General features: G+C 63.4%; 60 protein-coding genes (2 of these 60 running past the window's edge). 21 read left to right on the top strand and 39 right to left on the bottom strand.

The features are described from left to right. Nucleotides 1-377, top strand: the 3' portion of a protein-coding gene (locus FJ973_RS12950; RefSeq protein ID WP_140517004.1) for an alpha-hydroxy acid oxidase. The gene continues 769 nt to the left of window position 1, outside the view; only the last 377 of its 1,146 coding nucleotides appear in the window; the start codon falls outside the window, past its left edge; it ends in the stop codon at nt 375-377. Nucleotides 378-569: 192 nt separating this feature from the next. After that, nucleotides 570-1,115 (top strand): adenine phosphoribosyltransferase, encoded by a 546-nt coding sequence (locus FJ973_RS12945; protein ID WP_140496033.1) that lies wholly within the window; start codon nt 570-572, stop codon nt 1,113-1,115. 44 nt (nt 1,116-1,159) lie between these two features. Here the strand turns inward: FJ973_RS12945 and FJ973_RS12940 are convergent, their stop codons facing one another. The 4 genes from FJ973_RS12940 to FJ973_RS12925 form a co-directional block, all read right to left on the bottom strand. Further along, nucleotides 1,160-1,621, bottom strand: coding sequence for a MaoC family dehydratase (locus tag FJ973_RS12940; protein WP_140556099.1), 462 nt, complete (start codon nt 1,619-1,621; stop codon nt 1,160-1,162). Next, a complete protein-coding gene (locus tag FJ973_RS12935) occupies nt 1,618-2,088 on the bottom strand; it encodes a MaoC family dehydratase (protein WP_140556097.1) in 471 nt (156 codons plus the stop codon). Before FJ973_RS12935 ends, FJ973_RS12940 begins: the two co-directional genes overlap by 4 nt. A 122-nt stretch (nt 2,089-2,210) precedes the next feature. Then, nucleotides 2,211-3,185 carry a magnesium/cobalt transporter CorA gene (gene corA, locus FJ973_RS12930; RefSeq protein WP_140556096.1) on the bottom strand — a complete coding sequence of 325 codons (975 nt, stop codon included), beginning with the start codon at nt 3,183-3,185 and terminating at the stop codon, nt 2,211-2,213. Nucleotides 3,186-3,452: 267 nt separating this feature from the next. After that, nucleotides 3,453-4,787 (bottom strand): solute carrier family 23 protein, encoded by a 1,335-nt coding sequence (locus FJ973_RS12925; RefSeq protein WP_140556094.1) that lies wholly within the window; start codon nt 4,785-4,787, stop codon nt 3,453-3,455. A 135-nt stretch (nt 4,788-4,922) separates the two neighbouring features. Between FJ973_RS12925 and guaD the strand changes: the two genes are divergently transcribed. Continuing rightward, nucleotides 4,923-6,287 (top strand): guanine deaminase, encoded by a 1,365-nt coding sequence (gene guaD / locus FJ973_RS12920; protein WP_140556092.1) that lies wholly within the window; start codon nt 4,923-4,925, stop codon nt 6,285-6,287. 25 nt (nt 6,288-6,312) lie between these two features. Here guaD and FJ973_RS12915 read toward each other — a convergent pair whose 3' ends face one another. From FJ973_RS12915 to FJ973_RS12895, 5 genes are all read right to left on the bottom strand, one after another. Then, entirely contained in the window at nt 6,313-7,218 is a 906-nt protein-coding gene (locus FJ973_RS12915) for an EamA family transporter (protein WP_140524960.1), read from the bottom strand. Nucleotides 7,219-7,361: 143 nt separating this feature from the next. Then, complete coding sequence (gene ychF, locus FJ973_RS12910) at nt 7,362-8,465, bottom strand: redox-regulated ATPase YchF (RefSeq protein WP_140524909.1); 1,104 nt, start codon at nt 8,463-8,465, stop codon at nt 7,362-7,364. A gap of 95 nt (nt 8,466-8,560) precedes the next feature. After that, entirely contained in the window at nt 8,561-9,274 is a 714-nt protein-coding gene (gene pth, locus FJ973_RS12905) for an aminoacyl-tRNA hydrolase (protein WP_140556090.1), read from the bottom strand. Nucleotides 9,275-9,297: 23 nt separating this feature from the next. Next, complete coding sequence (locus FJ973_RS12900) at nt 9,298-9,936, bottom strand: 50S ribosomal protein L25/general stress protein Ctc (protein WP_140556088.1); 639 nt, start codon at nt 9,934-9,936, stop codon at nt 9,298-9,300. A gap of 378 nt (nt 9,937-10,314) precedes the next feature. After that, nucleotides 10,315-11,346 carry a class I SAM-dependent methyltransferase gene (locus tag FJ973_RS12895; RefSeq protein ID WP_140556087.1) on the bottom strand — a complete coding sequence of 344 codons (1,032 nt, stop codon included), beginning with the start codon at nt 11,344-11,346 and terminating at the stop codon, nt 10,315-10,317. 321 nt (nt 11,347-11,667) lie between these two features. Between FJ973_RS12895 and FJ973_RS12890 the strand changes: the two genes are divergently transcribed. Continuing rightward, entirely contained in the window at nt 11,668-13,638 is a 1,971-nt protein-coding gene (locus FJ973_RS12890) for an EAL domain-containing protein (RefSeq protein ID WP_140556205.1), read from the top strand. 184 nt (nt 13,639-13,822) lie between these two features. Here the strand turns inward: FJ973_RS12890 and FJ973_RS30895 are convergent, their stop codons facing one another. Next, entirely contained in the window at nt 13,823-13,969 is a 147-nt protein-coding gene (locus FJ973_RS30895) for a hypothetical protein (RefSeq protein ID WP_181168390.1), read from the bottom strand. Nucleotides 13,970-14,066: 97 nt separating this feature from the next. Here FJ973_RS30895 and msuE point away from each other — a divergent pair, with 97 nt between their 5' ends. The 5 genes from msuE to FJ973_RS12865 are packed head-to-tail and all read left to right on the top strand — an operon-like array spanning nt 14,067 to nt 18,712. Continuing rightward, nucleotides 14,067-14,624 carry an FMN reductase gene (gene msuE / locus FJ973_RS12885; protein ID WP_140556085.1) on the top strand — a complete coding sequence of 186 codons (558 nt, stop codon included), beginning with the start codon at nt 14,067-14,069 and terminating at the stop codon, nt 14,622-14,624. Between the two features lie 34 nt (nt 14,625-14,658). After that, the gene (locus FJ973_RS12880) at nt 14,659-16,017 is read left to right on the top strand and encodes an LLM class flavin-dependent oxidoreductase (protein WP_140524905.1); all 1,359 of its coding nucleotides are present in this window, start codon (nt 14,659-14,661) and stop codon (nt 16,015-16,017) included. 24 nt (nt 16,018-16,041) lie between these two features. Beyond that, nucleotides 16,042-16,890: an ABC transporter permease gene (locus FJ973_RS12875; RefSeq protein ID WP_140496422.1), complete on the top strand. Its 849-nt coding sequence runs from the start codon at nt 16,042-16,044 to the stop codon at nt 16,888-16,890. A gap of 47 nt (nt 16,891-16,937) precedes the next feature. Beyond that, entirely contained in the window at nt 16,938-17,936 is a 999-nt protein-coding gene (locus FJ973_RS12870) for an ABC transporter substrate-binding protein (protein ID WP_140496021.1), read from the top strand. Between the two features lie 17 nt (nt 17,937-17,953). Beyond that, nucleotides 17,954-18,712 (top strand): ABC transporter ATP-binding protein, encoded by a 759-nt coding sequence (locus tag FJ973_RS12865; protein ID WP_140556083.1) that lies wholly within the window; start codon nt 17,954-17,956, stop codon nt 18,710-18,712. Between the two features lie 40 nt (nt 18,713-18,752). Here FJ973_RS12865 and FJ973_RS12860 read toward each other — a convergent pair whose 3' ends face one another. Next, complete coding sequence (locus tag FJ973_RS12860; RefSeq protein ID WP_140666080.1) at nt 18,753-19,976, bottom strand: MFS transporter; 1,224 nt, start codon at nt 19,974-19,976, stop codon at nt 18,753-18,755. 151 nt (nt 19,977-20,127) lie between these two features. On the opposite strand from FJ973_RS12860, the gene FJ973_RS12855 reads away from it, so the two are divergent. Further along, entirely contained in the window at nt 20,128-20,997 is an 870-nt protein-coding gene (locus FJ973_RS12855) for a helix-turn-helix transcriptional regulator (protein WP_140556082.1), read from the top strand. 116 nt (nt 20,998-21,113) lie between these two features. Here FJ973_RS12855 and FJ973_RS12850 read toward each other — a convergent pair whose 3' ends face one another. The 7 genes from FJ973_RS12850 to FJ973_RS12820 form a co-directional block, all read right to left on the bottom strand. Further along, the gene (locus tag FJ973_RS12850) at nt 21,114-22,049 is read right to left on the bottom strand and encodes a ribose-phosphate pyrophosphokinase (RefSeq protein WP_019860650.1); all 936 of its coding nucleotides are present in this window, start codon (nt 22,047-22,049) and stop codon (nt 21,114-21,116) included. 239 nt (nt 22,050-22,288) lie between these two features. After that, nucleotides 22,289-22,918: a hypothetical protein gene (locus tag FJ973_RS12845; RefSeq protein ID WP_140556080.1), complete on the bottom strand. Its 630-nt coding sequence runs from the start codon at nt 22,916-22,918 to the stop codon at nt 22,289-22,291. 43 nt (nt 22,919-22,961) lie between these two features. Next, the gene (locus tag FJ973_RS12840; RefSeq protein WP_140516886.1) at nt 22,962-24,113 is read right to left on the bottom strand and encodes a Xaa-Pro peptidase family protein; all 1,152 of its coding nucleotides are present in this window, start codon (nt 24,111-24,113) and stop codon (nt 22,962-22,964) included. Next, a complete protein-coding gene (pgeF, locus tag FJ973_RS12835) occupies nt 24,113-24,907 on the bottom strand; it encodes a peptidoglycan editing factor PgeF (protein ID WP_140556078.1) in 795 nt (264 codons plus the stop codon). Before pgeF ends, FJ973_RS12840 begins: the two co-directional genes overlap by 1 nt. Before the next feature lie 357 nt (nt 24,908-25,264). Continuing rightward, nucleotides 25,265-26,362, bottom strand: coding sequence for a class I SAM-dependent methyltransferase (locus tag FJ973_RS12830; protein ID WP_140556076.1), 1,098 nt, complete (start codon nt 26,360-26,362; stop codon nt 25,265-25,267). Then, the gene (gene lgt / locus FJ973_RS12825; RefSeq protein WP_140496012.1) at nt 26,359-27,219 is read right to left on the bottom strand and encodes a prolipoprotein diacylglyceryl transferase; all 861 of its coding nucleotides are present in this window, start codon (nt 27,217-27,219) and stop codon (nt 26,359-26,361) included. Before lgt ends, FJ973_RS12830 begins: the two co-directional genes overlap by 4 nt. 131 nt (nt 27,220-27,350) lie before the next feature. Beyond that, nucleotides 27,351-27,590, bottom strand: coding sequence for a BrnA antitoxin family protein (locus FJ973_RS12820; RefSeq protein ID WP_031250360.1), 240 nt, complete (start codon nt 27,588-27,590; stop codon nt 27,351-27,353). Between the two features lie 216 nt (nt 27,591-27,806). Between FJ973_RS12820 and FJ973_RS12815 the strand changes: the two genes are divergently transcribed. The 3 genes from FJ973_RS12815 to FJ973_RS12805 all read left to right on the top strand — a co-directional run bounded on the left by FJ973_RS12815 (nt 27,807) and on the right by FJ973_RS12805 (nt 29,302). Continuing rightward, nucleotides 27,807-28,109, top strand: coding sequence for an accessory factor UbiK family protein (locus FJ973_RS12815; RefSeq protein WP_140516880.1), 303 nt, complete (start codon nt 27,807-27,809; stop codon nt 28,107-28,109). Nucleotides 28,110-28,425: 316 nt separating this feature from the next. Beyond that, the gene (locus FJ973_RS12810; protein ID WP_127855850.1) at nt 28,426-28,926 is read left to right on the top strand and encodes a YbjN domain-containing protein; all 501 of its coding nucleotides are present in this window, start codon (nt 28,426-28,428) and stop codon (nt 28,924-28,926) included. Between the two features lie 16 nt (nt 28,927-28,942). Then, nucleotides 28,943-29,302, top strand: a complete 360-nt coding sequence (locus FJ973_RS12805; protein ID WP_140496010.1) for a tRNA-binding protein — start codon at nt 28,943-28,945, stop codon at nt 29,300-29,302. Nucleotides 29,303-29,315: 13 nt separating this feature from the next. Here FJ973_RS12805 and FJ973_RS12800 read toward each other — a convergent pair whose 3' ends face one another. The 4 genes from FJ973_RS12800 to FJ973_RS12785 all read right to left on the bottom strand — a co-directional run bounded on the left by FJ973_RS12800 (nt 29,316) and on the right by FJ973_RS12785 (nt 33,290). Further along, on the bottom strand, nt 29,316-30,338 hold the full coding sequence (locus tag FJ973_RS12800) for a glycosyltransferase family 1 protein (protein WP_140556075.1): 1,023 nt from the start codon (nt 30,336-30,338) through the stop codon (nt 29,316-29,318). A gap of 248 nt (nt 30,339-30,586) precedes the next feature. Further along, complete coding sequence (locus FJ973_RS12795; RefSeq protein ID WP_140496008.1) at nt 30,587-32,002, bottom strand: ATP-binding protein; 1,416 nt, start codon at nt 32,000-32,002, stop codon at nt 30,587-30,589. A 48-nt stretch (nt 32,003-32,050) separates the two neighbouring features. Further along, the gene (locus tag FJ973_RS12790) at nt 32,051-32,770 is read right to left on the bottom strand and encodes a response regulator transcription factor (protein ID WP_140496007.1); all 720 of its coding nucleotides are present in this window, start codon (nt 32,768-32,770) and stop codon (nt 32,051-32,053) included. Continuing rightward, on the bottom strand, nt 32,757-33,290 hold the full coding sequence (locus FJ973_RS12785) for a MarR family transcriptional regulator (protein WP_181165219.1): 534 nt from the start codon (nt 33,288-33,290) through the stop codon (nt 32,757-32,759). The genes FJ973_RS12790 and FJ973_RS12785 overlap by 14 nt, the downstream gene beginning before the upstream one ends. A gap of 258 nt (nt 33,291-33,548) precedes the next feature. Between FJ973_RS12785 and FJ973_RS12780 the strand changes: the two genes are divergently transcribed. The 3 genes from FJ973_RS12780 to FJ973_RS12770 all read left to right on the top strand — a co-directional run bounded on the left by FJ973_RS12780 (nt 33,549) and on the right by FJ973_RS12770 (nt 35,712). Continuing rightward, a complete protein-coding gene (locus FJ973_RS12780; RefSeq protein WP_140556073.1) occupies nt 33,549-34,442 on the top strand; it encodes a branched-chain amino acid aminotransferase in 894 nt (297 codons plus the stop codon). Between the two features lie 146 nt (nt 34,443-34,588). After that, nucleotides 34,589-34,903 carry a hypothetical protein gene (locus tag FJ973_RS12775; protein WP_140496005.1) on the top strand — a complete coding sequence of 105 codons (315 nt, stop codon included), beginning with the start codon at nt 34,589-34,591 and terminating at the stop codon, nt 34,901-34,903. 170 nt (nt 34,904-35,073) lie between these two features. After that, a complete protein-coding gene (locus FJ973_RS12770) occupies nt 35,074-35,712 on the top strand; it encodes an MBL fold metallo-hydrolase (RefSeq protein ID WP_140496004.1) in 639 nt (212 codons plus the stop codon). A gap of 87 nt (nt 35,713-35,799) precedes the next feature. On the opposite strand, the gene FJ973_RS12765 is transcribed toward FJ973_RS12770, so the two are convergent. The 3 genes from FJ973_RS12765 to FJ973_RS12755 form a co-directional block, all read right to left on the bottom strand. After that, complete coding sequence (locus FJ973_RS12765; protein WP_140516874.1) at nt 35,800-36,222, bottom strand: BA14K family protein; 423 nt, start codon at nt 36,220-36,222, stop codon at nt 35,800-35,802. A gap of 190 nt (nt 36,223-36,412) precedes the next feature. Beyond that, complete coding sequence (locus FJ973_RS12760) at nt 36,413-36,625, bottom strand: cold-shock protein (protein WP_006202521.1); 213 nt, start codon at nt 36,623-36,625, stop codon at nt 36,413-36,415. A gap of 322 nt (nt 36,626-36,947) precedes the next feature. Continuing rightward, on the bottom strand, nt 36,948-37,160 hold the full coding sequence (locus FJ973_RS12755; protein WP_006202520.1) for a cold-shock protein: 213 nt from the start codon (nt 37,158-37,160) through the stop codon (nt 36,948-36,950). Nucleotides 37,161-37,741: 581 nt separating this feature from the next. Here FJ973_RS12755 and FJ973_RS12750 point away from each other — a divergent pair. Beyond that, complete coding sequence (locus FJ973_RS12750) at nt 37,742-38,146, top strand: Kazal-type serine protease inhibitor domain-containing protein (RefSeq protein ID WP_140556072.1); 405 nt, start codon at nt 37,742-37,744, stop codon at nt 38,144-38,146. Nucleotides 38,147-38,224: 78 nt separating this feature from the next. Here FJ973_RS12750 and FJ973_RS12745 read toward each other — a convergent pair whose 3' ends face one another. From FJ973_RS12745 to FJ973_RS12730, 5 genes are all read right to left on the bottom strand, one after another. Continuing rightward, nucleotides 38,225-38,449 (bottom strand): hypothetical protein, encoded by a 225-nt coding sequence (locus FJ973_RS12745; RefSeq protein ID WP_140496001.1) that lies wholly within the window; start codon nt 38,447-38,449, stop codon nt 38,225-38,227. Between the two features lie 89 nt (nt 38,450-38,538). Continuing rightward, nucleotides 38,539-38,676: a hypothetical protein gene (locus FJ973_RS30890; RefSeq protein WP_181165218.1), complete on the bottom strand. Its 138-nt coding sequence runs from the start codon at nt 38,674-38,676 to the stop codon at nt 38,539-38,541. A 42-nt stretch (nt 38,677-38,718) separates the two neighbouring features. Beyond that, a complete protein-coding gene (locus FJ973_RS12740; RefSeq protein WP_140556070.1) occupies nt 38,719-39,000 on the bottom strand; it encodes a hypothetical protein in 282 nt (93 codons plus the stop codon). Beyond that, nucleotides 38,997-39,266 (bottom strand): hypothetical protein, encoded by a 270-nt coding sequence (locus FJ973_RS12735; protein WP_140516870.1) that lies wholly within the window; start codon nt 39,264-39,266, stop codon nt 38,997-38,999. The genes FJ973_RS12740 and FJ973_RS12735 overlap by 4 nt, the downstream gene beginning before the upstream one ends. Before the next feature lie 168 nt (nt 39,267-39,434). Then, on the bottom strand, nt 39,435-39,641 hold the full coding sequence (locus FJ973_RS12730) for a cold-shock protein (RefSeq protein WP_140495998.1): 207 nt from the start codon (nt 39,639-39,641) through the stop codon (nt 39,435-39,437). 323 nt (nt 39,642-39,964) lie between these two features. Between FJ973_RS12730 and FJ973_RS12725 the strand changes: the two genes are divergently transcribed. Then, nucleotides 39,965-40,189: a hypothetical protein gene (locus FJ973_RS12725; RefSeq protein ID WP_140516868.1), complete on the top strand. Its 225-nt coding sequence runs from the start codon at nt 39,965-39,967 to the stop codon at nt 40,187-40,189. A gap of 187 nt (nt 40,190-40,376) precedes the next feature. Continuing rightward, on the top strand, nt 40,377-42,011 hold the full coding sequence (locus FJ973_RS12720) for a tetratricopeptide repeat-containing sulfotransferase family protein (protein ID WP_140556068.1): 1,635 nt from the start codon (nt 40,377-40,379) through the stop codon (nt 42,009-42,011). 51 nt (nt 42,012-42,062) lie between these two features. Here FJ973_RS12720 and FJ973_RS12715 read toward each other — a convergent pair whose 3' ends face one another. The 9 genes from FJ973_RS12715 to FJ973_RS12675 form a co-directional block, all read right to left on the bottom strand. Then, nucleotides 42,063-42,416 (bottom strand): DUF1428 domain-containing protein, encoded by a 354-nt coding sequence (locus tag FJ973_RS12715; protein WP_140495995.1) that lies wholly within the window; start codon nt 42,414-42,416, stop codon nt 42,063-42,065. A 113-nt stretch (nt 42,417-42,529) separates the two neighbouring features. Further along, the gene (locus tag FJ973_RS12710; RefSeq protein ID WP_140524901.1) at nt 42,530-42,955 is read right to left on the bottom strand and encodes a glyoxalase/bleomycin resistance/extradiol dioxygenase family protein; all 426 of its coding nucleotides are present in this window, start codon (nt 42,953-42,955) and stop codon (nt 42,530-42,532) included. A 154-nt stretch (nt 42,956-43,109) separates the two neighbouring features. Further along, nucleotides 43,110-43,292, bottom strand: a complete 183-nt coding sequence (locus FJ973_RS12705; RefSeq protein WP_140556066.1) for a hypothetical protein — start codon at nt 43,290-43,292, stop codon at nt 43,110-43,112. 127 nt (nt 43,293-43,419) lie between these two features. Further along, nucleotides 43,420-43,728 carry a HigA family addiction module antitoxin gene (locus FJ973_RS12700; RefSeq protein WP_140556065.1) on the bottom strand — a complete coding sequence of 103 codons (309 nt, stop codon included), beginning with the start codon at nt 43,726-43,728 and terminating at the stop codon, nt 43,420-43,422. Nucleotides 43,729-43,755: 27 nt separating this feature from the next. Then, the gene (locus FJ973_RS12695) at nt 43,756-44,034 is read right to left on the bottom strand and encodes a type II toxin-antitoxin system RelE/ParE family toxin (protein ID WP_140524899.1); all 279 of its coding nucleotides are present in this window, start codon (nt 44,032-44,034) and stop codon (nt 43,756-43,758) included. 64 nt (nt 44,035-44,098) lie between these two features. Next, the gene (locus FJ973_RS12690; RefSeq protein ID WP_140556063.1) at nt 44,099-45,625 is read right to left on the bottom strand and encodes an ABC-F family ATP-binding cassette domain-containing protein; all 1,527 of its coding nucleotides are present in this window, start codon (nt 45,623-45,625) and stop codon (nt 44,099-44,101) included. Nucleotides 45,626-46,041: 416 nt separating this feature from the next. Continuing rightward, nucleotides 46,042-49,203, bottom strand: a complete 3,162-nt coding sequence (gene uvrB, locus FJ973_RS12685; protein WP_140556061.1) for an excinuclease ABC subunit UvrB — start codon at nt 49,201-49,203, stop codon at nt 46,042-46,044. A gap of 127 nt (nt 49,204-49,330) precedes the next feature. Then, nucleotides 49,331-50,989 (bottom strand): DUF2778 domain-containing protein, encoded by a 1,659-nt coding sequence (locus FJ973_RS12680; protein ID WP_140495989.1) that lies wholly within the window; start codon nt 50,987-50,989, stop codon nt 49,331-49,333. 618 nt (nt 50,990-51,607) lie between these two features. After that, nucleotides 51,608-52,861 carry a hypothetical protein gene (locus tag FJ973_RS12675; RefSeq protein ID WP_140556059.1) on the bottom strand — a complete coding sequence of 418 codons (1,254 nt, stop codon included), beginning with the start codon at nt 52,859-52,861 and terminating at the stop codon, nt 51,608-51,610. A 141-nt stretch (nt 52,862-53,002) separates the two neighbouring features. On the opposite strand from FJ973_RS12675, the gene FJ973_RS12670 reads away from it, so the two are divergent. Beyond that, a complete protein-coding gene (locus FJ973_RS12670; RefSeq protein ID WP_140556058.1) occupies nt 53,003-54,031 on the top strand; it encodes a CapA family protein in 1,029 nt (342 codons plus the stop codon). Nucleotides 54,032-54,213: 182 nt separating this feature from the next. Beyond that, nucleotides 54,214-54,760 carry the 5' portion of a DUF3137 domain-containing protein gene (locus FJ973_RS12665; protein WP_181170899.1) on the top strand. Its footprint extends 404 nt past the window's final position, so the window shows 547 of its 951 coding nt (coding positions 1-547); it begins with the start codon at nt 54,214-54,216; its stop codon lies beyond the right edge, outside the window.

The raw sequence follows: 54,760 nt of genomic DNA, 5'->3' as shown, positions 1-54,760 counted from the left end.
TGTCGGTGGAGGATGCCAGACGCGCCGTCGAGATCGGCTGCAAGGGCATCGTGCTGTCGAACCATGGCGGCCGGCAACTGGACGGTTCGCGCGCGGCTTTCGACCAGCTCGCCGAGATCGTCGATGCGGTCGGCGACCAGATCGACGTCCTCATGGATGGCGGCGTGCAGCGCGGCACGCATGTGCTAAAGGCGCTGTCGCTCGGCGCCAAGGCCGTCGGCGTCGGACGCTACTATCTGTTTCCGCTGGCGGCGGCGGGCCAGCCTGGCGTCGAACGCGCACTCGAACAGATGCGCATCGAGATCGAACGCGGCATGAAGCTGATGGGGTGCAGCTCGATCGAACAGTTGACCCGCCGGAATTTGCGTTTTCGGTAGATGGCCATTGCTTCGATGCGAAAGATCGCAGCGCAGGCAGAGGCAAGCCCTTGGACCTATATGCTCCTTTCGCCGGATGCGCTTGTCTCGGCCGCCACATCGCGCTAGCCGTTGTCGGTCGCGCCGGGTTAGGATTTGGCGCTGCGCCATTTCACGCCTTTCCGCCGAAACTGGACCACCCGGAGCCGCCTCATGAAACCTTCGCTCGAAGACACGCTGCTGGCGGCCATCCGCACCATTCCGGACTATCCCAAGCCCGGCATATTGTTCCGCGACATCACCACGCTGCTTGGCAATGCGCGCGCTTTCCGCCGCGCCATCGATGAGCTGGTGCATCCCTATGCCGGCGAGAAGATTGACAAGATCGCCGGCATCGAAGCGCGCGGCTTCATCCTCGGCGGCGCCGTCGCCCATCAGCTCTCCGCCGGTTTCGTGCCGATCCGCAAGAAAGGCAAGCTGCCTTATGAGACAGTGCGCGTCGCCTACAGCCTGGAATACGGGCTGGACGAGATGGAGATGCACAAGGACGGCGTGTCGCCGGGCGAGAAAGTGATCCTGGTCGACGATCTGATCGCCACCGGCGGCACGGCGGAGGCGGCGGTGAATCTCCTGCGCCAGATCGGCGCCGATATCCTTGCCGCCTGCTTCGTCATCGACTTGCCGGATCTCGGCGGCCGCGCCAAGCTGGAAGCGCTCGGCGTGCCGGTGCGGACGCTGATCGGGTTCGAGGGGCATTGAGAGAGCAGTTCTTCCTTCTCCCCCTGGGGAGAAGGAAGAGGCGCCTACTCCACCTTGACCAGCACGGCGCTCTCGAACTCCAGTACCTTGTCGCCGGTCGAATCGAAGGCTTCCGAGCGCAAGGTCAGCACCCGCCAGCCCCGACGTGAGGCGATCGCGCGGTGGGAAAGAGCGGTGCGGGTGAAGGTCACGGTCTGCCCGGCATAGACCGGCTTCAACCATTTCAGGTTCTTGAAGCCGGGCGAGGGGCCGAATTCGGGCGTCGGGCCAGGGCCGCTCCATTCGGCGCCCATGCGGGTTTCGAGGTTGAGCTTCATCCAGGTGGCGGCGGTATGCCAGCCGGACGCACAGAGCCCGCCCAGCACGCTCTTCTTCGCGGCGTCCTCATCGACGTGGAAGACCTGGGGGTCGTATTTGCGGGCGAAGGCCTTGATCGCCTCGGCTTCGAACGTATGCGAGCCCAGCGTGACGGTGGTGCCGACGCGGAAAAATTCGTCCAGCGTCATGCAAGGCTCCCCGCGGCATTGCGCGTGAGGAACATGACGGAATTCTCGAGCTCGAACACGCTTTCGCCGCGCTGGTTGACCAGTTCGCTGCGCATGGTCACGAAGCCGAGCTGCGGCTTCGATTTCGAAGGACGCTTGGCCAGGACGACGAGGCTGCCCTTGAGCGTGTCGCCGGCCAGCACCGGCTTCTTCCATTTGACCTGATCGACGCCGGGCGCGCCCTGGCAGGTCGAGTCCAGCAGGAAGGCATCGCATAGCATGCGCATGAACATGGCGCAGGTATGCCAGCCCGAGGCCGAGAGGCCGCCCAGGATGCTTGCCTTGCCGGCCTTCTCGTCGAGATGCATCGGCTGGGCATCGAATTCGCTGGCGAACTCGATGATCTCGGCCGCGCTCACCTGTTTGGTGCCGAGGTCGAACGAGGCTCCTTCGACGAAGTCCTCATAGGCCCATGTCTTTCCAGTCATGGCGTGGAATCCGGTTGCCGAACGCGCGATCCACATGGATCGGCAACCCGGATGCAGGCCGGACGGCGTTTGGTCAAGCCCTTTCTGGTGAGCCAGCCGCGGGCGCCCGGCCGGCCGTTGCGTCATAACCAGCCGCGGCGGCGGAAATACCAGAAGGGCAGGATCGCCGACAGAACCATCATGGCGATCGCGAACGGATAGCCGAGCTCCCATTTGAGCTCGGGAATGACGTCGAAATTCATGCCGTAGATCGAGGCGACCAGCGTCGGCGGCAGGAAGATGACGGCGGCGACCGAGAAGATCTTGATGATGGCGTTCTGCTCGATCGAGATCATGCCGAGCGTGGCGTCGAGCAGGAAGGAGATCTTCTGCGACAGGAAGGTGGCGTGGTCGGCAAGAGAAAGCACGTCGCGCGACAAGGTCTTGATACGGGCGCGGACGTCCTTGCTCATCTTGGCCTGGGTCGCGACATGGGCGAGGAAGCCGGCCAGCCGCTGCAAGGAGATCAGGCTGTCGCGCACGGAGGAAGCGATGTCCTCCTTGCGGCCGATGCCCTTCAAGAGTTCCTGGAAATCACGGTTGCGCTTCGACACCTTGGTCGATCGCGCCTCGAAAATATCGCGCGAGATCGCTTCGACGTCACGGCCGGCGCGCTCGAGGATGTCGGCGAGCCGGTCAACGATCGCTTCCAGCAGGCCGATCAGGATGGTGTCGCCCCTGGTGCAGCCGGTCGCCACCTTCTCGGCGCGCAAGGGGAAGGTCTTGAACGCTTTCGGTTCGTGATAGCGCACGGTGACCAGCCTATTGCCGGCGAGCGCGAAGGTGACCGGCGAGATCAGGGGATCGTCGACGTCGGTCTGGGCGGGCAAGGTGGCGGTCATGAAGTAGGCGCCGTCCTCGATATAGAGGCGGCTGGAAATCTCGATCTCCTCCATCTCCTCGCGGGTCGGAATGGCGATGCCGAGCCAATTCTCGATTGTTGCCTCTTCGTCCTTGGTCGGATTGAAGAGATCGGCCCAGACGACCTTGTCGCCATTGCCCAGGAGATCGTCCGTGAGACGCAGGCGATCATTGTCCACGACGAAAGCCTTGATCATCGCCAGATCTCCCTGCCGGAAAGCGTTCGGATTGCTGCGTCGTATCGGATCGCACTAGCCTTCGTGCGCCGAGCCTGTGCCCGCCGCTTAGACTTGCGGCATGACAAAATCAAGACAAGCCGGACTTGGGGCCGACACCAGGGGCGCTCAGAAAAATTCGTCGAGCAGCCGGCAGCATGAAAGCTTCGACGGGTCGGGTCATCGACCGCGCTTCGGGCTTATCGTGGAGAGCAGGCCGGACCCGCGGGGGCCGGCCTGCGAATGCCCCTATCGGGCGCTCGGCAGGATCTGGTGCAGCACGATGGCCCAGACGGCGCCAAAGGCGATGGACGAGCCCAGAATGTACTGCACGATATCGGGAAGCGTCTTGACGAAATCCGGCGGCGCAAGCGTAGCAAACAGGGCCATCAGGATCGGCAGGCCGACGACCAGCATGTTCCTTTCCGTCAGCGGCGTGCCGCGCACGACGCGGAACCCGTTCATGGCGATGACGACGCAGAGCACGCCGAACACGCCGCCGATGACCGGGCCCGGGATCGAGGCGATCACCGCCGACAGTTTGCCGATCAGTCCGAACAGGACCAGGAAGATGCCTGCCGCGGCGAAAGCGGCGCGGCTGGCGATGCCGGTGATGGCGATGATGCCGGCATTCGACGAATAGCCGGTGACCGGCGTGCTGCAAAGCAGTGCGCTGACCAGGCAGCCGAGGCCTTCGCCGGTGGCGCCCCTGTCGAGCTGTTCATTCGACAGCGGCTTGTCGATAACGGCGCCGACCGCGAACCAGGTGCCGGTGGTTTCGGCGAGGACCACGATATAGACGATGAGCATCGTGAGCGTCGCCGAGAGCGAGAACGTCACGTCGAGGTTGAGGAAGGCGACGCGCGGCATCGAAAACCAGGTCGCCTCGGAGACCGCTCCCATGTTGAGTTGGCTCATGGAGGCGGCGGCCACGCAGCCGGCCACAAGTGCGATGATTACGGAGAGCAGGCGCAGCCAGGCGCCCTTTGCGCCGAGCGCCATGCCGGTCAGCATGCAGCCGACGAGCACCGCCGCCGCAACAAAGGCAAGGATGATATTGCCGCCGACGGTGGCCGTGCCGTGGACCGCGAACACGCTTTCGCGGAGTGCGACCGGCATCAGCGCGATGCCGACGACGATGATGATGGCGCCGCCGACGATGGGCGGGACAAAGCGGTCTACCAAGCGATGGAAGATTCCCGTGGGCGAACCGAGCAGCATGACCAGTATGGCGCCGGGAATGAGCGCTCCGATCACCGCGGAAAGACCGGCAATGCCGCCGCCGGCACCGAAGGCGATAGCCAGCACCGCGCCGATCGGCACAAAGGACGGCCCCTGCACCACCGGCAGGCGCATCAGAAGCTGCGACTGGATCAGGGTGGCGATGCCCGCCGCGACGAAAGCCGACTGGATGAAGGCGCCGGCATCGCCCGCGCTGAAGGCCAGGACCGATGCGATGATGAACGGCACGATGTAAACATCCATCGCCAGCACGTGCTGGAGGCCGAGCAGGGCGGCCTTGCCCAGTGGCAGCGGATCGTCCGGCTGAGCAATCAAAGTGATTTCCGGTGCAGTGCGTTCCATGATGTCCCCTCTGGAATTTCCCGGCCGATCATGGGATCAGTCGGCGCCAAAGGACAGCGGCGCAAAGGTTTGCCAACTGTTTTCTTGCGCGCCATGCAATAACGGCCACACGCGCCAGCGCAACCGGAGCGATCCATGACAAGAGAGGCCTTCACGCTGCTTGGCACCGCCTTCCACACGCCGGAGCGCGGCCGGCTGGAGGTGCTGAAGGACCATCTGTTCAGCATCGATGCACAGGGACGGATCGCGGAGATTCTCGCACCCGGCCATCCCGAATACGCGGCGAGGAAGAGCGATGCCCGCCAGGCGGGCAGCCTAGTGGAGCTCGGCGAAGGCCAGTTCCTGCTGCCCGGCCTGATCGACCTGCACATCCACGCGCCGCAATGGCCCCAAATGGGCAAGGCACTGGACGTGCCGCTCGAGGTCTGGCTGCAAAAATATACGTTTCCGCTCGAGGCGCGCTATGCCGACACCGGCTACGCCCGCGAGGTCTATGCCGACCTGGTCGACAATCTTCTCGCCAACGGCACCACCACGGCGCTCTATTTTGCCACCGTCCATGTCGAGGCCAGCTTGGCGCTTGCCGAGATATGCCTCGAAAAGGGCCAGCGCGCTTTGGTCGGCAAGGTGGCGATGGACGATCCCGAGCAGTGCCCGTCTTTCTATCGCGATGCCGACGCGGCAAGCGCCATTTCCGACACCAGACGCTTCATCGAGGCGGTCAGATCGTTGGATACCGGCGAAAGACCGCTGGTCCGGCCGGTGATCACGCCGCGCTTCATCCCCAGCTGCACGGATGCGGCGCTGCAAGGCCTGGGCGAACTCGCAACGGAATTTAGCTGCCACGTGCAGACACATTGCTCGGAGAGCGATTGGGCAAGGCAATTCGTCGAGACGCGCTTTGGCTGCACCGACGCGGCGAGCCTCGACGGTTTCGGCCTGCTGACGCGCCACACCATCCTGGCGCATTCGAACTTCATCGACGGGCGGGATATGGACCTCATCAAGGGGAAGGGGGCTGGGGTTGCGCATTGCCCGCTGTCCAACTTCTATTTCGCCAATGCGGTGTTTCCGCTGCGCGACGCGCTTGACCGGCACATGCATGTCGGGCTCGGGACGGACATTTCCGGCGGCTACAGCCCGTCGCTCTTCGACGGCTGCCGGCATGCGCTGTCAGCCTCGAGGACGCTGCAGAGCGGCGTCCATGCCGGCATGGACGCAGCGCAGCGCGGCGCGCCCGGCGCGCCGATCACGCATCAGGAGGCGTTCTGGCTGGCCACCGCCGGCGGTGCCGAAGCGCTCGACCTGCCGACGGGCAGCTTTCGCGTCGGCCATGAATTCGACGCGCTGCTGATCGACACGACGGCGAAGGCCTCGAACATCCACATCATCCCGGCGGACGACACGCTCGACGATGTCTTCCAGAAGATCGTGCTCAACGCGGCACGCGCCAACATCGCCACGGTGTGGGTGAGCGGAAGGACGGTGGCCGGGCAGTAGCCACGTCGCAGTCGCAGATCTGGCCCTATGCGCGCGATGGTTCCTCGGTAAGAGATTGTTTTTGCACCTTCAGCAACATGTCCTTGGCAGCGATCACCGCGCCGACCGTGATCAGGACGCAAGCGAGCGCAACAGACCAGTGAAAGATACCGAATCCGGCCAGCAGCAGCACGATCACCGAGAACAGCGGCGCGGCATAGGAAAGCGCGCCCAGGATCATGATGTCTCCATGCTTGCAGCCATAGTCCCATGCGTAGAAGCCGGCGCCGAGCGGTATCACGCCTAGAATGACGATAGCGCTCCATTGCGTCATTGTCTGCGGCCAGACAGTGATCTCGAGCGCGAGATGGAGAGTGAAGGCCACGGCCGCGGTGATCAGGCAGTACACCGCCACCACATCGGTCGGCACCTGGCCGAAACGGCGCGACAGGACGGAATAACCGGACCAGACGAAGGCGCAGAACAGGGCAATGACGTGGCCCGGCTTCACGCCGTCAGCAAGGCCCACGCTGCCGCCTTTGGTGATGACGACGATGGCACCCGCCAGGCCGAGCATCACACCGGCTATGTGGTGAGACCTCAGCCGCTCTCCCGGCAGGAAAGCGGCGAAGACGACGATCAGCAATGGCCAGAGATAAGCAATCAGGCTCACCTCGACCGGCGGGGCGGACTGGATGGCGAAAAAGTACGCGCAGTGATAGATGCACAGCCCTGCCGTGCCGATTGCCCAGACCTGCCATGGCTGCCGCAGCGACTTGAGCGCCGACGGGCGGACAATCCAGCTGGCCGCCCCGACTGAGCCTCCCAGCAGAAACGTCATTGCCGCCAATTGAAAGGGCGGGATCGGCCCCGCGGCGGTCGAAAGCAGCGCGAGGAACGACCAGGTCAGAATGGCCGAGAAACCGATCAGGGTCGGGATGGTCCTTTTCATATGGTCCCCTTCCGCGTTCACTGAGCCAATAGCGGAAAGGCCTAGCGAGGGCAGCCCGTGCACGGCCTTACCCTGTCGGGAATGCGACCCGGCCTGGTCTGTTCACACTCTGGCCTGTGGTCCCTGCGGAGATGACCGAAGGATCACGTATTAAACTTGAACAGCATGATGTCGCCGTCCTGGACGACATACTCCTTGCCTTCGTCGCGCGCCTTGCCGGCTTCCTTGGCCGCTACTTCGCCGCCCAGCGTGACGAAATCATTGTAGGCGATGGTCTGGGCGCGGATGAAGCCGCGCTCGAAATCGGTGTGGATGACGCCGGCGGCCTGCGGCGCCTTGGCGCCCTTGTGCACAGTCCAGGCGCGCGTCTCCTTCGGCCCGACGGTGAAATAGGTGATGAGCTGCAACAATTCGTAGCCGGCGCGGATCACCTTGTTCAGGCCGGGCTCGTCGAGGCCGAGCGAGGACAGGAATTCCATCTCTTCCTCGTCGGAGAGCTGCGCAACCTCGGCTTCGATCGCGGCCGAAATAACGACGGTGCGTGCGCCCTGCGCGGCGGCCATCTGCTCCACGGCCCTGGTGTGCTCGTTGCCGGTGGCCGCGTCAGCCTCGGCGACGTTGCAGACGTAGAGCACGGGATGTGAGGTCAGAAGGTTCAAGCCTTGCAGAATGCGCAGGTCTTCCGCCGAGATGCCGTCGAGCAGGATGCGGGTCGGCTTGCCTGCCTGCAGAAGCTCAAGCGCTGCCTCCATCATCGGCAGCACGGTCAAGGCTTCCTTGTCCTTGCCGGACGCGCGCTTGCGGAATTGCGCGATGCGGCGTTCGAGGCTCTCGAGGTCGGCGAGCATCAGCTCGGTCTCGACCGTCTCGGCGTCGGCGACCGGGTCGATGCGGCCCTCGACATGGGTGATGTCGTCATCCTCGAAGCAGCGCAGCACATGCACGATGGCATCGACCTCGCGGATGTTGGCGAGGAACTGGTTGCCCAGGCCTTCGCCCTTCGAGGCGCCGCGCACCAGGCCGGCGATGTCGACAAAGGAGATGCGGGTCGGGATGATCTCCTTCGACTTGCCGATCGCGGCGATCTTCTGCAGACGCGGATCGGGCACCGCCACCTCGCCGGTGTTCGGTTCGATGGTGCAGAACGGGTAGTTGGCGGCCTGCGCGGCGGCCGTCCTCGTCAGCGCGTTGAAAAGCGTCGACTTGCCGACATTGGGCAAGCCAACGATGCCGCATTTGAAACCCATTTTGTCCGGTCCTATCGGGAATTTGAGATTTGGTGAGGGCTATGGGCGATAGGGGTGATGAACGTCAAGCCCTGTAACGCCGTATGGACCCGAGCTCAGTCCTTGTTGCCGAACAGCTTCTTCAGCATGGCGGCCATCGGGCCGCTCTCCGGCAGCTTGGCGGGCGCCTGTTGCGGCCGTGCCTGTCGGATGTGGCTTTGCTGCTTGGGCGCCGGCTTTTCCGGTTCCACGCCGGCGTTGCCCTGAACGGCGAGGGCGGCCTTGTTCATGAAGCCGGATTCGTCGCCCTTGACGATCATCGCCGCGTTGTCGGCGACCGCGTCGAGCAGCGGGTCCAGCCAGTCGCGGTCGGTCTTGCCGAAATCGCCGAGTACATGATGCTGCACCATCTCCTTGACGCCGGGATGGCCGATACCGATGCGCACACGCCGATACGCGTTGCCGACATGGCCGTCGATCGAGCGGATGCCGTTGTGGCCGCCGGCGCCGCCGCCGGTCTTGATGCGCAGCTTACCTTCGGCAAGGTCGATCTCGTCGTAGAAGACGGTCAGCGCCCCGGGGCCGAGCTTGTAGAAGCGCAGCGCTTCGCCGACCGACTGGCCGGACAGGTTCATGAAGGTCTGCGGCTTGATCAGGATGATCTTTTCACCGCCGAGCGTGCCCTCGGCGATCGATCCCTGGAATTTCTTAGACCAGGGCGAAAAGGAGTGGCGGCGGGCGATCGCGTCCACCGCCATGAAGCCGACATTGTGCCGGTTGGCGGCATATTTCGCGCCCGGATTGCCGAGGCCTGCAAAGACAAGCGGCATCGTCAGCTCCGGGCGTGAAAAAGTTACTTCTCTTCGGCGGCGGGAGCCGCCTCAGGTACAGCCTCGACCGTCTCTTCCGTCTCCGGCTTCATCGCCGACGAACCGGCGACGGTCGCGATGGTGAAGTCGCGGTCGGAGATGACGGGCTTGACGCCGGCCGGCAGCTTGACCGACGAGATATGGATCGAATCGCCGATGTCGGCGCCGGTGAGATCGACGGTAATGAATTCCGGGATCGCATTGGCCGGGCAGTGGAACTCGACCTCGTGACGCACGATGTTGAGCACGCCGCCGCGCTTGATGCCGGGCGACTTGTCCTCGTTGATGAAGTGGACAGGCACGTCGACATTGACCTCGGTGTCCTTGCCGATGCGCAGGAAGTCGACGTGGACAGGGAAATCCTTGACCGGGTCGAGCTGGAAGTCCTTCGGCAGGACCTGGATCTTCTTGCCGTCGACATCGATCGTGGCGATCGTGGTCAGGAACCCGCCGCCGTGGATCTTGTAGTAGATGTCCTTGTAGGTGAGAGCGATCGCCAGGGGAGGCTGCTTGTCACCGTAAATTACTGCAGGCACTTTACCGTTGCGGCGAACTGCACGGGCGGACCCCTTACCGACCTGTTCGCGCGCTTCGGCCTTGAGCTCGTAAGTATCGTGGCTCATGGCACTTCCTTTCGCGTTGTTCTGGAGCGTTTGCGGTTGGCAATCGGCCTGGACCGTAAACGTCGAAAGCCGCCGGGTGAGGCGGCCTTCCGCCGCGTTGCCTCCAAGGGTGTCTACGCGGGTGGCGGCTCTATAGCGGAAGGCGGCCGGAGGTGCAAGCCAAAGGCAGTCATCCAAAGGCAATGGTCCGGGACGGGACGCCTCGCCCGGCCGAAAGCGCTCGAGGCTTCACGCTGGCGCCGGTCCAAGGTTGTCACTGGAGCGTTCAGCGTCGATAGGATCGCCGACTCGCTCCAGTTCTTTATCTTAGGCAATTGCCCGGGAAGGCGCTACGCACTTTCTCCGGGAAAACCGCTGCACATTTTTCCTGGAATTGCCCTATCCGCGCTTTTCGATGACGCCATACAGCACGTTGCGGTTTTCGCCAAAGAACACCTGCGCCTCGACGGTGTTGCGGTCGACGCTGGCATTGATGATGTTCCACATGTCGGCCTCGGAGCGCAGCAGCAACACCCAGTCCATGAACGTTTCCCTATAGCCGGCGTCGGGATTGCCCTCGGCGTAGTTGGCAAAAAGGAACCTGCCGTTCGGCTTCAGCATCTGCAGGCAAGTCTTCGTGAGTTTCACGGCGACGTTGTGCTGGAGGTAGTCGTAAAGGCCGGAGGCGTAGATGAGGTCGAACTTGCCCAGCTTGTGGCCCCTGGTGAGCACGGTCCGCACCGAGCCGTCGACGGCCTCGACCGCGGTGCCCTGGAAGTCTCGCGCGATCAATCCAACGCTCTGGGGATCCTGATCGAGCGCAACCCAACGCTTGAGGCGGCCCTCAGCCAAGGCGGTCGAACGATTGGCCTCGCGCAAATGACCGGCGGCGATCGCCAGGACCTCGGCTTGCGGTCCGCTCTTGTCCGCCGTCTCGTCGACATACCGGGTCAAGAGATCGCGCCGTTCCCGCGCCGCCACGCAGGACGGTACGTCCTTGGTATGGCTGTAGAGTGCCTTCCCTGTGTCCGAGGCGCTCGCCACGCTTTCGGCCACGTGCGGATCACAATAGATGTAGTCAAGCAACTGCGCGTCGCCGGAATAGCCCCTGGGCTTGGTGAATGACCACCGGGTGAGCGGGTCCTGGAGAAAGTAGTCAAGGATCGGATGGTTCTGCGCCACCGGGATCAACGACTGCCAAACGTCGGGGTGAACCTTGGCCCGCAGGGCGTTGAGATAGGACAGCAGGCGACGAACGATCTCGGCAGGGTCTTTCTCTTCCTCGACCTGCTGGTGTGTCGCGTGGAGAATGAGCGCGAGTTCCGCGCGGGCGGTTTCGAACGCCTCGCCGTGATGCTCGGGCTTTCTTGGAAAACTGCCGGCAATCATCTCGGCAGTAATCAGGCTTTTGCCATCAAAGACACTTTGCACTCGAGCACTCCATAGTTAACAGTCAGTTAACTTATTGCGTACAATGCTCGATTTGCCAATGTCGTCCCGAACGCATTTTAACGGTATGCTTAATTTCCCGCCAACCATGTTCGCGCGTTAAAACCCACCGCATTGGATTCACGGCCTGAATTAACCGAAATTTGTTTCGCGCCGTTGCATTGTCGTGCGAGGTGCGCAGTCGCCGTCGCGTCCAAGGAGTTGGCCCGCGTGGGGGCAGAAGCCAAAAAAGAACTTGGAACGCAAAATCCCCTTCAACCAGGATTTGTCGAGAGCGAACGCGTGTCATCCAGACTGGCCGACATGGCGCATGTAGAGCCGTACGAAGCCCGCTACGAGCCGGGGCCCGACGAGCTCCGCGTCCTTTACCGAAGGGAAGCCCAGGCGAAGCGAAGACTGGAAGCCCGGCCTGGGCTTTGGATCGCCGTGGCCATCTATCTCCTGTTTTCGGCAACGGATCTGCTGCTGATCCCGGACGTGGCGGCCTATACGATCATGGCGCGCTTCGCCGTCGGCGTGACCGCGCTGTTGATCCTGGAGGCGCAACTTCGCCGGGGAGTGGCCACGGAATGGCTCGACGTGACTTGCGCCGGGGCCATCATTTTCGGCTATATCGGCTGGTTGTTCCCGGCCTTTATGAGCGCGGACAAGGAAAGCGTCGCCTACTATATGGTATTCGGCACCATCTTCATGATGAGTGCAAATCTATTCTTCACATTCAGTTTCAATCTATCGATCGTGACATCAACCATCATCATGTGTGTCTTGTATGCCGTGAATTACTTTGTGCCCGCCACGGTAACATACAAGATGGTATTTGGCGCCTTCTACGTTTCATGTTTCACATTCACGTCCTATGTGAACTGGAAGCTGAACGAGGAGCGTTACAACGTCTTCCTGAACGCGCTGGAAGCCAAAATCCAGCACAAGGAAGCCACCGAACGCGGCAAGGCCCTGCTGCGGCTGTCGCGGACCGATCCGCTTACGGGTCTGGAGAATCGACGGGCGATCGATGAAAAGCTCAGGGACTACTGGGGGGAGTGGCAAAGGGTCGGTACCAGTTTCGTGGCGATGCTCATCGACGTGGACTTCTTCAAGAAGTTCAATGACTGCTACGGCCACCAGGAAGGCGACCGTTGCCTTATCCATGTCGCCAATGCCCTCCGGGATATGATCAGGGAATACAATGGCTCGATCGGCCGCTACGGCGGTGAAGAATTCATCGTCCTGGCCCGCATGGAGAACAAGGATCAGATCATAGATATCGCGGAAGCCATTTGCCGCACCGTCGAGAACCTGGCGCTTACCCACGAATTGCGGCGCGACGGTATCTCGGTTGTGACGGTAAGCGTTGGCGCTGCATTCACCAGGACGCAGACCGGTGCCAAGCTGGAGAAGATCATCCACGAGGCCGATCGCGCACTCTATCTCGCAAAGGCAGGCGGTCGAAACTGTGCCCGGCTGTTCGACCCAACCGATCCCCAGAGCAGCGACGAGAGCGAGAACATTGCGGCTTTGCTGAAGATCGCGATCGGCCAGGACCTCGTTTCACTCGTTTATCAACCTATCCAGGATGTCGCGACGGACCGGGTGGAAGCGGTGGAGGCCCTGATGCGCCTCAAAATGCTGGACGGCACATCGGTTCCGCCGAGCCTGTTCATTCCCGTAGCGGAGCGAACCGGCGCCATCCTGGAACTCGGGCGCTGGGCCATCAGGACTGTTTGCGCCGAGCTCCTGGCGCACGATCATGTGCGCGTGGTCAGCGTCAACGTCTCTCCGATCCAGCTCAAGACGCCCGGCTTCGCGGCGTCGGTCGCGACCATCCTGGGCGAGACCGGCGTCACCGGCAACAGGCTGGCCTTCGAGATCACCGAGGGGCTGGAGATGGAGATGCATTCGGACATTCTTCGCTGCATCAGCGACCTGAAGCTGCTGGGGATCAAGATCTGGCTTGATGATTTCGGCACCGGCTTCGCTGGCCTCTCGTGGCTTCGCCTGATCGATTTCGATACGGTGAAGATCGACCGCTCCTTCCTTCACGACTGCGCCACCCCGAACGGCAAGGCAATGCTCCAGGACATTGTCGCCCTGGTCCGAAACCGCGGCCACAAAATCCTGGTCGAAGGGGTGGAAACGGACGAGCAGATGGCTCTCATGCGCGAATTCGGCATCGACAAGGTCCAGGGTTTTCATGTCGGCCGTCCCGCTCCGGCCGGGAGTTTCCAGGTTAAACGGACCGTCAAGCGCCCATTCACCGTGCTGAAATCCGCCTGATCAGTCTTGGCTCAGGTCCCGCCGACCCGCACGGCGGGTCGTCGATTTGATCCTCGCCCCGCACAATTCACCGTCGGAACGGCTGCCAGGCGCGGGTGTGGCCAACGATCGCTCGTCAACGCCGCGCACAGCGGCTGGATCTCTCGGTTCAGGCATCGAGTTCGGCCAGCGTCCGGTCGGGGTCTCATTCGAGCGTTGCAGTGGACGGGCAGCTTGCGGCGGCGGTCGGGTCGACCTGGATCTGTCGCTCGTCGGCCTGGCGTCCGAGAATGGCGACGCCCTTGGCCGGAACCGCGCATCTGCCGAACCACTGAAGGGCGCTGCGGCGCAAACTCAATCTCCCTATTCCGCCAGTTTTGAAATCTTCTCGCTCATTTAATTCTACAAAATCGGTAGTCTTAATGAATAAGGACCGCGAGGAGAGCCCGATGACGAACAAGCTGGTGGTGGGAATATCCGGCAACCTGACCCGCCCATCGAAGACCAAGGCCTTTATCAGCCACATCGCCGGCGAGACGGCGAACCGCATCGGGGCGACCTCGGCTATATACGACATTGAAAATCTCGGTCCGTCGTTGCCGGCGGCTCGGCGCCTCGGCGATCTCGATCCTGCGGCCCGCGCCATCATCGAACAACTGGTCGGCGCCGACGTGCTGGTCGCGGGGTCGCCGACCTTCAAAGGCAGCTATACCGGGCTCTTCAAGCATCTGTTCGATCTGCTCGATCCGTCGTCGTTGCGCGGGAAACCGGTCATCCTTGCCGCGACGGGCGGCGGCGAACGCCACTCGCTGATCGTCGAACATCAGCTGCGGCCGCTGTTCGGTTTTTTCGAGGCGCTGACCGTGCCGACCGCAATCTACGCATCGGACAAGGATTTCGCCGACGGCGTCCTGGTGTCGGAGGCCATCCATGCCCGCGCCCGGCAGGCGGTTGCCGAGGTTTCCCGCGTCGTCGGGACGGCACGCAGCGTCGGCCTCGCCGCCTGAACTCCAAATGGTTTTCGAACAAAGGGACCCAGCCATGACCATCAAATCAAGACAGATCAAGCTCGGCGCCTTTCTACCCGGTGGCGGCCAGCATGTCGCCGCCTGGCGCCATCCCGACGCTCCGGCCGACGGCGCGACCAATTTCGAGTTTCACAAGCAGCTCGCGCTGACCGCCGAACGGGGCCTGTTCGATGCCTATTTCCTCGCCGACAACCTGACGGTCGGGCTTGGCGCCCGCGAAGGCGGCAACGCCAAGATCGCGGGTTTCGAACCGGTGACGTTGTTTGCGGCGCTGGCGCCGCTGACGACGCATCTCGGATTCATCGCCACGGCCTCGACCACCTATGAGGAGCCCTACACGCTTGCCCGTAAATTCGCCTCGCTCGACCTCTTGTCGAATGGCCGGGCAGGCTGGAACGTCGTCACCTCGGCGGGCGACGACACGGCGCGCAACTTCAACCGCGACATCCAGCCCAACCATGCCGAGCGCTACGCACGAGCGCATGAGCATGTCGAGACGGTCAAGGCGCTGTGGGACAGCTGGGAGGACGACGCCTTTATCCGCGACAAGAAAACGGGCCGCTTCTACGACAAGGACAAGCTTCACGACATCGACCACAAGGGTGAGCATTTCAGTGTCAAAGGGCCGCTCAACGTGCCCCGCCCGGTGCAGGGCCACCCCGTGGTCGTGCAGGCGGGCCAGTCCGAGGATGGGCGCAAGCTCGCGGCCGCCTCGGCCGAGGTCATCTTCACCGCGCATCAGAACCTTGCCTCCGCGCAGGAATTCTATCGCGACATCAAGGCCCGCGTGGCGGCGGCCGGCCGCGATCCCGAACAGGTGCTGATCATGCCGGGCGTGGCGCCCTTTGTCGGCCGCACCGAAGAAGAGGCGCGAGCCAAGTATCAGCAATTGAACGACCTGATCCTGCCCGAGGACGGCGTCGCGCTGCTCAACGGACTTGCCGGGCAGACGCTCGATCTCAGGGGCTATCCGCTCGACGGACCGCTGCCGCCGAGCCGCGAAACCGAAGGCATGAAGAGCCGCCAGGCGCTGATCCGCCAGATCGCCGACGAGCACAACTTCTCCATCCGCCAGCTCTATCAATGGGTCGCGACCGCACGAGGCCACTACACCGTGATCGGCAGCGCCATTCAGGTCGCCGACCAGCTGGAGGAATGGTTCAGCAACGAAGCCGCCGACGGGTTCAACATCCTGCCGCCATGGCTGCCCGGCGCGCTAGACGATTTCGTCGACCTGGTGGTCCCCGAATTACAGCGGCGCGGCCTGTTTCGTACCGCTTACGAGGGCAGGACGCTGCGCGAGCATCTTGGCCTCAAGCGGCCGCAGAACCCCTGGACGGTTGCCCGTTCGACCGTGCTCGCCGCCGAATGATGCGTTGAAGCGAAAGGCATGACGATGACTTTGCAGCACATTGAACGGCCGACGGGCATCGGCGCGCATGAAAACGGCAACGGGCTCGGCGCCGATATTCTGAGCCTGGCTGGCCGAACCCTCACGCGTCTGCTGTCGCGCTATGGCGTGCTTTTGGGGTTCCTGGCGCTTTGGCAGGCGGCGGCGAGCGGCGGCTGGGTCAATGCCGCGGTGTTGCCGCCGATCGACATGATCGTCGTAGCGCTCTGGAAGGGCCTCGCCGGGGGCAGCCTGCTCGGCGACATCGCCATCAGCCTGCAGCGCGCCGGCCTCGCCTTCGCCGCGGCGGCTACGGTCGCCATCCCGCTCGGCCTCGTCATGGGTCAGACCCGCAGCGTCGAGACGGCGCTCGATCCGATCCTGCAACTGTTCCGGCAGACCTCGGCCCTGGCGCTCTATCCCGTCTTCATCCTGCTTCTGGGGCTAGGCGAAGCCTCCAAAGTGTTCGTCATCTTCTGGGCAACGCTGTTTCCACTGCTGCTCAACACGATCAGCGGCGTCAAGGAGGTCGATCCGAAGCTGCTCGAAATGGCGCGCGTCTACGGCGCCCGGCGGCTGACCATATTCCGGCGCGTCGTGCTGCCGGGCGCCGTGCCTTCGATCTTCGTCGGGTTGAGGCTCGGCGCGACCACCGCGCTGCTGCTGCTGATTGCCTCGGAAATGATCGGCGCCAACAAAGGCATCGGCTTCCAGGTGATGAACGCGCAGTACAATTTCCAGATCCCGCTGATGTTCGCGTCGATCGTCATCCTGGCCGCGCTCGGCCTGATCGCGAACCAGGTGCTGGTCAGCCTGCAGCGGCGGCTTTGCCGCTGGAGCAGTTCCGCCGGCTGAACAGCCGCCCCCATCATCGTCATTTTTGAAAAGTGAAAGGCCGGATCATGACCATCACACGCCGCTCGCTGCTTCTGCGCGCCCCTCTTGCCGCCGGCATCATCGCCGTCGGGCTACCATCGATCGCGCGCTCGCAGGCCGCTTCCGTCAAGATACGCTATCTCGCCAGCCGCGGCAGCATCTCGCCGCATGAGCTTGCCGACCAACTCGGCTACTTCAAGGGCCTCGGCATCGAGCTCGAGAATGTCGGCTATGCCGGCGGCGGCCCGGAATCGCTGTTTGCGCTCGCCTCCGGCAGCGTCGACCTGGGTTCGGCCGCCACGCCGGCCGTGATCAACTCGATCGCCGGCGGCAACGACTTCGTCGCCGCCTATCCGAGCAACGGCATCAACAGCCAGGTCAAAAGTGTTTTCTATGTGCTGGAGGACAGCCCGATCAGGTCGATCGCGGACGTCGCCGGCAAGACGATCTCGGTCAACACGCTCGGCGCCCATCTCGACTACGCGGTGCGTGAAGCGCTGCACAGCGTCGGCCTGCCGCCGGACGCCGCCAAGCTCGTCGTGGTGCCCGGGCCGCAACTCGAGCAGACGTTGCGCTCGCATCAGGTCGATGTCGCCGGGCTCGGCTACTGGCAGGCGACTTTCGCCGGTGCCCTGGTGGCCAATGGCGGTGTGCGCGGCGTGTTCAACGACGCCGACGTGCTGGGCGAGATCGCGGGCGGCTTCATCGTGCTGCGGCGGGATTTCATCGCCGCCAATCGCGACGCCGCCAAGAACTTCGTCGAACAGTCCGCGCGTGCGGCCGACTGGTCGCGGCAGAATCCCGACGAGGCCCGCAAGGTGCTGGCCGAAATCCTCGACAAACGCGGCGAGAACGGCGAACTGGCGCGCTACTGGACGGGCTTCGGCCTGCGCGAAAAGGCGGTGGCGACCGACCGCGACATCGACTTCTGGGTGGCCGTGCTCGAGCGCGACGGTCGCCTGCCGAGAGGCAAACTCAAGGCTGCCGACATCCTCTACCGGCCAGGCGAAAGCAAGACCAATTGAGCAAGGAGGCACCCAGCATGGCCACAGCACGCGGCGAGGTCACGATCCGCGACCTGTCGAAGTCCTTTGCGCTCGGCGGGCGCTCGCTCGCCGTGCTGCGTTCGCTCAATCTCGACATCCGCTCCGGCGAGTGCCTGGTCATTGTCGGCGCCAGCGGATCGGGCAAGACGACATTGCTGCGCATCCTTGCCGGCTTAGAGATCGCCGATGAAGGCGCCGTTGCGATCGACGGCAAGCAAATAAAAGGCGTCAGCGCGGAGCGGGCGGTGATCTTCCAGGAACCGCGCCTGCTGCCGTGGCTGAGCGTACTTAGCAATGTCGCCTTCGGCCTCGAAGTTCGCGGCGTGCCCAAGGCGCAGGCCGAGCAGAGGGCGCGCTTCTACATAGCATTGGTCGGTCTTGCCGAGTTCAGCGATGCTTACCCGCGGCAGCTTTCGGGCGGCATGGCGCAACGCGTCGGCATCGCCCGGGCGCTGACGGTGCAGCCCGAAATCCTGCTGCTCGACGAGCCGCTCGGCGCCCTCGACGCCATGACCAAGATCTCCATGCAGGAGGAACTGGCGCGCATCTGGAGCGAGGAAAACGTCACCATGGTTATGGTCACCCACGACCTGGAGGAGGCGATCTATCTCGCCGACAGAGTGCTGATTCTGCCCAAGGAGAAAGGCGGCGCGGCGCGGCTGATCACCGTCGACCTGCCGCGTCCCCGTGACCGCAGCGAAAGCCGCTTCGTGCGCCACCGTGAAGAGTTGCTGCGCGAATTCGGCCTGCACTGAGGCCTCGACGCGCTCGCACGTGTCGAGGCGCTTTCCCAGGCTAGGCCTTTCGTGCTTCCTTCATATTGGGCAGGAACACCGTCAACAGGCCCAGGAACGGCAAATACGAGCAGATCTGGAAGACGAAGTCGATGCCCTTCATGTCGGCCACGATGCCGAGCACGGCTGCCGCTATGCCGCCGACGCCGAAGGCGAAGCCGAAGAAGATGCCGGCGATCATGCCGACGCGGCCCGGCACCAGTTCCTGCGCGAAGACGACGATGTTGGAGAAGGCCGACGACAGGATCAGGCCGATCAGCACCGTCAGCACCATCGTCCATTCCATGTTGGCGTAGGGCAGCGCCAGCGTGAAGGGCAGCACGCCGACGATGGAAAACCAGATCATCGCCTTCTGTCCGTAGCGGTCGCCGAAGGGACCGCCGAGCAGGATGCCCAGCGCCGAGGCGCCGAGGAACAGGAACAGCATGACCTGCGACATCTGCACCGAGACGCCGAACTTATGGATGGCGTAGAAGGTGTAGTAGCTGGAGAGGCTGGCGATGTAGGCGTTCTTGGTCAGCACCAGCAGCGTCAGCACGGCCAGCGCGCCCATCACCTTGCGGCGCGGGAAGGGCGAGACGAAACTGGACGTCTTGCGGTTCGCCTGTGTGGCGCGCAAGCGGCTGTACCACCCGCCGACCTGCCACAACACGACGATGCCGATAAGCGAGCCGACGGCGAACCATGAAATGCTGGTCTGGCCGAAAGGCACGACGATAAATGCCGCCAGCAGCGGTCCCATGGACTGGCCGAAATTGCCGCCGACCTGGAACAGCGACTGCGCCAGGCCGAAGCGGCCGCCTGAGGCGAAGCGGGCGATGCGCGAGGATTCCGGATGGAAGATCGCCGAGCCGATGCCGATCAGCGAAGCGCCGATCAGGAGCAGCGTGTAGTGGCCGGCATAGGCAAGCACGATCAGGCCGATCAGCGAGGAGGCCATGCCGTAGGGCAGGGAATAGGGCATTGGCCGCTTGTCGGTGATCATGCCGATCACCGGCTGCAGCAGCGACGCAGTCACCTGGAAGGTGAAGGTGAGAAGACCGATCTGCCAGAAATCGAGGCCGTAATTCTCCTTCAACAGGGGATAGATGGCCGATAGCAGCGACTGCATGATGTCGTTGATGCAATGGCAAAAACTCACCGCCAGGATGACGGTGAAGGCCGTCGCCTGGGCTGAAGCATGGCTGGCGGTCGCGGGAGGGGCGACGGCTGTCGTATCGGTCAAGGCAGGCTCCGTAGTCTTTTTGGCGGGCATACCCGCGGGCAAGCTGGCGGACGCTCCTGCGGCCGCCTTGGGAACGGATGGCTTATAGGCCGCTTGCGGGACGACTTCTTTCGTGGTTTGGTCCAATAGTTTCGCAAGTGGGCCATAGCTTATGCCGCACGGCAGGGAAATTTTTCACGCTGGTAGTGCCGACCTCGAGCAGTTGCACGAGCGTCGCTGGCTATGGCTGGAGCAAGTGGCCGGGCCGGCGGTGGCGTTGCCGACCGAATATCCCGACGGCTACCATGTGCCGCGGCACCGCCACAGCCGCAGCCAGTTGCTGCATGCGCTGGTCGGTGTCGTGCTGGTGACGACGCGGCACGGGCGCTGGATGGTGCCGCCCGATCACGCCATGTGGATTCCCGCGGGCACCGAGCATTCCGTCGAGATGCTGGGCGATGTCTCGATGCGCTCGGTCTATGTCATGCCGGGAGCGATCCCCGGACTGCCGGAAGGCCTGCGCGTCGTCGGCGTCACCGACCTGATGCACAGCCTGATCGTGGAATCGGAAAAACTGCCGCAAGGCGGCGTGCTGGAAGGGCGCGGCGGGCTGATCATGAATCTTCTGCTGCACGAAATCCCGACTTTGCCGGAGCGGCCGCTTGGCCTGCCGTTCCCCTCCGATCCCAGGCTGGCGGCGCTGTGCCGGCGTTTTGTGGCGGCACCGTCGCCGCGCGCGACGATCGACGAGTGGGCGGATGCCGCCGGCATGAGCCGACGCTCCTTCACGCGCGCCTTTCATCGCCAGACCGGACTGTCGCTATCGACATGGCGCCAGCAAGCATGCCTGTTCGCGGCGCTGCCAAGGCTCGCCGATGGCGAGCCGATCACCCGGGTGGCGCTCGATCTCGGCTATGACAGCGTGCCGGCCTTCATCACCATGTTCAAGCGCATGCTGGGTGCCTCGCCGCGCGGCTATATGCGCGGCGCGCGAGATGCCGGCGAAAACCCGCGGCGCATAGGCGGTCCGATCGCCGCTTGAGGCATGCCGATGGCATCAAGCTGATGCGGCAACCCTCGGTCTAAGGTCCATTGCAGGAGCACTGATTGCACGTTGTAATCTGTTTTGCTGCGCTACGCGCCCGCCGGGATCGACAATTAGTCGAACAGGCTCGACACCGATTCCTCGGTTGCCGTGCGCGAGATGGCTTCGCCCATCAGGTCGGCGATCGAGATGACGCGGATATTGGGGGCGTCGAGCACGCCCTGGGTCGGCTGGATGGAGTCGGTGATCACCAGTTCCTGCAGCTTGGAGCCGCTGATGCGGGCGACCGCGCCGCCCGACAGCACGCCATGAGTGATATAGGCGGTGACGCTGGTGGCGCCGTTGGCCAGCAGCGCATCGGCGGCGTTGCACAGCGTGCCGCCGGAATCGACGATGTCGTCGATCAGCAGGCAGTCCTTGCCGGCGACCGCGCCGATGATGTTCATGACCTCCGATTCGCCGGGACGCTCGCGGCGTTTGTCGACGATGGCGAGCTGTGCGTCGAAGCGCTTGGCCAGCGCGCGTGCACGCACCACGCCACCAATGTCGGGCGACACCACGACGACGTTGCCGAGCTGCTTGTATTTCGCCTTCACATCGCGGGCCATGACCGGCACCGAGAACAGATTGTCGGTCGGAATATCGAAGAAGCCCTGGATCTGGCCGGCGTGGAGGTCGAGCGTGAGCACGCGGTCGACCCCGGCGCGGGTGATCATGTTGGCGACCAGCTTGGCCGAGATCGGCGTGCGGCCGGAGGCGCGGCGGTCCTGCCTGGCATAGCCGAAATAGGGGATCACCGCCGTGATGCGCTTGGCCGACGAGCGCATGAAGGCGTCGATCATGATGAGCAGTTCCATCAGGTGATCGTTGGTCGGAAAGGAAGTCGACTGCAGGATGAAGACATCCTCGCCGCGCACGTTTTCCTGGATCTCGACGAAGATTTCCTGGTCGGCGAAGCGCCTGACGCTGGCCTTGCCCAGCGGGATGTTGAGATAGCGGGCGACCGCCTCGGCCAGCACCCTGTTGGAATTGCCCGCGAAGAGTTTCATGCACCGTTCCTGGTGGAGGATGGAGAGCCCCAACAGACTCGCCTACGCCCTTTAACCGGGCTTTTAGCGGCCCGCGCGGCTATTGCAAGCACCGTGATTGGAAATCCGCCGGCTAATCCTGGGAAATGTTCGCGCCATCGCGTATGGGCAACACTGGGCAGCGGACCCGGCGCCGCTGCTCCTTCCCCTTGTTCGAGCATGGGATTTCCCCGCGGCCGTTTCCATTCGGGTCCGATGGTCTAGCCCGCCTTGCCGCCGAGCCATGCCGCGAACTGGTCGATGGTCTGGTCGGCGATCGCCTGCATGGTGGCTGGCGCCACCGCTTTCCAACTGTCGCCGCCCGCGCTGGCGCCGGAATTGGCCGAAGCCGCCTTCTGCTGGCCGTTGATGCGATGCAGGCGGTTGCCCGAGGGATCGTAGACGTCCCACACATAGATGACGGTGGTGTCCTTGCCTTCGGAGATCACCGAGAAATAGCCTTTGAGCACATGGGTCGCGGTCTGGTCGGCGCTGCCGGCCAGCGTGATGCCGCGCTGCCTAGCGCGCGTCTGCAACTCCGCCGTCAGCGGCGTCGCCGCTTCCACCGAAGCGCCGACGATCGGCGCGATCTGCAGGCGCGTCCTGGCAAGGATTGCGGCTGTCTGTGCGGGCGTGGCTGACGTCGTGGTCGTTGCTGGAGCGCCCGCCGCGGTCGTGGCAGGGCCAGCGGGCGCCGGGGTGGCGGCGCTGCCCTGGGTTGCCGGCGTGGCCGGCGCCGCGGCCGTGGGCGGGGTGATGGCGGAGGGTTCGAGGACGTCTTTTGCGTTGGTGCAGGCGGCGAGCGCCAGGACCACGAGCAATGACACGGTCGTCAGCTGCGATCGTCTCATTTGCCTTCTAACTCCTTGGCGAAGAACGCCTCCCATCGTGGATTCACTGTACGATCAAGTCGAGATCATGGCGGGAAAGCGGCTTCGGCTGTGATTCGGTCGTGAGATAGGTGCGGCCAAGCGTCATCGCCGTCTCGGTTTCGGAATCCATGATGATCATGTGGGCGAACAATGTCATGTTCGGCGCGATCGGCTCGGGATTGCCCTGGTAGAACATCGGCATGTCCATCCAGGACGGGGTGAAGCGGGCGCCGACCGAATAGCCGCAGGCATTCAGCCGATGCTTGGTCAGTCCACGTGCCTCCATGACACGGGCATGCGCGTCGAACACGTCGCCGAAACTGTTGCCCGGCGTCATCGCCTTCTCGACCGCCAGCAGCGCGGCACGGGCCGCGTCGAACAAGTCCTGGTGACGCTTCGAGGCCTTGCCGGTCAGCACCGTGCGCATCATCGGCGCATGATAGTGATGAAACACTCCCGCCCATTCGAGCGTCAACTGGTCGTTCTTGGTGAGCTTGCGGCGACCGGCCTTGTAGCGGCACAGCAGCGCGTCGACGCCGGAGCCGATGATGAATTCGTTGGCCGGATAGTCGCCGCCGCCGGCAAAGATCGCGCCTTGCATGGCGGCAAGGATCAGCGCCTCGTCACCGCCCTGCTTGATCAGCGGCAAGGCCGCATCCAGCGCGTCGTCGGCCAGGTTCGCCGCCTTCTCGGCCTTGGCGATCTCGGCCGGGCTCTTGAACAGGCGCAGCCGACCGACGATGCCGGACGCATCGGCGATCTGGCCGAAGGTCTGCAGCTGCTCGTCGAGGCGGCGGCCATTATAGGCGGTCAGCCCATGAGTGTCGTATTCGACCCCGATGCGGGCGCCGAGCAGGTCGAGCTCGTTCAGCAGATTGCGCAGGTCGACGGCCGGATTGGCGCCATCGCGATCGGTCCACAGCACGATGTTGTCGATGATTGAGGTGTGGCGCGCCTGACGCAGGTCGGCCGAGCGGGTCAGCAACACCATGGACCCGTCGGCTTTCACCACCAGGCACTGGAAGAAGCAGAAACCGAACGTGTCGTAGCCGGTCAGCCAATACATGCTTTCCTGCGCGAAGAGCAGGATGGCGTCGAGCTTCTTCTCGGCCATCTCGATCACCAGCCGGTCGCGGCGCGCGTCGAATTCGGATCGTTCAAAATGCAGCGCCATTATTCACTCTCCAAAACGATTGCCGATATCTGCCGGCCGTAATCGGGTTCCTTGCGGTGCGTCGTGCGCCGGTAGGAGTAAAACAGATCTTCCTCGGTATAGGTGCAGCGGCCGAGACCTTGCGCGGTCACACCCGCCCTGTCGAGCCGGTCCACCGTGTAGCGGTTGAGGTCGAACATCGAATGACCGGGATTCGCCGAAGGCGCGAAATATCTGTCATTTTCGCCATCGGCCTCGACGAAGCGGGCGACGAATTCAGGCCCGACCTCGTAGTTTTCCGGGCCGATCGAGGGGCCGAGCACGGCGACGATGTTTTCACGCCTGGCGCCGAGACTTTCCATGGCGGCAATGGTGTTCTCGAGCACCCCCGTGAAGGCGCCTTTCCAGCCGGCATGCGCCGCGCCGATGATACGCGCCGCGGCATCCGCGAACAGCACAGGGCCGCAATCGGCGGTCGAGGCGCCGATGGCGATGCCCGGCCGGTCGGTGACGATGGCGTCGGCCTTGGGACGCTCGCCTGCAAAGGGTCCCCTGGCGACGACGACATCAGGCGAATGGATTTGCCAGGCGGTCAGGAGATGGTCCGCCGGCACGCCCATCCAGGCGGCGACACGGCGGCGGTTCTCGGCGACCAGCGCCTGGTCGTCATCCGAGCCGGTGCCGATGTTGAGGCCCTGATAGATGCCGGTCGAGACGCCGCCGACGCGGGTGAAATAACCGTGGCGGATGCCTTGTGCCTGCGCCAGGTCCAGCAGCGGCGACCGCACGGGATCCAGTTTGGTCTGATTCAGCATGTGGGCGTTGTTGTCCGTGTGGGCGGTTTCGTCAAGAAAAAGTCCGAAGCGAGACGGCCGGCGTTCAGCCGCTCTTTTACCGGACGGGAGATTGGGAGGGGTGACGATGAAAAGTCAATCCGGCGTGGCGAAGGGGCAACGCAACGAATCCGGGGTAACGGTTCCTTCGCCGCTGCGCGGTGAGGGAGCATTGAACGGAAAAACCCGCCTGTGCGGCGGGTCCCTGGCGCAACTCAGCACCATAACCAAATATCTACCATAGTTGCCTTCACCCTGTCAAGAAAAAATTCCTATCATGAGAAGTTGCCGGCCATGAAAAGCTACCGACACAACCGGGCTGGCCGTCGTCACGCCTTGTCAATCCGAGCTCGGAGCCTGGGCAAAGGGGCGAACGGCAACGCCGCGCGGCATTATGGCAAGCACCTTGAACAGGTCGCCCATGGCCTGCGGCCCGGCGAGGCGTTCGACATCGCCAGCGATCTTGTCGCGTGCCGCCTGGCTGGCATCGGCGCCAAGCCGGCCGGCGCGCTCCAGAATGCCCAGGCCGAGCAGGAAATCGCCCTGCGTCGACAGATGGGCGTCGAGACCATGCGCGCGCACCACCCCGGCAAGGGCGGCGAAATCGACATGGGAGGTGAGATCGGCTTCGCCGGGATTGGCCAGCACATCTTCGTGATCATGACGACGCAAGGCCTGCAACGTGTCGCCGACACCCGGCCGCAGATGGCCATAGTCGACAAACAGGCCGGAGCCGCCATGAGCGGCCATGCGCTCGGCGATGGTCGCCATCAGGGCGCTGCGCGCCGGCGCCAGTTCGACGATCGCGCCTTGCGGCGCCTCGCCGGCATCGGCGGGCAGCAGCGTCGGGTCGAGCGAGCCGGCGCCGGCGAAGAAGCAAAGATTGTCAGCGCCGTCGAGGCCGACCACGCGCTCGCGCCAGCCGGTGCCGGTGCGGACGAACTGGCGGATGGGGATGGCGTCGAACAATTCGTTGCCGACGATGAAAAGCGGCTGTGGCGGCAGCGTGTCGATGGTCTCGTGCCAGCGAATCGAGAACGGTGTGGCGCCGAGCGTCTGTTTCTGCACTTCGGTCAGGCGAGGGCTGGTCTCGATCATGGCGAAGGCAGCGTCGTTGGCCAGTGCCGGTTCGAGCCGCGACAGGGTGCGCAGCATGTCCTTCATCAGCGTGCCGCGGCCGGGGCCGATCTCGCCGATGGTGACCGGCGTCGGCCGGCCGACCGCTAGCCAGGCCTGGTAGAGCCAGACGGCGACGAGCTCGCCGAACATCTGGCTGATCTCCGGCGCGGTGATAAAATCGCCGGCGGCGCCGAACGGTTCGCGCGTGGTGTAGTAGCCCGCCTCGGGATCGAACAGGCACAATGCCATGTATTCGTTGACGGGGATCGGCCCCGTCGCCTCGATCAGATCGACGATGCGTGCCTTCAGCCGCGTCATGTCGCCTGCGGCCGTGACTGTGGCACCGGCTTGGCTGTCGTCATCGCCCAAATGCCGGCCAGCACCATCGGCGAGGACAGGATCATACCCATGGTGAGCCAGTTGGTGCCAAGGAGATAGCCGAGCTGCTGGTCGGGCTCGCGGAAGAATTCGACTGCTATGCGCGACAGGCCATAGCCGCAGATGAAGGCGCCGCCGACGAAGCGCGGCGTCTTCAGCTTGAGGCGCGAATGGGTGAGGAAGCGCAGCACGAGAAAGAGCACCAGGCCTTCAAGCAGGGCCTCGTAAAGCTGGCTCGGATGGCGGGTAAACGGCCCGCCATTGGGAAACTCGATCGCCCATGGCACGTCGGTTGGCCGGCCCCAGAGCTCGGAGTTGATGAAGTTGGCGACGCGCACGAGGCCAAGACCGACCGGCACGCCGGCGGCCACGACGTCGAACAGCGACCAGGTGCGGATGCCGCGCTTGATCGAAAACAGCGTCATGGCGAGGATGACTCCGAGCAGGCCGCCATGGAACGACATGCCGCCCTGCCAGACGGCGAAGATGTCGAGCGGATGCGCGATATAGCGCGGCAGGTCATAGAACAGCACGTAGCCGGTGCGCCCGCCCAGCACGACGCCGATGGCCGCCCAGATGATGAAATCATCGAGGTCCTCCGGCTTCATCGGCAGGATGCCGTCGGGCCAGAGTTTCGGATTGGCGGCGAGCCGCTTGGCGTACCACCAGGCGAACAGGATGCCGACGATGTAGCCGACGCCGTACCAGTGCACCGCCAGCGGCCCGATCTGAATCAGCACCGGGTCGATGTTGGGAAAGGGCAACGAGGCCAGCGGCAGCAGGAAATATTCGTTCAACGGGGAGCTCTCGGTTGCGTTTGGCGCGGACCATGCGGCAGGGTTTTGGCGGGGTCAAGGCAAGGTGGTCGGCCTCAAAGATCGGATCGGATCACCGCTTGCAGGCCCATCGCGCCGTGCGGGCGGTGAGCTCAATCCCTTGGCTTGGCGGCCACCAACTGCCGCAACGCGTCGTTGATCCTGTCCTGCCAGCCGGGGCCATCTTCCTGGAAATGATCGAGCACGGCCCGGTCGATCCGGATCGAAACAAGCTCGCGGACGTTCGGCGCGGCCGAAGCTTCGCGAATTGGCGGTGCCGGCTTCTTCACCGGTTTGAAGGCAGCTTCGGCGGCTGCCATCGGATTGGTCGGTCGGCGCGGAGGGGTTGCCATTGGTGACCCTGACTGAAGTGTGCTTGAGGCAATGCGAGACGAGAACACAATAGGCGAGCTGGCGCCCTCAAGTACAGCTCTGGCGCCCGTCTGAGAGCTTCTTACAGGAATGCTACGGCCATGCGCCATAGCAACGCAGACAGCGCGGCAACCCTCAACGTTCTTGCATTCGGCGCGCGGCACTACTAACTCAATTCCAGCAACCGAGGATTTGCCATGTCGACCGGACCGAACCGCATTCTCGATGAATTCGCCAAGCTGATGACCGATGCCGCGGGCGCCGCGCAGGGCGTGCGGCGTGAGGTGGAGACCGCCTTCAAGGGACAGGCCGAACGCATCCTGAATTCGATGGACGTGGTGCAGCGCGAGGAATTCGAGGCCGCGCGCGAAATGGCCGCCAAGGCCAGGGAAGAGAATGCTCGCCTTGTCGACCGCATCGAGGCGCTCGAGGCCAGGCTTGCCGAACTGACCGGGCAGGCCACACCTGCGGCTTCCGCAAAGCCCAGGCCGAAAAAATAATTCGTTAAACTTTTCCACAAAGCACCAGCCTGAAAAGCGCTTTGCCGTGAATCGCTTACCGGCATTGCGTGACTCTGTGTGACAGCGCCTTTCCACATGCGAATGACGCAGCGCGAAAAATTGGGCTGTTCACGCGACTCCCGATCAATAGACTGAATTTGTTGCATGATTCGGAGCAGGGTCATGCGCCGGGCGGTGGGGTCCGGTCTGGGGTCTTTGCGTCGAGAAGTCCTGGCCGTCCGAGTTCTAGATCAGATTGTTCGTCGTGTGTGCCCCGCGGAGCGTGTGGCGCTCCCCTGAACACAGGAAGCATTCCATGGAACTTCTCGAACTCGAATTCTCCCGCGAAATCCATCCGGTGGATGTCATTGAGCAGGTGGCCCACAACAATGACTGGTCCTTCGAACGGGCCGGCGACGACGAAATCTCGATCTCGGTCGCCGGAAGCTGGACCGACTATCACGTCTCCTTCTCGTGGATGGAGGATTTCGAGGCGCTGCATCTGGCCTGTGCCTTCGACATCAAGGTGCCGGAGGCGCGCGCGCTGGAAGTGATGCGGCTGTTGTCGCTGATCAACGAACAGATGCTGTTCGGCCATTTCGACCTGTGGGAGCAGGAAGGCGCGATCATGTTCCGCCAGTCGCTGCTTCTGGCCGGCGGGGTCGAGCCTTCGAGCCAGCAGGTGGAGGTGCTGCTGTCGTCGGCGCTGGAGGCCTGCGAATGCTACTTCCAGGCGTTCCAGTTCGTCGTCTGGTCCGGCACATCGGCCAAGGACGCGCTGGCCGGGGTGCTGTTCGAGACTTTCGGCAACGCCTGACCAAGATGCCTTCGACATGAGTTCAAGCAGCGAGCGCAAGCCCGAGATCAGTTTCGCCGATTTCGATCGTGTCGACATCCGTGCCGGCACGATCATCGAGGCCGAACCGTTTCCGCAGGCGCGCAAGCCGGCGTTCAAGCTCAAGATCGATTTCGGCCCCGAGATCGGGGTGAAGAAATCGTCGGCGCAGATCACCAAATATTATACGCCCGAGACGCTGATCGGCCGGCAGGTGTTCGCGGTGGTCAATTTTCCGCCGCGCCAGATCGGGCCATTCATGTCGGAAGTGCTGACGCTCGGCTTTCCCGACGAGGAGGGCGCCGTGGTGCTCGGCGCCATCGAGCGCAAGGTGCCGGACGGCGGGCGGCTGTTTTAGCCGAGAGGGAGCGTCAGGCGGCCAGCTTCCGCGTCGTGCCCAGCGCCTCCTGGACCGTATCGAGAAACATTTCCGCGCAGGCTTTCCAGCTGTAGCGCATAGCGCGTTCTCGCGCCTGGGCGCGGTCGACATCGAGGGCGGCGAGCGATGCCGCGCGCAGGTCGTTGGAGACCGCGCCGCCGAAGCCGTCGCCGACGATGTCGATCGGTCCCGTGACCGGAAAGGCGGCGACCGGCGTGCCGCTGGCCAGCGCTTCGATGATGACGTTGCCGAAGGTGTCGGTGCGGCTCGGAAAGACGAAAACGTCGGCCGAGGCGTAGATTTCGGCCAGTTCATCGTTGGGGCGGTGGCCAAGAAAATGCGCGGCGGGGTAGCGCGCCTTGAGCTTCGCCAGTTCCGGGCCCTCGCCGACAATCACCTTGCTGCCGGGCAGGTCGAGATCGAGGAAGGCGGAGAGGTTCTTCTCGATGGCGACGCGGCCGACACAGAGGAACAACGGGCCGGGGAAGCCGAGATCCTTCCTCTTGTCGGGCCGGAAATGATCGGTGTCGACGCCGCGCGTCCATGGCCTCAGCTTGTTGAAGCCGCGCGCTGCAAGATCATCCGCCAGCGACTGCGTCGCGACCAGCGTGCCTTGGCCGGAATTGTGGAAATCGCGCAGCCAGCGATAGGCCCAGCTTTCCGGCACCGGCAGCCGGGCGCTGAGATATTCAGGAAAGCGTGTGTGGTAGCTGGTGGTAAACGGCCGGCCGGCATTGCGGCAGTAGCGCCGCGCCATGATGCCGAGCGGACCTTCGGTGACGATGTGGATGTGGTCTGCCTTGTAGGCCTCGATCAGGCGCGCGACATGACCTGGCGTGGTCAACGCCAGGCGGATATCGGGATAGGTCGGCAAGGGCAAAGTGCGAAAGATGTTGGGCGTCAGGAAATCCATCGCGACATCGAACGATTTCAGTGTTTCGGTGAGCCGCTCCAGCGTGTGGACGACGCCATTGACCTGTGGGCGCCAGGCGTCGGTGACCATCAATATGCGCATGACGGGCCTTTGCTCGAAAGGTCGGCGGTTGCCTCGGCCCGATGCCCGGACGGCGACCAGCCTGCTGCCCTCGCTTCGCTCCAGCGCACCCGGGCGGGCACGGGATCGAAGTCAGACGGCGGGCTCGAATCAAGTGAGGTCGCGCGCTTCATGCGCGCTCTTCAGCATGGTTTCATGACGCGCCAATGAAATCGGCCGAACATGACCTCGTCCGGAAACGGTTTCCGCTTCCCGCGATTAAGTCCCTGTCAGGCCGGAACCTTGATCACGGCGCGCAAGCCGCCGAGCGGGCTGACATCGAGCGTGATGTCGCCGCCATGGCTGCGGGCGATGTCGCGGGCGATCGACAGGCCGAGGCCAGTGCCGCTGGCATCGAGATTGCGGGCCTCGTCGAGCCGCATGAAGGGTTTGAACACCTCTTCGCGCTTTTCGGCCGGAATGCCCGGACCGTCATCGTCGATGGTGACGACGAGCGAGCCGCGGCCATGATTGGCGGCCACCTCCACCGTCTTGGCGTAGCGGAAGGCGTTGCCGATGACATTCGACATCAGCCTGGCGAAGGCGTTCGGCCGCACATGCACGGTCGGATCGCCGGAAAGCGTCGTCGACAATTTGCATTTGCGCAACCGAGCTTCCTCGCTCAGCTTCTGGAAATAGGCTTCGAGATCGAAGCGCCCGGTGTCTTCCGAGGCCTCGCCACGGGCGAAGGCAAGATAGCCTTCGAGCATCGACTGCATGTCGTCGATGTCCTGGTTGAGCGCGGCCTTGGTCTCGGCCTTGCCGCCCGCCAGCGCCAGCTGCAGCTTGAAGCGGGTGAGGATGGTCCTGAGGTCATGGCTGACGCCGGTGAGCATGGCGGTGCGCTGTTCGATCTGGCGCTCGATGCGCTCGCGCATCTGGATGAAGGCAAAACCGGCGCGGCGGACCTCCTCCGCGCCGCGCGGACGGAAATCACGCGGCATCGGCCGGCCCTTGCCGAAGCTTTCGGCGGCTTCGGCCAGCGTCAGGATCGGCCGGATCTGGTTGCGCAGGAAGGGAATGGCGATCATCAGCAGCACCAGCGAGGTACCGACCATCCAGATCAGGAAGATGTGCGTGTTCGAAGCATAGGCCTGGCTGCGGCGCACGAAGACGCGCAACACCTTGCCTTCGAGCTGGACGCGCACCTCGATGATGTTGGAGTTGCCGACCGTATCGATCCAGAACGGCCGGTTGATCTGGCGGGTGATCTCGGCGGAGAGAACGTCGTCGAGGATGGAGAAGAACGGCTTTGGCCCGGGCGGCGGCAGCGGGTCGGGCGGCAGGAGGTCGACCTTCAACTGCATACGGTCCTGGGCGATGCGGATGATGTTGGCGTAGTCGGCGTCGTGCGGATAGGTCTCGATCAGGTCGATGATGGCGGCGATGTCGCGCACGGTCGCCTGCGACAGGCGCTGCGTCACGGTCGCCCAATGCCGCTCCATGAAGACGAAAGCGACCACCGATTGCAGCAGGATCATCGGCGCGATGACGATGATCAGCGAGCGCGCGTAGAGGCGCTTGGGCATGTAGAGCGAAACGAGGCGCCAGAACCGGTTCCAGACGCGCGGACCCCTCTTGAGCAGCCGTGTGGAGCGCGTGCTCAAGCCGTCAGATTCCGGCTGTTCCAGTTCCGTGGTCGCCATTCACCTTTCGCTCGCTCCGTGGCCGTCAGGCAGGCCGAAGGCGGTAGTCTATTCGACGCTGAGCCGATACCCAATACCACGGACCGTCTGCAGCCAGACCGGATTGGAGGGATCGCGCTCGATCTTGCGGCGCAGCCGATTGATCTGGACGTCGATGGTGCGTTCGCCGACATCCGATTCGTCGCCGACCAGTTCGTGGCGTGGAATGGTTTCGCCGGCGCGCGCGGCGAATATCGCCAGGATCTCCTGCTCGCGATCGGTCAGCTTCAGCGCCTCGCCGCCACGCTTCAATTCGCGCCTGGCGATCTGGAATGTGTAGGGACCGAAGACGAGCTGCTCCACCTTGGGCGTGGTCGCAGGGCCGCCGCGGCGCAGGATGTTGTTTATGCGCAGGATCAATTCGCGCGGATCGAAGGGCTTTGGCAGGTAATCGTCGGCGCCGGCCTCCAGGCCGGTGATGCGGCTGTCGGTTTCCGATAGCGCCGTCAGCATCAGGATCGGCACGTTCTTCTCGGCCCGCAGCGCCTTGGTCAGGTCGACGCCGTTTTCGCCGGGCATCATCACATCCAGCACAAGAAGATCGAAGTCGAGGCCGGCGAGCTTGCGCCGGGCTTCGCCCGAATTGCCGGCGACGGTGACGCGAAAACCGTTTTCGGTCAGATATTGCTTGAGCAGGTTGCGGATGCGGGTGTCGTCATCGACCACAAGCAGATGCGGCGCATCGTCGTCCGGTGCGGCCGCGTGATCAGCGCGTTCAGTGCTCTCCATGGCTTTTCCCTGACATTTTTGCGGACCCAACGTCGATCTGGGCTCTCAGTTCCGGATTGACCATTGCTTCGAGGAAGCGTTCCACCTGGGTCCGTTCGGCGGCTCCGGAATCTTCCAATGCAGCATGGATGCGGCGCGACTGTGGCCGTGCCAGCGCCAGCGCCAGCGCGCGGCCCTTGGCGGTCGGGTACAGTTCGCGCTGGCGACGGTCGCGCGGCCCTTGCAACTGCACGACATGGTCGGTGTCGATCAGCTGCTTCAGCACGCGCGCCAGGCTCTGCTTGGTGATCTTCAAGACATCGAGCAGTTCGGCGACCGTCAGGCCCGGCCTGCGGTTGACGAAATGCAGCACCCTGTGGTGGGCGCGGCCGAAGCCATAGTCGGCCAGGATCTGATCGGGATCCGAGGTGAAATCGCGATAGGCGAAGAAAAACAGCTCGATGAGGGCGAAATCAATGCCATCCTCGATTGACATCGCGGTCCTGATCGGTGTCCCGGCTGCTCGGCTTCGATCCGTCATCTTTTCTCCATGGGCAGGGAAGATTATGTCAGTACTATTGACGTAATTTCCCTGCAATGATAATTTTTGACAAGGTTTTGGGCGGATTGCGAACGAAAAGGCAAGACAGGCCGGGTTTTCCGGAACTTCCTGAGTTTGCCAGAGCACGATTATCCGCCTACCTTTCCAGACAGCGGCAGGCGCCCCAACCAGATGGCGCGGCCGACAAGAGCACGCAACGAACAACGATATGCGGGCTGCCGCCCGCGGGAGGTTACCATGGCATCCGTTCCCTTTGATCAACTCCACGGCTTCATCTGGATGAATGGCGAGTTCGTGCAATGGGGCGAGGCCAAGATCCATGTGCTGACCCACGGCCTGCACTATGCCAGCGCGGTGTTCGAGGGCGAGCGCGCCTATGGTGGCGAGATCTTCAAGCTCAACGAGCATACCGAGCGCCTGCATGAATCGGCGCGGCTGCTCGGCTTCAAGATCCCCTATTCGGTGGCCGAGCTCAACGACGCCTCCAGTACCCTGCTGAAGAAGCAGGGCTTCAAGGATGCCTATGTCAGGCCGATCGCCTGGCGCGGCAGCGAGCAGATGGGCGTTTCGGCGCAGAACAACCGCATCAATTGCGCCATCGCCATCTGGCAGTGGCCTAGCTACTTCGATCCGGCGCAGAAGCTGAAAGGCATACGTCTCGATATGGCTGAGTGGCGCCGGCCCGACCCGCGCACGGCGCCGTCCAAATCGAAGGCTGCAGGCCTCTATATGATCTGCACCATGTCCAAGCATGCCGCCGAGGCCAAGGGCTATGCCGACGCCATGATGCTCGACTGGCGCGGCCAGGTCGCGGAAGCCACCGGCGCCAACATCTTCTTCGTCAAGGACGGCAGGATCCACACGCCAAAGCCGGACTGCTTCCTCGACGGCATCACCCGCCGCACGGTCATCGGCCTCGCCAAGGACCGCGGCCTGGAGGTGGTGGAGCGCGCCATCATGCCGGAAGAACTCGAGGGCTTCGAGCAGTGCTTCCTGACTGGAACGGCAGCGGAAGTGACCCCGGTTTCGGAGATCGGGCCGTACCGATTCGAGGTCGGCGAGATCGCCAAGACTCTGATGAATGACTATTCTGCGGCCGTTCAGCCGAAGCACGCGATCGCGGCAGAATAACGAAAGTCACAGCTTTTCACGCAAGCAGGGGCGGTTTTCGGGCCGCCCCTTTTATTTCAGCGTTTCTGCATTTGACTTTCGCCGAATTCAGCGTCTCCATGATGGTGTCGGCCCGGGAGGCTGGCAGCTATGGAGGGACTGGTAAGATGGACATGAATACGCTTCTTCCGATCATCGTTCAGATCATTACAGGCATCATCGGTGGTCAGGCGGTCGGCGCGGCGATCAAGACGGCGGCGCTGGGGCAGCTTCCCAAGATCCTGGGCGGCGCCATTGGCGGCGTCGGCGGCGCGGCGATCCTCGGCAGCCTGCTCGGCGGCACAGTCGATCCGGCAGCGGCTGCGGCAGCGACGAGTGGTCTGGGCAGCGCGCTCAACCTGCAGAACATCGTCGGCGGCGCCGGCGGCGGCGCGATCCTGACCGGCATTATCGGCGCGGTCATGGGCGCCATGAAGAAGTAAGCCTGCGATCTCGGGCTGGCCAAATGGGCGGCTTCGGCCGCCCATTTCTGTTTCCAGAGCGCGCCGCATGAATGCGTTTCGACGCGACGCGCTTTGGAACGACCGATCCCAAGGGTGGACGCCCTTCGCTCGCGCCTCTACATCACGGCGTGAACATCGAAAGGACGATCATGGGTCAGCTCAATGCCGGCATCGTGCCGGTCACGCCTTTCCAGCAGAATTGCACGATCCTGTTCGACATGGACGACAAGCACGGTGTCGTCGTCGATCCGGGCGGCGATATCGACAAGGTGCTGGCGGCGCTGAAGGACAATGCGATATCGGCCGGCGCGATCTGGATCACGCATGGTCATATCGACCATGCCGGCGGCGCGATGGAGTTGAAGGAAGCGCTCGGTGTCGAGATCATCGGCCCGCACGAGGCCGACAGGATGTTGCTCGACAATCTTGAGAACCAGGGCGAGCGCTATGGCATTGCCGGCGTGCGCAACTGCGTGCCCGACCGGTTTCTCACCGAAGGCGAGACGGTCTCGTTCGGCTCGCATCTCTTCGAGGTGCTGCATTGCCCCGGCCACGCGCCCGGCCATGTCGTCTATTACAACCGCGCGGCCAAATTCGCCCATGTCGGGGACGTGCTGTTTCGCGGCTCGATCGGGCGCACCGACCTGCCGGGCGGCGATCATGCGGCACTCATCGCCTCGATCAAGGACAAGCTTTTGCCGCTCGGCGACGACATCGGCTTCATCTGCGGCCACGGTCCGGGCGGGCGTTTCGGCGAGGAGCGGCGGAGCAATCCGTTTTTGACGTGAAGCGCGTCGCGCCGAAGCCGGTGCCGGCTTGACAAAAAAGCGCCGGCCTTGCGGTCAGCGCTTTTGTTGAGGCAGGGAAGCCCTTGATCAGTTAGCGGTGCAGAAATGCTGCTCGCCGTCATTGCCGGTGAAGGTGCCGGTGCGGGCGTTGAAGGTGCGGTACCGGTCGGAGCAATAGTCGTACCAGCCGCGCGTCCACGGTTCGGCATAGCGGTCGGCGTAGACCACTTGCGGTTCGGCATAGTAGCGGCGGACCGGCGCCGGGCGAATCCGCACATCGCGATCGTAATAGCCATCATCGTAGTAGTCGCGGGGCGGCGGCTGCTGGTTGGCCAACGCACCGCCGATCAGCGCGCCGGCCGCGAGGCCGAGGACGCCGGCGGCAATGGCATCGCCATGGTCATGATGGTGGCGGTGACGCCAATCGCCCGCATTGGCCGCGGGCAAGGCCGCGAACGTGGTGGCAACCACTGCGGCGGACAGCACGGCTGTCTTGAAAATTCGGTTCATGTCGATCTCCTTCGTGCCGGCCCGTAAGAATTCCGGGGATGCGGTCCGGCTTTACGAAAGATTAATATGAGACCGTGGCTGAACGGGGGCTGAACGAATTTTTGCCTGACCGGAGGGCACGGGCATCAACTATCGAACGCTCCAGGGAGCGAAGCTGTCCTGCCAGAACAGCCGCCGTTCCGGAGCAGGCTCAGCCGATCGACAGGTTGACGGCCTTGGGACCCTTGCCGCGCTTGTCAGGCTCGGTGTCGAATGTCACTTTCTGCCCATCCTCAAGACCGGGAAGACCCGACGCCTGCACGGCCGAAATATGAACGAAGACATCCTTCGCGCCATCATCCGGTGTGATGAAGCCGAACCCTTTGGCATGGTTGAAGAATTTGACGGTGCCGGTCTGCGGCATGGGAAGCTCCTTTGATCCCATAAACTCCAGTCTCGGGCCGGCAAATGCCCGAATGGAAATTTGTCCTTTATTTTAGCGTCATCGGCAAGAGAAAGTTTTGCGGGCACTTAAAGCGCGTCGCGCTTTAAGTTTTCATTATGATGCATGTCGTTGACCCGACACCGGATCCACTTTGGGGCGACAGCATTTTTGCTGCGCTGCGACATGAAAAAGGCGCGACGAAAATCGCCGCGCCTTCAAAATTCGTTTGCCTCTTCCGAAGTCATTCAAGCTTCGGAGCCTCAGTCGCACGGCCAGGAAGGGCGTGCTGCTGGCCGATGGCTCAGGCGGCGCGGAGGTTGACGGCCTTGGGGCCTTTGCCCATCCGATCCGGCTCGACGTCGAAGGTGACCTTCTGGCCGTCGACGAGCGTGCGCAGGCCCGAGGCCTCGATCGCGGAAATGTGGACGAATACGTCCTTGGCGCCACCGTCGGGCGTGATGAAACCGAAGCCTTTGGTCGCGTTGAAGAATTTAACGGTGCCGGTCTGGGCCATTGGGGAAACTCCTTCACCCGTTCAGTCTTGATGGTCCTGCCCGCCACCTCGCGTCGAGGGCAGTTCCCGGTGGTAGCTTTCGGCAGTCATGCATTGGCGCATGGTCAAACCCCCCGCCGAAAAACGGGGCCGTCAGAGATTCACAGTATCGGGGAAAGGTCGTCCAAAACGTTCCGCTCTCCGGGTCGCAAATGCCCGAACACGGAATTTATCGCACGGAAAAGTGAAGGTTGCAAGATAGCGCCGCGGGCCGCCCCCGATGGGCGCGTCCCGACGCATGAATCGACCAATCCGAGCATCGACGCGCCGCAAATAGGCCTCGTTGCCTGAGGGGTCATCGGCCACAGCCCCGTCACGCATGGGCCAGCGGCGGCGACGGCTGGCGGTGCGAGGCGCCGGGATAATCCAGGCGACGTTCTTTTTAGCAGCCGGCTGCAAACGAGGGTTGCAATCGGCGATGGAATGCGGAGGATCGCAACAGCGCGACTGGTTTGAGCCTTTGCTTCGTGAATATCATTGTCCCGAACAGCTGCGTATTTGGAGCGGCACGCAGCGAGGCGAGGATCGAGGGAGAGACGATCATGAGGTTTCTTGCGGCAATCTTCTCGCGACAGGGTTTTGTCGTCCTGTTCCTGTCGGCTGTTCTTGCCGCCTGTACAGTGGTCGTCGACGACGGCCCGGGACCGCGGCCACGGCCGCCGCGGCCGGGACCGCAATTCTGCACCAAACAGTACGAGCCCGTCTGCGCCCGGCGCGGTGGCGACCGCCAGACCTTCGCCAATGCCTGTCTTGCCGACCGGGCGGGTTATCGCATCGTGCGCGACAGTCCCTGCCGTGACGGCGGCGAGGGTGGCGGCGAGCAGACTTTCTGCACCCGCGAATACGCGCCGGTCTGCGCCCGGCGCGGCGGAGAGTTGCGAACCTTCCCCAACGCCTGCGAGGCACGCGCCGCCGACTACCGCATCGTTGGCGGGGGCCGCTGCTGAAAGGCCGGGTGTTCGTCTTTTCCGCACCTTGGGAAAACGCGGATGCCGTCTAAAACAAATTTCGGGGACGTGTGACGGTCACAACGCGGATGGATAGGCGCCGTCGGCCGGCCCGGAGTAAAGCTCGCTGCCGTGCTCATCGCAGATGCGCACGCGATCGGGGATTTGCGGCATTGCGAGCGTATGGAAGAGCGCGGTGGCGCCCTGCCAGGCTGCGCGCAGGGTAGGGGCTTCCAGCGACACCTTGTCGAGCGTCGCTTCCTCGGCTTCGCGCGATCGGTAAAACTCGATGACGAAATTCAAGGACGCCTCCATGATGCGTTGTTCCGCCAGGGAGATTCTCCGGCAGGAGATTCTGCGGCAGGGATGGGCGCGGAAGAAGTCGTCCGCGATCAGCTCTTCGATTTCGGCTTCAGGCCGCTCTCGGCCTGCTTGACCGACGAGCCGAACGGGGAGGCGGGCTTGGCCACCACCTTGTCCTTCTTGGGCTTTCGTGTTTCGCGGTTGCTGCGCTGTTGACCCTTGGCCATCTTGTCTGCTCCTCGTGCTGGTGGTCTGGCGGCGCCGGGGTCTCAGACCGCCGGATTGTTGCCAACAGTCGGATTGTCACCAATCGGATTGTCGGCTGGTTCGAGATTGTCTTCCGTGGTGACCCGCTCGTGGGTCTCCTGCTCGCTGCGGATGCGGTACTGCGGGGAGCCGTCCTTGACCGGCAGCCTGCTCTTGATCTCGAACAGCTCCGCAGTCTTGTTGAGGAGCCCTGTGCGGCTCTTCATGCGCACGGTCTGGCCGACGGCGAAGAGATGCGAGGGCGTGTCGGTGCGCGGACGCGCATTCTGCTGGAAACGGATCATGCTGCATTCTCCCTGTCGCGCTTCAGCGCTGTTTCGAGGTCCAGGTAATCGATGGCGACGAGTTGACTGGTGGTCGGGTTTTTCACCGCCCTTGCCGGCAAATGGATGAAGGTGGCGACGCGGCGCCAGGCAAGCCGCGACATGCCCTCGATCAGCTCTTCGTCGTGATCGATGTCGTAGTCGCCCGCCGGCAGTTGCCCTTCCAGCCCGCCGAGTACGAAAGGAGCCATGAAATGTGCGACGGAATGGGTCGTGCGGTCCGGCATTGTCCTGCCTTGATGTTTTAAGCCCTGTGGCGACATGCGAGGCGGAGAGCCTCAAAGCAAAAAAGCGGGGACGAGCCCCGCTTTCCTATTTCCGGCAATCGCTGGAAATAAGCCATTTTCGAGAGCTGCCAGTACATCCGTGGTCAGCGGTCATCGAATTCGGCCGGATCAGATCAGTTGCAAATTGGCGGCCGACTCGCGGCCCTTGGCATCACGCTCCAACTCGAATTGCAGCTTCTGGCCTTCGGCGAGGCCAGGAAAGCCCGCGCGTTCCAATGCGCTGACATGGACGAAAACGTCCTTACCGCCGTCGGTTGGTTGAATGAAGCCAAAACCCTTCTGGCCATTGTAGAATTTCACGGTTCCGGTGTTCATGGGTGTCTTTCGAAGAATGAGAACGGTCGCGGAGCAAATGCGCCGCGTTGCCGATATCGATGATTTGGAATGAGATTGGCGGGTCGAGAACCTCTGACGCCGCGAAATGCCAATTCTGGCCCAAACGCTCATATATATGTAGCTCGACTTTGCATAGTTTTCAAGAAGATTTGGAAAAATAAGTAAGCCAAAGGAAAAAAATTGCTGGTTAATTTGAAAAACTCTGCTATGGTTTGATGATATTTTCCAAAAATTCTCAAAAAATCATTTTGGGGTCCGCTCCCGAAATTTGCGTTTTATTTCTCCAAAAAAGGACAAAAACCATGGTTTCTGCGAGAAGCTCACGAGGCAATACCACAGCGATCAACCCGCCCATCAGGCCGGCCACTGCATATGCCGTCGCCATCGGGCGTACCGGCAAACCTATGATCGTCAAGTCGGCGCGGCTGACCGTCAGGAGCGACGAGGCGGAAAGGCGGACGATCGCCGATACTGACGGAACGGTTCGGCGCGCCAGGCAGACGGCCGAGACCAACCGGCTGATTTGATCTTGTCCGCGCCGATGGCAAGCGCAAGAAACCAAGCAAAGCCTTGAACCCGCCGCGCCAATGGCCTAGATCGCGGCAGGCGGACAAACACGGCAGGTTTCCCATTAACAGAGATCAGAGACGAGCGGCGGGTGCTGGCGCCAACTCCGGCTCGGGCGGACAGCCGCCGTCGAGTCTCGACCGGCATGTGCAGAGGGCGCTGCAACTGCATCAGGCGGGGCGGCGGCAAGAGGCCGAGGCGCTCTATCGGCAAGTGCTGACGCACAAGGTCAACCATGCGGCGGCTGCGCATTTTCTCGGTCTTTTGCTGCACCAGACCGGGCGCAGCGCCGAGGGGCTCGGTCTCCTCGAGCAATCAGTGCGCTTGCAGCCGAAGAATCCGGATTTCCTCAACAACCTCGGCACGGTGATGCGCGATCTCGGCCGTGTCGCGGCGGCCGCCGACTTCTTCCGCGGCGCGGTGGCGCTGCGGCCGGACCAACTCGCGGCGCGCGACAATCTCGGCTCGTCACTGAAACAGCTTGGCCAGTTCGAGGGCGCCGAGGAGATCTATCGCGGCACGGTCGCGCGCAATCCCTTCCATTTCCGCGCCCGCATCGGGCTTGCCGAAACCTTGCAGGAAGCGGGGCGCCTGGACGAGGCGCTGGCCGTCTTCCGCGAGGCGCTGTCGATCCGTCCGAAGGACGCCGAACTGCTGCACGGGCTGGGCGTCGGGTTGATGGAAAAAGGCGAGCTCGACGAGGCGGCCGACCTGTTCCGGCAGGCGCTGGCGGCCGATCCCGGCATGGCGCGCGCCTGGCTGATGCTGACGCAGGTCAAGCGCCAGAAGGAGCGCGATCCCGAATTGACCGGGATGGAGGCCCAGCACGCCAAGGCGCTGCCGGACAGCCTGGCGCGCATGCAGCTTGCCTTCGGCCTCGGCAAGGTCAACGACGATCTGAAGGATTATAACAGAGCCTTCGACTATTTCGCCGAAGGCAATGCCATCCGCCGCAAAGGCATCGACTACGACGCGGAAAAGACACGCGCCGAATTCGAGGCTATGAAAACGGTGTTCGACAGGGATTTCTTCCAGAAGCACAGGCCGAGCCCGATCTCCGACGATACGCCGATCTTCGTCGTCGGCATGCCTCGTTCCGGCACGACGCTGGTCGAGCAGATCATCGCCAGCCATCCGCAGGTCTACGGGGCCGGCGAGCTCGGTATCCTGAAGACGGCGGTCGGCAGGCAGTTCCCGGCGACCATGCCCGGCGGCTTCCCCTGGGGCGTTTCGGATGCGCCCGATACGGATTTTGCCGAGGCGGGACGCGCCTATCTCGACATGCTGCATGCCCGCTATCCGCACATGCGCCACGTCACCGACAAGATGCCGGGCAACTTCCTGCTTGTCGGCTTCATCCACATGATGATGCCAAAGGCCAGGATCATCCATTGCGCCCGCGATGCGGCGGCAACCTGCCTTTCGATCTACAAGGTGCATTTCCGCGGCGACAGCCACCGCTACGGCTATGATCTGGGCGAACTCGCCGATTTCCACAATCTCTACACGGACATCATGGCGCATTGGCACAAGGTGCTGCCTGGCGTCGTGCACGATGTGCGCTACGAGGATTTCGTCGCCGACCAGGAAGGCCAGAGCCGGGCGCTGATCGACTATCTCGGGCTGCCATGGGACGATGCCGTGCTGTCGTTCCACCAGACCGACCGGCCGGTGCGCACGGCTTCCGCCGCGCAGGTGCGCCAGCCGATGTATCAAGGCTCGGTCGACCTGTGGAAGCGCTACGGCGACAGGCTGAAGCCTCTGCTGGACAGACTGGCTTAATGCGGCTCGGCATTTCCGGCGGAGCGCTCCCGCTCCGCCCAAGTGCGTTGCCTACAATTCCATGAACGTCTGGAATCCGCCGAAGATCATGCGCTTGCCGTCGAACGGCATTGTCGACATATCCGGCTGCAATCGTGGATCGGCCATCACCTTGGCCATGACCGCGTCGCGGTCCTGCCTGGATTTGTAGACGATCCAGGAAAAGATGACGACTTCGTCGTCCTTGGCCTGCACGGCGCGTGGAAACGACGTGACCTCGCCATAAGGCACATCGTCGCCGACGCACTCGACATAGGCGAGCGCGCCGTGTTCCTTCCAGACGGCGCCGGCGGTGTTGGCCAGCTTCTTGTAATCGTCGAGTTTTGCCTTTGGCACGGCAAGCACGAAACCGTCGACATAGGACATGGCAATCTCCTTGTTTGCTGCATCCGGCGCCGGGCCGGCAGGGATGCGACCCGGGGCAGGTGGGCGCGCACTTCTCGCCGAGAGTGCTGACGCCCGCTATCGAATTGCGACGGTTATTGCTCCACTGGAGCGTTCATCGCCCATGCGACTCCGAAAGGGTCCTTCACCTGGCCCCAGCGGTCGCCCCAGAACATCACCTGCAGCGGCGTCACGATCTCGCAGCCGGCGTCGACCGCGCGCTGCCACCAGCCGTCGATCTCGTCGCTGCCGAGATGAAGCTGGAGTGTGTAGCCCTGCGGCGCCTGGTGCGGGTGGCCGTGCTCGGGATAGGCGTCGCCCAACATCAACGTCGAACCGTTGATGTGAAGATGGATGTGCATAGTGCGGCCTTTTTCGTCCGCAGGGTAGAAAAAGACCTGCTTGGCGCCGAACGCCTTCTGGTAGAATTCTGCGGCCTTGAAGGCGCCGTCCACCTGCAGATAGGGAGTCAATCCGCCGAGCACTTTCGCCTTGGGCTGAACAGGGGTCTGGTCGGTCATTGCGTGTTCCTCTTCACGTTTGATTTGGCCTTGCGGACCATAGGACGCGCGAGGTGACGGCGGTCCTACATGGGCTTGAAATTTTTCTCGTGGGCCGGGCCCGGACTGGCCGGGCGACCGGCGAACTCCAGCAATAGACGCATGGCTCGGCCGCTCATATGACCTTGGCCGAGACGGCGGCTGAGCGGCGGCTGTTCTGCGCGTCGAAGAGCTCCGGAAAGCCAACGTCCTTGCGCAGTTCGGCGGGGAGCGAAAGCAGGATGCGCTCGCTACGATGGCGGGCACGCGCCGCCGCATATCGGGTTGCGATGCGGCCGATGGAGGAAAGGACGGACATGATGCATTCTCCCTGGGTTGGCGCCGGCATCATCGTGTCGGCATCCCAAGGACGAGGCAGGTTCAGGCGATCCGACAGGTCGTCGATTTTTCTCGCAGCGTTTAATTTCTCATTCGAGCGCCACCGCCTACGCGACCTTGAGCGTCGGAATAGCCGAAACATCCACCTCACGTTCGGCATGCCAGGCATCGAAAGCTGCCTGCATGCGAAGCCAGATCGCGGCTCCATCGCCGAACAGCTTCCCAAGGCGGGCGGCCACAGCCGGTGAAACCGGCTTCTTTTCGCGGATGATATCATAGAGCTGCTGCCGGGAGATGCCGAGCAGGTTTGCAATTTCCACCTTGGTCTTTCCAGTTGCCGGGATAATGTCCCCAAGCAGCGCTCCCGGGTGGGAGGGACAGCGCTCGATAGGACGCGTCGGCTCGTGCACGCTCATTGGTCGAACTTCTCCAATCTGGCCGCCTCAGTGGTATTGCTCGAAATCGACGCGGGCGGCGTCCTTGCCGTCGAATTCAAACGTGATGCACCACGGGCCGTTGACGTGGACCGTGTAACGGATGGGATCGAAGCCTCTCAGCGCATGGAAGGCAAAGCCAGGAAGGTTCATCTCCTCCGGCTTTTCTGAAGCTTCCAGGCGGTCAAGCCGGACAAGAACGCGCTTGTGCATCTTGGTGTCGATCTTGCCGGTTTTCCCGGCTTGAAAGAGCTCTGACAGGGCCTTGTTCCTGAAAGACTTGATCATGACGTATGTAAACAGATCGCTTACAAGATTCAAGGACCTGTAAGCGGATAACTTACAATCCGATCTATCCCGCCCCTTCAGCCACTGAGCGGAAGAACTCCTCGGGATCGTCGACTTCGGTCAGCCGCCGCCTCTCGATCAGCCAGAAGCGGTTGCCGATGGCACGGATGAAGGAGCGATCGTGCGAGGCGAGCACGCAACTTGCCTGGTGCTTGAGCAATTCCTCCTCCAGCGCTTCCTGGCCGTCGATGTCGAGATGGTTGGTCGGCTCGTCGAGCAGATAAAAATTCGGATTGGCGAGCCTCAGCGCCAGCATCATCAGCCGCGCCTTCTGGCCGCCGGACAGCACACTGATCCTGCGCTCCTGCATCTCGATGCCGACGCCGGCGCCGGCAAGCAGAGAGCGGGCGCGCTGTTCGCCGACATCGTAACGGCGCGACACCATCGCCAGTGGCGTATCGTCGCCGCCGATGCCGGACAGCGCCTGGTCGCTGTAGCCGAGCACCGTCGACGGCGTCACCTTCACGTTCTGAACCGTGTCGGGTTCGATAATGGCGTTGCGGATCAGCGTGACGAAGCGCGACTTGCCGACGCCGTTGCGGCCAAGCAGCACGATGCGGTCGCCCTGGCAGATGTGGCGCTTGCCGGTCCTGAACAAGAGCGTGCCGTCGGGCGTTTCCACCGCCGCGTCGTCGAGCGTGATCAGCACCTTGGCGTGCGTGCCGCGATTGGCCAGCCGGATCGCCCCCGCCGACTTCTCGTGATGCGCCGGGGCCGCCGCGTCCTCAAGTCGCTCCGCGCGCTGCTTGAGCTGCTTGGTCTTGACCGTGAGAAGGTCGCTGCCCGAATTGATGCCGATATTGTTGAGCTTGGCGGCCTGGCGTCGCAAGTGCTGCGCCACCTTCATGTCGCGCTGGAATTTTCGCTCGGTCGAGGCATCGACCTCATCGAGGGCCTGCCGGGCGCGGGAGTAGGGAAGGGAAAACACCGGCGACTGGTCCGGGCGCAGGAACAACGTGCGGTTGGTGGCGGCGTCGAGAAAGGCGCGGTCGTGGCTGGCGATCACCACCGGCACCTCTCGCGGTAGCGCGTTCAGCCAAGTTTCGAGCTGGCTGATGCGGGCAAGGTCGAGATGGTTAGTCGGTTCGTCGAGCAGCAGCATGTCGGGATCGGTGACCCAGACACGCGCGATCAGTGCCAGCCTCTGCCAGCCGCCGCTCAGCGCCTGCATCTCTCGCTCGCGCATCGCCTCAGGAACGTCGAGCGAATCCAGCACCACATTGACACGCCATAGTTCGCTTTCGGCTTGCTCGGGCGGCAAAGCGTCAGCCACCACCTGATGAAAGCTGCGGCCAAGCAGGGCAGCAGGAACGGACTGCTCGACATGGCCGACGCGCAAGCCGCGCGTGCGGGTAATGTCGCCGGAGGTCGGCTCCATCTCGCCGGTCAGGCATTTGAGCAAGGTCGACTTGCCGCGACCGTTGGCGGCAACGATGCCGAGCCGGTCGCCGCTGCCGATGGTGAGGTCGAGATTGGAAAAGAGCGGCGCACTCATCGTGACGCCGAGGGATTTGAGGCTGATCAGGGCCATGTCGATTTCTCTGGTCTATCCGGAAAGTCCGGCTCAATGCACTTTGTCAGTGCGCAAGCGGCCATCAGGCTCGGCAATGCGCACCACGAAGGGCAGACCAAAAAATCGAAGCGGGAAAAACCCGGACCGTCCCTGGTCAGCCCTGCAAGCAAGCTCGCAGGGCGGAAATCGGGCCACGCTGACGATGGTGATCGATAAACACGCAGCCCTCCTTTCAAGACGTTTGGGTGTGGGGACTGAGTACACCAAAGGTCATGCGCTGGGCAAGAGGAGGGTAGTGTCGAGCGGGGCGCTGAAGCTGCCAATCTCCCCACTCGTGGGGGAGATGTCCGGTCCACCCTCCGCAGCTGCAGCGCAGCTGCTGCGGAGGACGGGCAGGACAGAGGGGGCGCCGTCCCGCCGGCATTTCGAACGAACTACTTTCCGGGCCGTCCTGTCTTCGCGGGCCGGCGCTTTTCGCGGCGGGCGTCGCCGGGGTCTTCATAAGAACCAATGCCGGCGCGTTGGCGCACGATTGGTTTGTCCTCGCGTTCCTTCGCGCCCCCGTCTGTCCTGCCGGCCCCAACAACGGGAGAGATCGGCTGAGGCTTCGCCGGCACTTTTCCCTCGACCGGTTTCTCGGTGCGGCGCACGGTCATCTCGTCGAGAGAGTTTTTCTTGAACAGCGGTTTGGTCGGCTCGCCGGGAATGCCGAAATCCGAGCCGTGTGCTTCGGACGCCGATTGTTTCTTGAACAGCGAGCGCGACACCGCACCGGCCGGCGTCGGCATGTCGGTGCCTGGGCCCATGTCGTCGATCGATGGTTTGGCGAAGAGGGGCTTCTTCACCGGCACCGCGCCGTCGGCACCCATCTCGTCGAGATCGGGCTTGCGGAAGAGATTGGGCCGGGCAGCCTTGGCTGCCTCTTCGGCTGCGCGTGCTTCGTCGAGCCTGCGGAAACGCTCCTGTTCCTCCGATGTACGATGCCTGGCCACGCCCTTGTTGTGCTTGCCTTTTTCGCGGCCCGAGACCGGGCTTTCCATATCGGCGTATTTGGCCAGCGGATCGTCGGAGATCGACATCTCCATCTCACGCAGCCGCTTGATCTCGTCGCGAATGCGGGCCGCCTTCTCGAAATCGAGGTTGGCGGCGGCGTCGCGCATCTGCTTCTCCAGCGCGTCCAGATGGGCCTTGAGGTTGTTGCCCATCATGGCGCCGGCGCTGTCGGTGAACTGTGAGATGTCGGCGCGGACATGGTCCTTCTCGTAGACCGAATCCAGAATGTCGGAGATGCGCGACTTGACCGATTCCGGCGTGATGCCGTTGGCGGCGTTCCACTCCATCTGCTTTTCGCGACGGCGATTGGTCTCGGCCATGGCGCGTTCCATCGAGCCGGTGACCTGGTCGGCATAGAGGATGACCTTGCCATCGACATTGCGGGCGGCGCGGCCGATGGTCTGGATCAGCGACGTCTCCGAGCGCAAAAAACCTTCCTTGTCGGCGTCGAGTATGGCGACGAAGCCGCATTCGGGGATGTCGAGGCCTTCGCGCAAAAGGTTGATGCCGACCAGCACGTCGAAGGCGCCGAGGCGCAAATCGCGCAGGATTTCGATACGCTCCAGCGTGTCGATGTCGGAGTGCATGTAGCGCACGCGCACGCCTTGCTCGTGCAGATATTCGGTGAGGTCCTCGGCCATGCGCTTGGTCAGCACGGTGACCAGCGTGCGGTAGCCGGCCTTGGTCGTCTCCCGGATCTCCCCGACGACGTCGTCGACCTGGGTCTTGGCCGGGCGCACCTCGACCGGCGGGTCGATCAGGCCGGTCGGTCGGATGACCTGCTCGGCGAACACGCCGCCGGACTGCTCCATCTCCCAGCCGCCGGGGGTTGCCGAGACAGCGACCGAGAGCGGGCGCATGGCGTCCCATTCCTCGAAGCGCAGCGGCCGGTTGTCCATGCAGGAAGGCAGGCGGAAGCCGTATTCGGCAAGCGTCGCCTTGCGCCTGAAGTCGCCGCGATACATGCCGCCGATCTGCGGCACGGTGACGTGGCTTTCGTCGATGAAGACCAGCGCGTTGTCGGGAATATATTCGAACAGGGTCGGCGGCGGATCGCCCGGCTGGCGGCCGGTGAGATAGCGCGAATAGTTCTCGATACCGGCGCAGGAGCCGGTGGCTTCCAGCATTTCCAGGTCGAAGCGGGTGCGCTGTTCCAGACGCTGCGCCTCCAGCAGGCGGCCGGCGCGCTCGAGCTCGACCAGACGGTGCTTGAGCTCTTCCTTGATCGACTTGATGGCCTGGTTCAGCGTCGGGCGCGGCGTCACATAATGCGAATTGGCGTAGATCTTGACGCTTTTCAGCTCGCCCGTCTTCTGGCCGGTCAGCGGGTCGAATTCGGTGATCGCCTCGATTTCGTCGCCGAACATGGAGATGCGCCAGGCGCGATCCTCAAGGTGGGCCGGGAAGATCTCGATCGTGTCGCCGCGCACGCGGAACGAGCCGCGCACGAAATTGATGTCCTGGCGCTTGTATTGCTGGGCGACGAGGTCGGCGAGCAGAGCGCGCTGGTCGAGCCGGTCGCCGATCTGCATCTGGAAGGTCATAGCCGTATAGGTCTCGACCGAGCCGATACCGTAGATGCAGGAGACCGAAGCGACGATGATGACGTCGTCGCGTTCGAGCAGCGAGCGCGTCGCCGAGTGGCGCATGCGGTCGATCTGCTCGTTGATGGAGGATTCCTTCTCGATGAAGGTGTCGGTGCGCGGAACGTAGGCTTCCGGCTGGTAATAGTCGTAGTAGGAGACGAAATACTCCACCGCATTGTCCGGGAAGAATTTCTTGAACTCGGAATAAAGCTGCGCCGCCAGCGTCTTGTTCGGCGCCAGGATCAAGGCGGGACGCTGCGTCTCCTCGATCACCTTGGCCATGGTGAAGGTCTTGCCCGAGCCGGTGACGCCGAGCAGCACCTGCGTGCGGTCGTTGTTTTGGACGCCCTCGACCAAGTCCTTGATGGCGGTCGGCTGGTCGCCGGCCGGCTCGAAATCCGACACCATCTTGATGATGATCCCGCCCTCGGACTTTTCCGGCCGGGCAGGCCGGTGCGGCGTCCACAGCACGCCGTCCTTGTGCAGCGGATTGCCGGATTCAATCAATGCCGAGAGAGCCGCCACCGTCGCGGTGACGCCGCTCGACGTCATCGTCTCGGCTTCCTCGAGCGAGACGTCGAGGCCGGCGACGGGATTGAGGCCGGCCGCCGCGCGCTCGCGGGCTGTCGCCGCGCCGCCCATCGAGGTGCCACGCGCCGTGCGCCCGGGCGCTGCGGAGCGCTCGGGGATCTTCTTCGACGGCTTCGGCGACTTGCCGCCGTCCTTGCCGGCCTGGCGCCCTTCGCGTTCGGCTTCCTGCTCGATCTGCTCGGCCCAGTCCGCGACCGAACCGGTGAGCGGCGTGCCCGACAGTTCGGGCTGCGGCATCTCGGCGAAGCCGCCTTTGTGCAGCGGTTCCGAGGCGTCGAGGAAATCGGTCAGCGGGCTGCGCCGCTTGGGCGCGGCGCGGTCGTCATTCGCCGTCGACGGCGTTCTCTTTTCGGTGGATTTGACCATGGCCGGAATATGGGAGGTCTTGGCGAAAATGGAAAGAGCGCGATCAGCCGAGGCGCATCTCCAGATGCAGCTCCTGACAGAAGGCTGTCAGGAGGAGGCAAGTGCCGGTGATGCCTGCCTATTGCGGTCAGGCGCCGCGTGCGTTGTCCGCCACGCGTGTCGGCGATCCGTTCAGGCGCGGCACCACGACGAGGCGCTTGATTTTGCCCTTCTTGAAGGCGGCGAGGAAGCGCGCATAGTCCTTGAAGGCGACGCATCCACTGGACTGTGCGTAGCGGCCCCGAAGCAGGTAGGTGTGGGCCAGCAGCCCGTCGCGGTTGTATTTATTGCGGCCATCGACGGGTGTCAGACGCAAAGCCTCGACACCATGAAAGCGCGACTCGCGCAAGGACAGATTGTAGGTGTTGGGCGGTGTCGGTCCGCGGTTCTTCTGATCGGCATAGCGCGGCTGGTCCGCCATGGCGCCGATGCCCGAATGCGCTTCGAGCCTCGAACCGTCGGGCATGTAGACGGTCTTGGCGCTGATGTCATAGATGGCGACACCGCTGCCGGCTCCGCTCCTGGAGCCGCCCGGCGCGTTGAACAGGTTCCTGAACGCCTGGCCGAGGCCGCCCGAAGGCGTGTCTGGCTTTGCATAGGCCAACGCGTCGCCGCCATCCGCCGGCCGGCCCTGCCGGGCCGGCTTTGCCGGCTGGGCTTGCTGGATCGGCTTTGCCGGCTGGGCTTGCTGGACCGGCTTTGTCTGAGGTGCCGGCTTCTGCTGCACGACCTTGGGCTGTTGAGTCGGCTTTTCCTGCTCCACGGACTTCAACGGCTCCGGCGCGTCGAATTGCGGCCGACGGGTCGGCAGCGGCACGTCATCGGTGAGCGCGTCGGGCAAGGCCGCGGCATCGCCCGGCTGTTCCTGCTGGGTTTCGACAGGCGAAACCGCGACATCGGCCGAAGAGTCCGTCATCGGCAATGGCGAGGCGAATGCCTCGTCCTCGACAGGCAGCGAGCGGGCAAGCGCGAGGGCCAGTTGCGAATTGTCCGGCGTGCCGGCATCCGGCTGGGCAAAATGCATCGGCTGCGGCGCTGTCTGGACAACCACCGAGCCGGTGTCGATCCGGGCGAAGCGCTCCGCCGCGGGTGCCGGCAAGTCTTCAGACAGGCTGGCGACGAGCTTGGCGCCCGGCACCAGCGATGCCTCGGCGACCTGTGGAGCGGAGGTCGAGATGATAGGACGGGCGGGTGCGCCGGCCGTGGCCACGGGCTTGGCCGCGTTGGCGAAGGCGGCGGCGAGCTTGCTTGGCGAGAGAGATGCTTCCATGCGCTCGAAGCGCTCCTGCGAGGTCGTCTTGGCGACCGGGACCGGGTGTGCCGTGGACGCGGCCACGAGGCGCGCCGACTTTTCCGCTCGAGGAGCGAGCGCGGCCAGCCTGAAGCATCCGGAGCCGCATTGCACGGCGTGGTTCTGCAGCGCCTGCGTGCCGCCATCGGCGTTGGCCAGTGCGAATGGCGCAGCGGGCATCAGGAAATGCTGTTTCAGCGGATCGGCAAGAGCGAGCGAGCCCGGCATGGCCAGCCTCTGCGGCAGGACGCTCGACGTCGACGACAGCGAAGCGCCGACGGAGCTCAGACCAGCCATTGTCCCGACCAGCCACAGGCCAACGGCAGCGCTGACGCCGGGCACCGCGACCCAGCGGACGATCCGCTTAGAGTTGAAGGATGAGGCACGTGACGCGTTGTCGGCAGCTTCGCCGTCCCAACGCCTGTCCCCGACAATTTTCTTACTCAAGAACGCCATTCAACCAATCTTGCTCCAATCGGCTCCCACGTCCGCGGCTGTGATAGCCGCGACGACCATTCTGTGAGTGATCCCAGGTGGTCCCCGACGCGTTTGCCGCGCCTGTCTTTGGTTGCCGATTGCTTCAAAATATGGACAAAGTTGGTTAACCAATCCCTCTCAAAACCAACCGAGAGACGTGGACTTTGTGCCAAAAAAGGCTCGTCCACGACCATGAACGCGGTATTGCAGCCCTTCCAAGAGTATTTTGCTGCCTGCTTTTAACGGCCGAGTCAAGCAAAACAGCTCTTGCTAATTGAAGCGAATGGCCGTTTCAGCGGGGCCGCGACGGTGGCGCGTGTCATTCCGTACTCCCGAGAAGGCCCAGTGCGTCGCCCCAAAACTGCTATCCGCCCGCAGCAGATAACCGGCCCGTACCGCGGTTTCGCGGCGACCATTGATCGGCCACCGTGTTGGCGCGGCGGTTCGCGCCGGAGGAGGCGGAAGCGGTGCTGTACCAAGGCGCGATTTTCTAGGGTTTGCAATGGAGCTTCTACCTCCCCCTTGTGGGGAGGTTGGACCGCAGGTCCGGGTGGGGGGCTGGCGCTGACCGCCCAGGAACGCAGCCCTCTTGGGCCCTCAGTTGAACCACAGCGCAAACGTCAGGAAGCCACCGCCGCCGAACTCGCTCTGGATCTGGTCGAAATCGTCGCTGGTCAGGATCCTGCCGCTTTCGAGATAGGGCGCGATGGCCGGGCCGGTGATCGACAGCACCAGGTCGAAGGGTTTCGGCTCGTCGAAGAAGCGCTTCATGTTGATGCCCGTGCCGGTGATGCGGAAATGCGGCAGCAGCACGCGGCCTTCGAGCAGGTCCTCGGCCATGGTCAAGGTGGCGAGCCAGGCCGCGACCTGCTGCTCTCCGACTTCGAGGCCGGTGAGCGGGTTTTCGCCCTTCTGTTGCGGTCCCGGCAGCCATTCGCGGTCATTGTCGGTCTCGGCGCGGATCGCCTTCCAGTCCTCGCGCGACAGCCGGATCATCTCCAGCAGGTGACGGCGCGCCGCCTGCCGCCGCTCGGGCTCGACCACCGGCCAGTTGACAAGATGCACCAGCGAGATGAAATCGGCGATGCGCCATTCCGAGGAGAAGATGCTGCTGCCCATGTCGCCAGCCGGCGGAACGAGGATGTCCTGCAACGGCAGTTTTGCGCGCGGGAAGAGCATGTGGAAGGAACCGTCGAACGTGCTCCTGAAATCATGCGCCAGCCAGAAATCGGCCTGCGCCATCAGGAACTCGGCATAGCCCTGCAGCCAATAACCGTCGGCGCGGTCGAAGCGGAAGGTGAGCGCAGGCGCGGCATCGTCGGGCGCCACGCCGCGCGACAGCGAGGCCATTATGGCGGCCATGCTTTCGTCCGGCGCGATCGTGCCGTCCTCGTCGAGGTCGATACCGACCTGGGTGAGGTCGATGACAATGCCGATATCGGCATCGGCAGGCACCGAGCCCAGCGTGGCTGCGGATTTCTCGAGCCGGTTGCGGAAGGCGACCAATATGACGCGGAACTGTTCGTAGGTCAGCGGTTCGGGGTTCGGGTTTTCCGGCACAGGCAGCCGCATCAGCGGCAGCATGAAGGATCGCGGGCTCTCGAAGCCGTGGCGGTGCAGGCCGCTGGCCAGCAATTCCAGCGCGCTGAAGAATTCGCCGGCGCCGGCGGCATAGGCTGATGCTGCATCTTTGGCTGCGGCGGTCTCCAGCGTCGAGAGCGCCGTGTCGCGCGCGGTCACGGTTTTGGCCTCGAACAGAGCGGTCGCGGCTTCGGGCATGGCGGCCTGGGCCGAAGACATCGGCAGAACCAGAGCAAGTGCCAATGCCAGCAGACTTGCCAATGGTGTCATTTCCCCCTCCCATGCGCGTCGTGCTGGCAATCATACACGCATTTGCAATGCCGCGTCTGCCGGCCCTGACGCATGATTGTCATTGGCTGGCTTCAACGCGCCCGGCGGACGGTCTACACAGGGCAAACGATTGGACATCGCGTGTCGAACTATCCGCTCTCCTACAAACTGTCGTGGCTGCCGCGATTCCTGAAACCGTCGCTGGCCGGCGACGCACAGGGCTTCGCGGCGATGGCCGGGACAATCATGGATCCGGCACCGAGGCAGACGGTGCGGCTCGCCTTCGTCGGTGACATTTCGGCGGTGGCCAACCGCAGCGCGCCCGACTGTGATCCGGTGATCACGACGCTGCTTGGCGCGGCCGACCTGGTGATCGGCAATTGCGAAAGCCCGATCGTGGACAAGCCAAGCGCCGTGCTCGGCACCAGGCTCGGCACACATCACGCGATGAGCGAGCGCTTTCTCGGCGACGCGTTGGCGGCAGTCGGCATCTCGCGTGAAAGACTGGTGCTGTCGCTGGCCAACAACCATGTGCTCGACCAGGGCGTCGCCGGTTTCGATGAGACCGTGGCGGCGCTGAAGCGGCTCGGTATCGGCACTATTGGCCTCGCCGGCAACAGCCCGGTGCAGCCTGTCGAAGTCGGGCCGCTGACTGTCGGGTTCGCCGCCTTCACGCTGTGGCGCAATGCGGGCGAGGACCTGTTCGCCGGCCGCGTTTCGATGGCCGGCGATATTGCCCACCTGCGAGGTGACGGGTTCGATCTCCTCTGCGCCGTGCCGCATTGGGATTGGGAGTTCCGCCACTTTCCGCGCGCCGAAACGCGGAGACTGGCGAGGCGCCTGGCAGGGCAGGGCGTCGGGCTGATCGCCGGCCACCACGCCCATGTCGTGCAGCCGGTGGAGCGGATCGGCGATACGATTGTCGCCTATGGACTTGGCGATTTCCTCGGAACCGCCCTTATCCGCCAGCCTTGGCCGGGACGCATTGGCGGGATTCTTGTCGCCGACGTCAGCGCCGATGCGGGAACGCGGGGGTCAGTCATTTCCTACCGGATGCATCCCTTTGTGCGGCTGCGCGCCGGGGATCATGAGCGGCTGGCGCCGGTGGAAGGATTGGAGGGCCGCATGCGTGACAAGGTGCAAAGGCGGTTGAGCGCTGTCTTTCCGTAACTACAGGTGGTGGACATTGGCCAAGATCGCCATGTCGGCGCTTTTCCAAGCGCTGATGATTGGCGAATGAAGAGGCGGCGCAAGCATCTGTTGAAGAGGCGCTACAGTCGATACTTCAGACAAAACCGGCTATCATGAACCGGTCCAGGCAAGCGGGGGTGGCGGTGGAAACAGCGGATTTCATGCCTGGCGACGCCGTGGTTGCCGGCATCCGGAAAAACATCGAGGCTTATGAAGCGGCGCGGGCCTCCGTGGTGCGGCAGGTACGCTGGCGGGTGCCGCTGTTGGTCGGTTTGGTGCTGGCGACGGTGGTGCTGATCGCCTGGCTGTTCAACAAGGTCGCCGATCCCAACGAGCAATGGTTCTCGACGCCGCATGTGTTCCTCTATGTCGTCGGTTTCGCAGCTTCGATCCTGCTTTATTTCCAGGCGATGAAGCCGGCGACGCGGCTGCAGCAATCATTTCGCCAAACACTGCTGCCCATCATCTTCGGCTTCATCCGCGACGTGCGCTACGCGCATGGCGGGCGGCCAAATTCCTTCGACCGGCTGCCGCGCGAGGCGGTCGGGCCGTTCAACCGGCAGTCGTTCGACGATGTCGTTTCCGGCCGCTACGAAGAGTTTCCGTTCGAGTTCTACGAAGCGGAACTGCGGGAAGGGACAGGCAAGGGCTCATCGACGGCCTTCAAAGGCGTGATCGTCGCCTTCGAAGCCATCGAACCGTTTCCGG

Origin of the sequence: Mesorhizobium sp. B2-1-3 (genome assembly GCF_006442495.1) — a bacterium.
Lineage (GTDB): Bacteria > Pseudomonadota > Alphaproteobacteria > Rhizobiales > Rhizobiaceae > Mesorhizobium.
This window is presented reverse-complemented; position numbering and strand designations above follow the sequence as displayed.

Bases quoted from the DNA above. Each gene is read 5' to 3' on its own strand.
- FJ973_RS12945 (WP_140496033.1), top strand. From the start codon at position 570: ATGAAACCTTCGCTCGAAGACACGCTGCTGGCGGCCATCCGCACCATT.
- FJ973_RS12940 (WP_140556099.1), bottom strand. From the start codon at position 1,621: ATGACGCTGGACGAATTTTTCCGCGTCGGCACCACCGTCACGCTGGGC.
- FJ973_RS12935 (WP_140556097.1), bottom strand. From the start codon at position 2,088: ATGACTGGAAAGACATGGGCCTATGAGGACTTCGTCGAAGGAGCCTCG.
- corA (WP_140556096.1), bottom strand. From the start codon at position 3,185: ATGATCAAGGCTTTCGTCGTGGACAATGATCGCCTGCGTCTCACGGAC.
- FJ973_RS12925 (WP_140556094.1), bottom strand. From the start codon at position 4,787: ATGGAACGCACTGCACCGGAAATCACTTTGATTGCTCAGCCGGACGAT.
- guaD (WP_140556092.1), top strand. From the start codon at position 4,923: ATGACAAGAGAGGCCTTCACGCTGCTTGGCACCGCCTTCCACACGCCG.
- FJ973_RS12915 (WP_140524960.1), bottom strand. From the start codon at position 7,218: ATGAAAAGGACCATCCCGACCCTGATCGGTTTCTCGGCCATTCTGACC.
- ychF (WP_140524909.1), bottom strand. From the start codon at position 8,465: ATGGGTTTCAAATGCGGCATCGTTGGCTTGCCCAATGTCGGCAAGTCG.
- pth (WP_140556090.1), bottom strand. From the start codon at position 9,274: ATGCCGCTTGTCTTTGCAGGCCTCGGCAATCCGGGCGCGAAATATGCC.
- FJ973_RS12900 (WP_140556088.1), bottom strand. From the start codon at position 9,936: ATGAGCCACGATACTTACGAGCTCAAGGCCGAAGCGCGCGAACAGGTC.
- FJ973_RS12890 (WP_140556205.1), top strand. From the start codon at position 11,668: ATGGCGCATGTAGAGCCGTACGAAGCCCGCTACGAGCCGGGGCCCGAC.
- msuE (WP_140556085.1), top strand. From the start codon at position 14,067: ATGACGAACAAGCTGGTGGTGGGAATATCCGGCAACCTGACCCGCCCA.
- FJ973_RS12880 (WP_140524905.1), top strand. From the start codon at position 14,659: ATGACCATCAAATCAAGACAGATCAAGCTCGGCGCCTTTCTACCCGGT.
- FJ973_RS12875 (WP_140496422.1), top strand. From the start codon at position 16,042: ATGACTTTGCAGCACATTGAACGGCCGACGGGCATCGGCGCGCATGAA.
- FJ973_RS12870 (WP_140496021.1), top strand. From the start codon at position 16,938: ATGACCATCACACGCCGCTCGCTGCTTCTGCGCGCCCCTCTTGCCGCC.
- FJ973_RS12865 (WP_140556083.1), top strand. From the start codon at position 17,954: ATGGCCACAGCACGCGGCGAGGTCACGATCCGCGACCTGTCGAAGTCC.
- FJ973_RS12855 (WP_140556082.1), top strand. From the start codon at position 20,128: ATGCCGCACGGCAGGGAAATTTTTCACGCTGGTAGTGCCGACCTCGAG.
- FJ973_RS12850 (WP_019860650.1), bottom strand. From the start codon at position 22,049: ATGAAACTCTTCGCGGGCAATTCCAACAGGGTGCTGGCCGAGGCGGTC.
- FJ973_RS12845 (WP_140556080.1), bottom strand. From the start codon at position 22,918: ATGAGACGATCGCAGCTGACGACCGTGTCATTGCTCGTGGTCCTGGCG.
- FJ973_RS12840 (WP_140516886.1), bottom strand. From the start codon at position 24,113: ATGGCGCTGCATTTTGAACGATCCGAATTCGACGCGCGCCGCGACCGG.
- pgeF (WP_140556078.1), bottom strand. From the start codon at position 24,907: ATGCTGAATCAGACCAAACTGGATCCCGTGCGGTCGCCGCTGCTGGAC.
- FJ973_RS12830 (WP_140556076.1), bottom strand. From the start codon at position 26,362: ATGACGCGGCTGAAGGCACGCATCGTCGATCTGATCGAGGCGACGGGG.
- FJ973_RS12820 (WP_031250360.1), bottom strand. From the start codon at position 27,590: ATGGCAACCCCTCCGCGCCGACCGACCAATCCGATGGCAGCCGCCGAA.
- FJ973_RS12815 (WP_140516880.1), top strand. From the start codon at position 27,807: ATGTCGACCGGACCGAACCGCATTCTCGATGAATTCGCCAAGCTGATG.
- FJ973_RS12810 (WP_127855850.1), top strand. From the start codon at position 28,426: ATGGAACTTCTCGAACTCGAATTCTCCCGCGAAATCCATCCGGTGGAT.
- FJ973_RS12805 (WP_140496010.1), top strand. From the start codon at position 28,943: ATGAGTTCAAGCAGCGAGCGCAAGCCCGAGATCAGTTTCGCCGATTTC.
- FJ973_RS12800 (WP_140556075.1), bottom strand. From the start codon at position 30,338: ATGCGCATATTGATGGTCACCGACGCCTGGCGCCCACAGGTCAATGGC.
- FJ973_RS12795 (WP_140496008.1), bottom strand. From the start codon at position 32,002: ATGGCGACCACGGAACTGGAACAGCCGGAATCTGACGGCTTGAGCACG.
- FJ973_RS12790 (WP_140496007.1), bottom strand. From the start codon at position 32,770: ATGGAGAGCACTGAACGCGCTGATCACGCGGCCGCACCGGACGACGAT.
- FJ973_RS12785 (WP_181165219.1), bottom strand. From the start codon at position 33,290: ATGACGGATCGAAGCCGAGCAGCCGGGACACCGATCAGGACCGCGATG.
- FJ973_RS12780 (WP_140556073.1), top strand. From the start codon at position 33,549: ATGGCATCCGTTCCCTTTGATCAACTCCACGGCTTCATCTGGATGAAT.
- FJ973_RS12775 (WP_140496005.1), top strand. From the start codon at position 34,589: ATGGACATGAATACGCTTCTTCCGATCATCGTTCAGATCATTACAGGC.
- FJ973_RS12770 (WP_140496004.1), top strand. From the start codon at position 35,074: ATGGGTCAGCTCAATGCCGGCATCGTGCCGGTCACGCCTTTCCAGCAG.
- FJ973_RS12765 (WP_140516874.1), bottom strand. From the start codon at position 36,222: ATGAACCGAATTTTCAAGACAGCCGTGCTGTCCGCCGCAGTGGTTGCC.
- FJ973_RS12760 (WP_006202521.1), bottom strand. From the start codon at position 36,625: ATGCCGCAGACCGGCACCGTCAAATTCTTCAACCATGCCAAAGGGTTC.
- FJ973_RS12755 (WP_006202520.1), bottom strand. From the start codon at position 37,160: ATGGCCCAGACCGGCACCGTTAAATTCTTCAACGCGACCAAAGGCTTC.
- FJ973_RS12750 (WP_140556072.1), top strand. From the start codon at position 37,742: ATGAGGTTTCTTGCGGCAATCTTCTCGCGACAGGGTTTTGTCGTCCTG.
- FJ973_RS30890 (WP_181165218.1), bottom strand. From the start codon at position 38,676: ATGGCCAAGGGTCAACAGCGCAGCAACCGCGAAACACGAAAGCCCAAG.
- FJ973_RS12740 (WP_140556070.1), bottom strand. From the start codon at position 39,000: ATGATCCGTTTCCAGCAGAATGCGCGTCCGCGCACCGACACGCCCTCG.
- FJ973_RS12735 (WP_140516870.1), bottom strand. From the start codon at position 39,266: ATGCCGGACCGCACGACCCATTCCGTCGCACATTTCATGGCTCCTTTC.
- FJ973_RS12730 (WP_140495998.1), bottom strand. From the start codon at position 39,641: ATGAACACCGGAACCGTGAAATTCTACAATGGCCAGAAGGGTTTTGGC.
- FJ973_RS12725 (WP_140516868.1), top strand. From the start codon at position 39,965: ATGGTTTCTGCGAGAAGCTCACGAGGCAATACCACAGCGATCAACCCG.
- FJ973_RS12715 (WP_140495995.1), bottom strand. From the start codon at position 42,416: ATGTCCTATGTCGACGGTTTCGTGCTTGCCGTGCCAAAGGCAAAACTC.
- FJ973_RS12710 (WP_140524901.1), bottom strand. From the start codon at position 42,955: ATGACCGACCAGACCCCTGTTCAGCCCAAGGCGAAAGTGCTCGGCGGA.
- FJ973_RS12705 (WP_140556066.1), bottom strand. From the start codon at position 43,292: ATGTCCGTCCTTTCCTCCATCGGCCGCATCGCAACCCGATATGCGGCG.
- FJ973_RS12700 (WP_140556065.1), bottom strand. From the start codon at position 43,728: ATGAGCGTGCACGAGCCGACGCGTCCTATCGAGCGCTGTCCCTCCCAC.
- FJ973_RS12695 (WP_140524899.1), bottom strand. From the start codon at position 44,034: ATGATCAAGTCTTTCAGGAACAAGGCCCTGTCAGAGCTCTTTCAAGCC.
- FJ973_RS12690 (WP_140556063.1), bottom strand. From the start codon at position 45,625: ATGGCCCTGATCAGCCTCAAATCCCTCGGCGTCACGATGAGTGCGCCG.
- uvrB (WP_140556061.1), bottom strand. From the start codon at position 49,203: ATGGTCAAATCCACCGAAAAGAGAACGCCGTCGACGGCGAATGACGAC.
- FJ973_RS12680 (WP_140495989.1), bottom strand. From the start codon at position 50,989: ATGGCGTTCTTGAGTAAGAAAATTGTCGGGGACAGGCGTTGGGACGGC.
- FJ973_RS12675 (WP_140556059.1), bottom strand. From the start codon at position 52,861: ATGACACCATTGGCAAGTCTGCTGGCATTGGCACTTGCTCTGGTTCTG.